Source organism: Streptomyces altiplanensis, from assembly GCF_053591575.1.
Genome location: NZ_JBSFUB010000048.1, coordinates 1 through 51,224, shown reverse-complemented (window position 1 = coordinate 51,224; position 51,224 = coordinate 1). Strand labels below are relative to the sequence as shown.

36 protein-coding genes and 1 pseudogene are annotated in these 51,224 nt (G+C 72.7%); 15 read left to right on the top strand and 22 right to left on the bottom strand.

What is annotated here, in order from left to right; all coding sequences use genetic code 11:
- Nucleotides 1-138: 138 nt before the first annotated feature.
- The gene (locus ACWD0Y_RS21185) at nucleotides 139-636 is read right to left on the bottom strand and encodes a peptidylprolyl isomerase (RefSeq protein ID WP_093802782.1); all 498 of its coding nucleotides are present in this window, start codon (nucleotides 634-636) and stop codon (nucleotides 139-141) included.
- Between the two features lie 220 nt (nucleotides 637-856).
- On the opposite strand from ACWD0Y_RS21185, the gene ACWD0Y_RS21180 reads away from it, so the two are divergent.
- Complete coding sequence (locus tag ACWD0Y_RS21180; RefSeq protein ID WP_450261879.1) at nucleotides 857-2,278, top strand: PP2C family protein-serine/threonine phosphatase; 1,422 nt, start codon at nucleotides 857-859, stop codon at nucleotides 2,276-2,278.
- A gap of 25 nt (nucleotides 2,279-2,303) precedes the next feature.
- Here ACWD0Y_RS21180 and ACWD0Y_RS21175 read toward each other — a convergent pair whose 3' ends face one another.
- The gene (locus ACWD0Y_RS21175; protein WP_450261878.1) at nucleotides 2,304-3,791 is read right to left on the bottom strand and encodes a DNA-binding protein NsdB; all 1,488 of its coding nucleotides are present in this window, start codon (nucleotides 3,789-3,791) and stop codon (nucleotides 2,304-2,306) included.
- 233 nt (nucleotides 3,792-4,024) lie between these two features.
- Between ACWD0Y_RS21175 and ACWD0Y_RS21170 the strand changes: the two genes are divergently transcribed.
- On the top strand, nucleotides 4,025-5,173 hold the full coding sequence (locus tag ACWD0Y_RS21170) for an aminoglycoside phosphotransferase family protein (RefSeq protein ID WP_450261877.1): 1,149 nt from the start codon (nucleotides 4,025-4,027) through the stop codon (nucleotides 5,171-5,173).
- An 81-nt stretch (nucleotides 5,174-5,254) separates the two neighbouring features.
- On the opposite strand, the gene ACWD0Y_RS21165 is transcribed toward ACWD0Y_RS21170, so the two are convergent.
- The 6 genes from ACWD0Y_RS21165 to ACWD0Y_RS21140 form a co-directional block, all read right to left on the bottom strand.
- Nucleotides 5,255-8,377 carry a ThuA domain-containing protein gene (locus ACWD0Y_RS21165; RefSeq protein ID WP_450261876.1) on the bottom strand — a complete coding sequence of 1,041 codons (3,123 nt, stop codon included), beginning with the start codon at nucleotides 8,375-8,377 and terminating at the stop codon, nucleotides 5,255-5,257.
- Nucleotides 8,374-9,270: a sugar phosphate isomerase/epimerase family protein gene (locus ACWD0Y_RS21160; protein WP_450261875.1), complete on the bottom strand. Its 897-nt coding sequence runs from the start codon at nucleotides 9,268-9,270 to the stop codon at nucleotides 8,374-8,376. Before ACWD0Y_RS21160 ends, ACWD0Y_RS21165 begins: the two co-directional genes overlap by 4 nt.
- Nucleotides 9,267-10,487 carry a substrate-binding domain-containing protein gene (locus tag ACWD0Y_RS21155; RefSeq protein ID WP_450261874.1) on the bottom strand — a complete coding sequence of 407 codons (1,221 nt, stop codon included), beginning with the start codon at nucleotides 10,485-10,487 and terminating at the stop codon, nucleotides 9,267-9,269. Before ACWD0Y_RS21155 ends, ACWD0Y_RS21160 begins: the two co-directional genes overlap by 4 nt.
- A complete protein-coding gene (locus ACWD0Y_RS21150) occupies nucleotides 10,484-11,497 on the bottom strand; it encodes an ABC transporter permease (protein WP_450261873.1) in 1,014 nt (337 codons plus the stop codon). Before ACWD0Y_RS21150 ends, ACWD0Y_RS21155 begins: the two co-directional genes overlap by 4 nt.
- Nucleotides 11,494-12,498 carry an ABC transporter permease gene (locus ACWD0Y_RS21145; RefSeq protein ID WP_450261872.1) on the bottom strand — a complete coding sequence of 335 codons (1,005 nt, stop codon included), beginning with the start codon at nucleotides 12,496-12,498 and terminating at the stop codon, nucleotides 11,494-11,496. The genes ACWD0Y_RS21150 and ACWD0Y_RS21145 overlap by 4 nt, the downstream gene beginning before the upstream one ends.
- A 121-nt stretch (nucleotides 12,499-12,619) precedes the next feature.
- A complete protein-coding gene (locus ACWD0Y_RS21140) occupies nucleotides 12,620-14,110 on the bottom strand; it encodes a sugar ABC transporter ATP-binding protein (protein ID WP_450261871.1) in 1,491 nt (496 codons plus the stop codon).
- Between the two features lie 164 nt (nucleotides 14,111-14,274).
- On the opposite strand from ACWD0Y_RS21140, the gene ACWD0Y_RS21135 reads away from it, so the two are divergent.
- The 5 genes from ACWD0Y_RS21135 to ACWD0Y_RS21115 all read left to right on the top strand — a co-directional run bounded on the left by ACWD0Y_RS21135 (nucleotide 14,275) and on the right by ACWD0Y_RS21115 (nucleotide 21,724).
- A complete protein-coding gene (locus ACWD0Y_RS21135; RefSeq protein WP_450261870.1) occupies nucleotides 14,275-15,471 on the top strand; it encodes an ROK family protein in 1,197 nt (398 codons plus the stop codon).
- Between the two features lie 198 nt (nucleotides 15,472-15,669).
- On the top strand, nucleotides 15,670-16,692 hold the full coding sequence (locus ACWD0Y_RS21130) for a glutathione S-transferase family protein (protein ID WP_450261869.1): 1,023 nt from the start codon (nucleotides 15,670-15,672) through the stop codon (nucleotides 16,690-16,692).
- 147 nt (nucleotides 16,693-16,839) lie between these two features.
- Nucleotides 16,840-17,112 (top strand): YkvA family protein, encoded by a 273-nt coding sequence (locus tag ACWD0Y_RS21125; protein ID WP_093802769.1) that lies wholly within the window; start codon nucleotides 16,840-16,842, stop codon nucleotides 17,110-17,112.
- Nucleotides 17,113-17,330: 218 nt separating this feature from the next.
- Nucleotides 17,331-19,316 carry an N-acetylmuramoyl-L-alanine amidase gene (locus ACWD0Y_RS21120; protein WP_450261882.1) on the top strand — a complete coding sequence of 662 codons (1,986 nt, stop codon included), beginning with the start codon at nucleotides 17,331-17,333 and terminating at the stop codon, nucleotides 19,314-19,316.
- Nucleotides 19,317-19,486: 170 nt separating this feature from the next.
- Nucleotides 19,487-21,724, top strand: coding sequence for a terpene synthase family protein (locus ACWD0Y_RS21115; RefSeq protein WP_450261868.1), 2,238 nt, complete (start codon nucleotides 19,487-19,489; stop codon nucleotides 21,722-21,724).
- A 78-nt stretch (nucleotides 21,725-21,802) separates the two neighbouring features.
- Here ACWD0Y_RS21115 and lepB read toward each other — a convergent pair whose 3' ends face one another.
- The 4 genes from lepB to ACWD0Y_RS21095 form a co-directional block, all read right to left on the bottom strand.
- On the bottom strand, nucleotides 21,803-22,456 hold the full coding sequence (gene lepB, locus ACWD0Y_RS21110; protein ID WP_450261881.1) for a signal peptidase I: 654 nt from the start codon (nucleotides 22,454-22,456) through the stop codon (nucleotides 21,803-21,805).
- Nucleotides 22,457-22,550: 94 nt separating this feature from the next.
- Nucleotides 22,551-23,051, bottom strand: coding sequence for a glycosyltransferase family protein (locus ACWD0Y_RS21105; protein ID WP_093802765.1), 501 nt, complete (start codon nucleotides 23,049-23,051; stop codon nucleotides 22,551-22,553).
- Nucleotides 23,052-23,210: 159 nt separating this feature from the next.
- Complete coding sequence (locus tag ACWD0Y_RS21100) at nucleotides 23,211-23,450, bottom strand: DUF397 domain-containing protein (RefSeq protein WP_450261867.1); 240 nt, start codon at nucleotides 23,448-23,450, stop codon at nucleotides 23,211-23,213.
- Between the two features lie 204 nt (nucleotides 23,451-23,654).
- Nucleotides 23,655-24,089, bottom strand: a complete 435-nt coding sequence (locus ACWD0Y_RS21095) for an SRPBCC family protein (RefSeq protein WP_450261866.1) — start codon at nucleotides 24,087-24,089, stop codon at nucleotides 23,655-23,657.
- A gap of 51 nt (nucleotides 24,090-24,140) precedes the next feature.
- On the opposite strand from ACWD0Y_RS21095, the gene ACWD0Y_RS21090 reads away from it, so the two are divergent.
- Nucleotides 24,141-25,682: an ATP-dependent DNA ligase gene (locus ACWD0Y_RS21090; RefSeq protein ID WP_450261865.1), complete on the top strand. Its 1,542-nt coding sequence runs from the start codon at nucleotides 24,141-24,143 to the stop codon at nucleotides 25,680-25,682.
- Nucleotides 25,683-25,688: 6 nt separating this feature from the next.
- Here ACWD0Y_RS21090 and ACWD0Y_RS21085 read toward each other — a convergent pair whose 3' ends face one another.
- Nucleotides 25,689-30,392 carry a HEAT repeat domain-containing protein gene (locus tag ACWD0Y_RS21085; protein ID WP_450261864.1) on the bottom strand — a complete coding sequence of 1,568 codons (4,704 nt, stop codon included), beginning with the start codon at nucleotides 30,390-30,392 and terminating at the stop codon, nucleotides 25,689-25,691.
- A gap of 134 nt (nucleotides 30,393-30,526) precedes the next feature.
- Between ACWD0Y_RS21085 and ACWD0Y_RS21080 the strand changes: the two genes are divergently transcribed.
- Nucleotides 30,527-30,724, top strand: a complete 198-nt coding sequence (locus ACWD0Y_RS21080; protein WP_450261863.1) for a DUF4236 domain-containing protein — start codon at nucleotides 30,527-30,529, stop codon at nucleotides 30,722-30,724.
- A gap of 19 nt (nucleotides 30,725-30,743) precedes the next feature.
- On the opposite strand, the gene ACWD0Y_RS21075 is transcribed toward ACWD0Y_RS21080, so the two are convergent.
- Nucleotides 30,744-31,118 carry a DoxX family protein gene (locus ACWD0Y_RS21075; RefSeq protein ID WP_450261862.1) on the bottom strand — a complete coding sequence of 125 codons (375 nt, stop codon included), beginning with the start codon at nucleotides 31,116-31,118 and terminating at the stop codon, nucleotides 30,744-30,746.
- Between the two features lie 184 nt (nucleotides 31,119-31,302).
- Nucleotides 31,303-32,817, bottom strand: coding sequence for an alpha/beta fold hydrolase (locus ACWD0Y_RS21070; RefSeq protein WP_450261861.1), 1,515 nt, complete (start codon nucleotides 32,815-32,817; stop codon nucleotides 31,303-31,305).
- 132 nt (nucleotides 32,818-32,949) lie between these two features.
- Here ACWD0Y_RS21070 and paaK point away from each other — a divergent pair, with 132 nt between their 5' ends.
- Nucleotides 32,950-34,239, top strand: coding sequence for a phenylacetate--CoA ligase PaaK (paaK, locus tag ACWD0Y_RS21065; protein WP_450261860.1), 1,290 nt, complete (start codon nucleotides 32,950-32,952; stop codon nucleotides 34,237-34,239).
- Here the strand turns inward: paaK and ACWD0Y_RS21060 are convergent.
- Complete coding sequence (locus tag ACWD0Y_RS21060) at nucleotides 34,208-35,734, bottom strand: acyl-CoA synthetase (RefSeq protein WP_450261859.1); 1,527 nt, start codon at nucleotides 35,732-35,734, stop codon at nucleotides 34,208-34,210. The genes paaK and ACWD0Y_RS21060 overlap by 32 nt on opposite strands.
- Nucleotides 35,735-35,880: 146 nt before the next feature.
- Between ACWD0Y_RS21060 and ACWD0Y_RS21055 the strand changes: the two genes are divergently transcribed.
- Nucleotides 35,881-38,304 carry a penicillin acylase family protein gene (locus ACWD0Y_RS21055; RefSeq protein ID WP_450261858.1) on the top strand — a complete coding sequence of 808 codons (2,424 nt, stop codon included), beginning with the start codon at nucleotides 35,881-35,883 and terminating at the stop codon, nucleotides 38,302-38,304.
- A 492-nt stretch (nucleotides 38,305-38,796) separates the two neighbouring features.
- Nucleotides 38,797-40,536 carry a serine hydrolase gene (locus tag ACWD0Y_RS21050; RefSeq protein WP_450261880.1) on the top strand — a complete coding sequence of 580 codons (1,740 nt, stop codon included), beginning with the start codon at nucleotides 38,797-38,799 and terminating at the stop codon, nucleotides 40,534-40,536.
- A gap of 127 nt (nucleotides 40,537-40,663) precedes the next feature.
- Here ACWD0Y_RS21050 and ACWD0Y_RS21045 read toward each other — a convergent pair whose 3' ends face one another.
- From ACWD0Y_RS21045 to ACWD0Y_RS21020, 6 genes and pseudogenes are all read right to left on the bottom strand, one after another.
- Complete coding sequence (locus ACWD0Y_RS21045; RefSeq protein ID WP_450261857.1) at nucleotides 40,664-42,214, bottom strand: phytoene desaturase family protein; 1,551 nt, start codon at nucleotides 42,212-42,214, stop codon at nucleotides 40,664-40,666.
- 60 nt (nucleotides 42,215-42,274) lie between these two features.
- Nucleotides 42,275-44,539 (bottom strand): tetratricopeptide repeat protein, encoded by a 2,265-nt coding sequence (locus ACWD0Y_RS21040; RefSeq protein WP_450261856.1) that lies wholly within the window; start codon nucleotides 44,537-44,539, stop codon nucleotides 42,275-42,277.
- Nucleotides 44,521-45,445, bottom strand: a pseudogene (locus ACWD0Y_RS21035) (oxygenase MpaB family protein). Before ACWD0Y_RS21035 ends, ACWD0Y_RS21040 begins: the two are co-directional and overlap by 19 nt.
- A 101-nt stretch (nucleotides 45,446-45,546) precedes the next feature.
- Nucleotides 45,547-46,443: a DUF72 domain-containing protein gene (locus ACWD0Y_RS21030; protein WP_450261855.1), complete on the bottom strand. Its 897-nt coding sequence runs from the start codon at nucleotides 46,441-46,443 to the stop codon at nucleotides 45,547-45,549.
- A 2-nt stretch (nucleotides 46,444-46,445) separates the two neighbouring features.
- Entirely contained in the window at nucleotides 46,446-47,162 is a 717-nt protein-coding gene (locus ACWD0Y_RS21025; protein ID WP_450261854.1) for a CBS domain-containing protein, read from the bottom strand.
- The gene (locus ACWD0Y_RS21020) at nucleotides 47,146-47,796 is read right to left on the bottom strand and encodes a HemK2/MTQ2 family protein methyltransferase (RefSeq protein ID WP_450261853.1); all 651 of its coding nucleotides are present in this window, start codon (nucleotides 47,794-47,796) and stop codon (nucleotides 47,146-47,148) included. The genes ACWD0Y_RS21025 and ACWD0Y_RS21020 overlap by 17 nt, the downstream gene beginning before the upstream one ends.
- Before the next feature lie 58 nt (nucleotides 47,797-47,854).
- Here ACWD0Y_RS21020 and ACWD0Y_RS21015 point away from each other — a divergent pair, with 58 nt between their 5' ends.
- The 3 genes from ACWD0Y_RS21015 to ACWD0Y_RS21005 all read left to right on the top strand — a co-directional run bounded on the left by ACWD0Y_RS21015 (nucleotide 47,855) and on the right by ACWD0Y_RS21005 (nucleotide 51,087).
- Nucleotides 47,855-49,450, top strand: coding sequence for an FAD-dependent oxidoreductase (locus ACWD0Y_RS21015; RefSeq protein ID WP_450261852.1), 1,596 nt, complete (start codon nucleotides 47,855-47,857; stop codon nucleotides 49,448-49,450).
- Nucleotides 49,447-50,463: an iron-containing redox enzyme family protein gene (locus ACWD0Y_RS21010; RefSeq protein ID WP_450261851.1), complete on the top strand. Its 1,017-nt coding sequence runs from the start codon at nucleotides 49,447-49,449 to the stop codon at nucleotides 50,461-50,463. The genes ACWD0Y_RS21015 and ACWD0Y_RS21010 overlap by 4 nt, the downstream gene beginning before the upstream one ends.
- A 198-nt stretch (nucleotides 50,464-50,661) precedes the next feature.
- Entirely contained in the window at nucleotides 50,662-51,087 is a 426-nt protein-coding gene (locus ACWD0Y_RS21005) for a CBS domain-containing protein (protein ID WP_450261850.1), read from the top strand.
- Nucleotides 51,088-51,224 lie beyond the last annotated feature (137 nt).

The window sequence follows — 51,224 nt, the reverse complement described above, 5'->3', positions numbered from 1 at the left end:
CATTCCGATTCCGGCTTCTGGTGCCGACGGGCGCATCCTTGAGCGGAACGGTCGGGCGGAGTGTCGTGTTTTGCGCCGGCCGACGCATGACGTCGGCCGGCGCTCCCGGGGGGTCGGGAGCTCAGGGAGCGGAAGGGATCAGAGAACGCCGGACTCGGCGATGGTGACCTTGGCCTTCGGGCTGCCGCTGGACGTGCCGTAGCCCTCGATCTTCTTGACGAGGTCCATGCTCGCCTGGTCGGCGACCTCGCCGAACACGACGTGCTTGCCGTCCAGCCACGGCGTCACCACGGTGGTGACGAAGAACTGGGAGCCGTTGGTGTTCGGGCCGGCGTTGGCCATCGACAGCAGGCCCGGCCTGTCGTGCTTGAGGGTGAAGTTCTCGTCGGCGAACTTCTCGCCGTAGATGCTCTTGCCGCCGGTGCCGTTGCCCCGGGTGAAGTCGCCGCCCTGGAGCATGAAGGCCGGGATGATGCGGTGGAAGGAAGAACCGGCGTAGCCGAAGCCCTTCTCGCCGGTGGCCAGTGCGCGGAAGTTCTCCGCCGTCTTGGGAACCACGTCGTCGAACAGGTTGAAGGTGATCCGCCCGGCGGGCTCGTCGTTGATGGTGATGTCGAAGTAAGCCTTGATCGTCATGGTTCTATCCTGACATCCCGGACGACCTCTCGTGCATCCGGCATCCCGGCAAGCGGGTGGACGTCCCTCCGGGCGCCCGCAGCGAGGCCGATGGCATATGCCAGAAGCACCACCGTATCGAGTGTTGCCGAATCCCTTACGGGCCTTTCCCGGCTGTGCCAGAGTCGTCATCGGTCCATCCATCAGAGCTGGCCCGGCCGCGCCTGTATCGGAGTACGACATGCCGTCCCACCTGTTCGCGGACTCCTCTGCGCCACAGCCTCCCCAGCGGGGCTCTGTCGACGCGCTGATTTCGCAGACCCGTCGGCTGCGCGGCGACGTGGCCGCGGTGCGCCGGGACGCGGTCGTGGTGGACGACGAGGATCCGCACGGGCGCTGGCAGCGGGCCCTGTGCGACCTGGCGGTTCACCAACTCGACGACCTGGGCGCCCACTTGGGGCAGCTCAAGGCCGGACTGCCCCCCGAGCCCGACGAAGCGCCCGCCGGCGTGCCCCCCGCCGCGCCGGGCACGTCGTTACTCAGCCGGGTCGGCAGCGCGGAGTGGAACCTCCTCACCGACGAGGTGGACTGGTCCGACGAGCTGTACGAGATCTTCGGCCGTACGCCCGGGGACGGCCCGCTGTCGCTGGACGAACTGCCGTCCGTACTCCTCCCCGAGGACCAGGGGCTGCTCACCTCGATGGTGACGGACTGCCTGGTCGACGGGAAGCCGATCGACGGCGAGTTCCGTATCGTGCGCGCCGACCGCGCCGTACGGACCCTGCACATGATGGGTGAGCCGGTGCTCGACACCGACGGCTGCACCGCCTCGATGTGGGCCGTGCTGCGGGACGTCAGCGAGGTGCGCCGCAGCCAGCGCGTGGTGAGCGAGACCCGTGACTCATTGCAGCGCCAACAGCACATCGCGCAGACCGAGCGCCGGATCGCGGTCGAGCTGCAGCAGGCTGTACTGCCGCCGTGGCGCGGGCCCCTGCGGCTCCCGCACGGCGGTCCCGCCGCGCTCGACCTCGCCGCCCACTACCTGCCGTCCGCGTCGAGCGCACTGATCGGCGGGAACTGGCACGACGCGCTGGAGCTGCCCGGCGGGCAGACGCTGCTGACCGTGGGCGACCTGACCGGCCACGGGGTGGCCGCCACCTCCGGGATGGCCATGCTGCTCGGAGCGCTGCGCGGGATGGCTGTGGCCGGCATCGGGCCCGGCGCTCTGATGGGACACCTGAACCAGCTGCTGGAAGCCTCGACCCAGCCCGCGCTGGGCAGCGTGATGTGCTGCCGCTACGACCCGGTCACCCGGCTTCTGACCTGGGCGCAGGCGGGTCACCCCGCCCCGCTGCTGTTCCGCGACGGGACGGGGCGCACGCTGACGCCGCCTGAAGGGGTGCTGCTCGGAGCGACGTCCGGCGCCGCGTACGAACAGGTCGAGGTTCAGCTCCGCACCGGCGACCTGCTGGTTCTGCACACCGACGGGATCTCGCGCCGCAGTCCCGTCGACGATGCCGGTCCGTCCAGGCTGCTGGACCTCGCGCCGCGCTTCGCCGAGGCCCGTAGCGCGCAGGAGTGCGTGCGGCTGGTCGTGGCGGAGTTCGGCGAGGCCGAGCGTGAGGACGACGCGTGCGTGCTGATCGCCCGGGTCGCGGCGTAGGCGGAGCGGTCGCGGGACGCCGGTCCTAGATGCTGGTGCTCCTGTTCGTCTTCTTCGCGGGCAGTACCAGCTGAATCTCCTCGCGCAGATCCTCGATCTTCGGGTAGTCCGCGTACTGACCGGTGAGCCGGTACATCTGCCGCAGCCGGTCCCAGGTGCGGTGCGACGAGGTCTCCCCCATCGACATCAGCGCGAGGCGTGCGTACCGGTCGGCCTGTTCCGGGTCGTCCGCGATGAAGCACGCGGAGGCCAGTGAGAGGTAGTCGAAGATCTTCGACCGCTGCCTGCCGCCCGCCCGGAGAGCGAGCGCCTGCTTGGCGTGCCGTTGCGCCGCGGCCGCCGCCGCGGGCTCGTGCTCCGCGAGCGTACGGAAGGCCAGCGCCTGCATCCCGTGCAGATCGGCCTCGTCGAACATCTGCATCCAGCTCGGCGGCGGGACATCGCCCTTGTCCGAGACGAACAGTTCCTCCGCCTCCCCCAGGGTGCGCCGCATGGCCTGGCCGCGGCCCATGGACGCCTGTGCCCAGGCCTCGATGGTGTGCAGCATGGCGCGGGTACGGGGCAGCATCTCGTCGCCGGATCCGGACTTGGCGAGCTTCATCAGGTCCAGGGCGTCGTCGGGCTTTCCGAGGTGCACCATCTGGCGGGCGGCCCGGGAGAGGGCCTCGCCCGCGCGGGGGCGGTCGCCGCCCTCGCGGGCCGCGTGGGCGGCGATGACGAAGTACTTCTGGGCGGTGGGTTCGAGGCCGACGTCGTGCGACATCCAGCCGGCGAGGACCGCCAGGTTGGCGGCGACGCCCCACAGCCGGCGCTGGAGGTGGTCGGGGTGATGGTAGGCGAGCATGCCGCCCACTTCGTTGAGCTGGCCCACCACCGCCTTGCGCTGGAGACCGCCGCCGCGGGCGGCGTCCCAGGCGCGGAACACTTCGACGGAACGCTCGAGTTCTTCGATCTCCTGCGACCCGATGGGGGCGGCCTCGTAGCGGTCGTACCCGGCGGGGTCGGCGTGCAGGAGATCGTCGGTGCGTGGAGCGTGGGCCGTCGGAGCAGGGTCGGTGTGGAGCCAGTCGTGCATGGCGCTGCTGAGTGCGGAGCCTGCGGCGAGCGCGGCGCCCGCGCCCACCAAGCCGCGTCGGTTGAGCATGAGGTCCATTCCCGTGAATTCGGTGAGGACCGCTGCCGTCCGTTCGGGCGCCCACGGAAGACCGTCCGGATTCTCTGTGTTCCTGACGTCCCGCCGTTTTCCCGTGCGCCCGTGCCGGTCGAACCCGAGGTCCTCGATGGTCACGACACGGCCGAGTCGCTCGGTGAACAGAGCTGCCAGCACTTTGGGCACGGGATCGCGTGGGGCTTCCCCCATGTCGATCCAGCGTCGTACGCGCGACGTGTCGGTCGCCAGCTGCGCATGGCCCATGGCCGCCGCCTGCCGGTTCACCAGTCTCGCGAGTTCGCCCTTGGACCAGCCGGCGAGGCCGAACAGGTCTGCCAGGCGGGTGTTGGGTTCTCCGGTCACATCAAGCCCCCAGGGTCTCGGCTGATTCGACAGTAACCCCGTGTCAGATGCGGTGGGAATATTCGCCAGGGTTCGCCAGGGTCCGCCACATGGTGTGCCACCCGCAGGCGGGTGTCAGGTAAGAAAGCGCCACCCCGCTCCGGCAACCGAGCAGCATTCCCCAGGGTGTTGACCGGTTGTCGGGACGGGCGGCGCACGTAACTCGTCGGCACGCGAAGGGATCTGTATCGCCCATGTACACAGCATCGTCCTCCGTGTCCGCCCCGCCTCGGCCGTACCGTCCCGTGGCGACGGGCAGCGGACCGTATCTCGACCCCCATCACGCCGGAGCAGCGCCCCTGGGCGCCGGCCGTGCCCGGCGAGCCTCAGGGCTGGGCTCCCCGCCGCTCAGCGGAAGACTCGACCTGTCCGGCCCCCAGGGCGCGCAGCTGAGGATGGCCATCACCTCGGTGCACCGGATCTGCCCGGAGTTCAACCCGGTGCAGGTGCTGCGCCGCAGCGGGCGATCCGTACTGCTCGTCGGCACCACAGGCCGCACCACCGCGGTCGCGAAGTGTTTACTGGACCACTCCCCCGCGTGGACGGAGAGGTTCCGTCACGAAATAGCTTCTTACCGCACCTTCGTCCGGCACCGTCCACCGGTGCGGGTGCCGCGGCTGATCGCGGCGGACCCCGACCACTGCACCCTGGTGATCGAGCGGATGCCGGGCCGGGTGGCCGCTCTCACCCGGCATCCGGCCGAGGCGCCGCCGCGCGCCGATCTGCGGGCCGTCCTCGGCGCGGTCAAGCGGGTCAACGACTGGCGGCCGCCGGCCGATGTCTTCGAGGCGCCGCTCGACTACTCCTCGCGCATTTCCCGCTACCACGCGCTGGGCCTGCTCACCGACCGGGATCTCGGCGACCTGCAGAAGCTCCTGCACGGCTTCGCCCAGGCGACCGGGGGGCGGCAGAGCAGGTGGCAGTTCTGTCACGGCGACGCGCTGCTCTCCAACATCCTGCTGTCGCCGGCCGGGCCCGTCCTGGTCGACTGGGAGCACGCGGGCTGGTACCTGCCGGGGTACGACCTGGCGACGCTGTGGGCGGTGCTGGGCGACGCTCCGACGGCACGGCGGCAGATCAGCCAGCTGGCGCAGGCACCGGGCACCGCGGCGCGGGACGCGTTCCTGGTCAACCTGATGCTCGTCCTGACGCGGGAGATCCGTACGTACGAGACCGCTGTCCAGCGCACCATGCGGGAGGCGGCTCCGGTGACCGGGGCGACGGGGCAGGCCCCGGCGGGCGGCATGTCCACCGGTGAGGAGCAGCGGTTGCTGCTCCGGCGGCTGCACGACGACTGCGCGATGGCCCGGCGGGCCGTGCGCGCGGCCGTCGGCACCCGCTGACGAGGACGAAGAGGGAAAAGCACTGGCCCACCCGGTGACGATCACCCGGATGGGCCGGTGCTTCGTCATGTGCCGTGGTGCCTAGGGGCTCTGGAACTCGACGGCGTCCACGTCGAACGAGTTGTTCTGCGGCGACGTGAAGACGAGATAGAGCTTGTGGGTGCCCGCCAGGGCCTCGACCGGGACGGCCGGGGTGGTCTGATAGGTGTCCCAGCCACCGGTGTTCGGTACCGGCGTGGTGGCGAGGAGTTTGCCGTCGGGGGCGTCGGCACGCAGTTCGATCGCGCCGGCTCCGTACGGACTGGACAGCTTGTAGCCGACCTTGCCGACGCCCTCGACGCTCATCGGGTGGAAGGCCACCCAGTCGCCGTCGGACACGTCGCCGATGCGCTTGCCGTTCTCGGCTCCGGCCTGGGAGACGACGCGGGTGCCGGACTGGGCGTCGTAGTACTCGGCCTGCTTGTGCCTGGGCTGGAGGACCGCGCGTCCGTAGCCGGTGAGGGCGCCGACGTTCTCGCCGCCCTTGTCGGTGTACTTGGCGTTGAGTACGTAGGTGAGGTCGGCGCCCTCGGGGTGGCCGCCCAGGTCACCCGTGTCGACGGTCCCCTCGCACCCGGGGATGTCGGTGGTGGGGTGCTCGTGGTCGTCGTGCCCGAGGGCCGGGTTGACGGTGACCTTGGCGCAGTCGACCGGGCCGTCCTCCGGGTCGGTGACGGTGATCCTGTACGGGATCTTGTCGCCGAAGTCGATGAGCTTGCCGTCGACGGGGAAGTCGATGGTGACCTTGGGGGCGGTGTTGCCCGCGGTGACGGGGATGTTGGCGTACCCGGACTTGCCGGTGGAGTCGGTGACCTTGAGCTGGGCGTTGAAGTCACCCTTGGCCGTGTACGTGTGCGTGGGGTCGGCGTCAGTGGAGTCGTACGTTCCGTTGCCGTCGAAGTCCCAGGCGTAGCTGAGGTTGTCGCCGTCCGGATCCTGGCTGCCGGCGCTGGAGAACTCCGTGGTCAGCGGTACGGGGCCGTTGGTGACGGAGGCGGCCGCCTTGGCGACGGGGATGCGCTGTCCCTGTGCGTAGTCGATGCGGTAGAGACCGGAGTCGTTGTTGCCGCCGCCGAAGGAACTGCCCCATTCGAGGACGTACAGCGATCCGTCGGGTCCGAAGGTCATGTCCATCGGCTTGTTGAACTTCTGCGAGGACAGGAAGTCGTTGATCTTGAGGAGCTTCCCGTGCCGGTCGAAGCGGATCTCCTTGACGGAGTTGCGCGACCACTCGTAGAAGAAGCTCGCGCCCTCGAAGTAGGCGGGGAACTTCGTCTTGGAGGGGTTCTTCGGGTTGTAGTGGTAAACCGGGCCGCTCATCGGCGCCGAGCCGCCGCTGCCCATTTCGGGGAATTCCTTCGAGGCGCCGTAGCCGTACCAGATCTCGGGCTGTTGGATCGGGGGCAGTTCGGTGCGGCCGGTGTTGTTGGGCGAGGGGTTGACCGGCCTGGCGCAGTCGAACTTGGCGCCCACTTCCCCGGTGTCCGGGTCGTAGGGAGCGTACGCCTGGTTGTCGCCGTGGCAGAACGGCCAGCCGAAGTTGCCGGGCTTCTTGATGACGTTGTACTCGACCAGCCCCTCGGGCCCGCGGCCGGTGGCGGGCAGGCCGCGGTCGGGCCCGTAGTCGGAGACGTGGACGTGCCCGTTCCTGGGGTCGACGGTGAAGCGGAACGGGTTGCGGAAGCCCATCGCGTAGACCTCGGGGCGGCTCTTCGGCGTGCCCTTGGTGAAGAGGTTGCCCCGGGGGATCGTGTAGCCGCCGGAGTCGGTGGGCTTGATGCGCAGGATCTTGCCACGCAGGTCGTTGGTGTTGCCCGAGGTGCGGGCGGCGTCGAGCATCTGCCGGCCGGGGCGCCAGTCGAGCGGGGCGTATCCCTGCCAGTCGGGGTCGAGGTTGGGCGGGGTGTCGTCGCCCGTGCCGAGGTAGAGCGTGCGGTTCGGGCCGAACTCGACGGCGCCGCCGGTGTGTCCCGGCTCGGGGAAGGTGCGGTCGCGGTACGCGGGTACGTCGAGGAGCTTCTTCTCGCCGGCCAGGTCGAGGGTGTTGCCCTTGACGGTGAAGCGGGAGAGGCGGTTGACGTCGTCCTTGGCGCCCGCGGGGGCGTAGTAGAGGTAGATCCAGTGGTTGTCGGCGAAGGCCGGGTCGAGTTCCATGCCGACCAGGCCGTCCTCGCCGCCGGTGTAGACGTCGAGCTTGCCGGCGGTGGTGGTGGCGTGGGTGGCGGGGTCGAAGATCTTCACTTCGCCGCTGCGCTGGGCGTAGAAGACCCGGCCGTCCTCGGCGACGTCGAGTTCCATGGGGTCGGCGGTGTTCTCGTCGAGGGCGACCTTCTCGTAGCCGCTCCAGACGGTGCCTCCGCAGTCGCCGGGCTTGTTGCCCGCCGCCCACTGGACGCCGCCGACGACGTGGTCGCGGAAGTACGCCTCGCTGTAGGCGGGGGTGTCGTGGCCCATGGCGGTGGCCCAGACCTTGCCGCCCTCGGTGTTGCGGCACCAGGAGATGGGGTGGTCGGCGCCCATCGCGGCGCTGCCCGGGTTGTACGTCGTCTCGTCGGCGGTGACCAGGACGTGGACGTCACCGCGCGGGTTGGCGTCGAAGTTGTACCACTCCTCGGGGCGTTCCCAGCGCTCGGGCAGGCCCTTGGTCGAGGGGTGGACGCGGTCGGCTACCTTGGCGGTGCCCTTCAGGACGCCGGGCGAGTGGGCGGGCATGTGGACGCCGCCGTTGATGGCCTCGTCCCACCAGGGGAACTCCTCCTCCACGCCCATGTCGAGGGTGTTGTGGATGGCTACGACGCCGCCTCCGCCGCGCACGTACTTCTTCAGGGCGTCGCGCTGGGCCTCGGTGTCCCAGACCATGCCGGAGTTCTGCAGCATGACGATGACGTCGAAGTCCTTGAGCTTCTCGTCGTCGAAGACCGTGGAGTCGGCGGTCTGTACGACCTCGAAGCCGTTCTCGGCCGCCTCCTCCTCGAACATCCGGATTCCCGCGGGGATGGAGCCGTGGACGTAGCCGACCGCCTCGGTGAAGAGCAGCGCACGGAAGGCGGGGGCCTTCTCGACGGCGGTGGCGGGCAGCGCGGTCGCGCCGAGCAGCAGCGCCAGGAGCAGGGCGGTCAGTGCTCTGCGCAGGTCGCGGGATACGTCAAGGGCATGACATCTCATGAACCGGTCCTCTCGGGAGGGGAGGCGAGGACGCGGCGCAGAAAGGCCAGGCCCTCGGTGGCGATGGAGTCCTGCGAGGGGGCGAGGGGGCGCCACACGGACGCCGCGACCGCGATGGCGTCGTTGTGGGCGGTGAACGACTCGATGCAGAGCGGGCCCCGGTATCCGCCCGCGGTGAGCGCGGCGAGGAAGCCCGGCCAGTCGAGGTGGTCGGCGCCGGGGGTGCCGCGGTCGTTGGCGCACACCTGGACGTGCGCGATGCGGCCTGCGGCGGCGCGGACCGCGGCGGGCAGGGAACGTTCCTCGATGTTCTGGTGGTACGTGTCGAGGGCTACGCCGACGGACCGGGCGGGCAGCGGGCCGATCGCTTCGAGGGTCTGGGCCACGGTGTTGAACAGGCTCGTCTCGTAGCGGTTGAGCGGCTCGACGGCGATGGTCACCCCGGCGGCGCTCGCGTGGCGCAGTACCGGGGCGAGGTTCTCGCGCCACTCGTCGTACGCGGCGGCCCGCTGCGCACGGTCCATGCGCCAGGTGCGGCCGACGGCCGTGTACACGGGTCCCGCGACCACGGGCGCGCCGATCGCGCGCGCCGCGTCGACGCACCGCAGCAGGTAGTCCTGGGTGATGTGGACGGTCTGCGGGCCGGACCGTACGAGCCCCCGGTCGGGGGACATGACGGCGATGACGGCGGCGGGGGCGAGGCCCGTCGCCGCCAGCAGCTTCGCGGCCTGCGCCGGGTCCCAGTCGGCCGCCCGCTCCAGGGGCAGTTCGACGCAGTCGAAACCCCAGGAGGCGAGCCGGGGCAGGGTCTCGGCGAGCGCCTCGTGGGTCACCGGTGAGTGCCAGATCCACGGGCTGGCGCCGAGCGCGTGGCCGGCGTGACGGCCCGTCATCCCTTGCCGCCCCACGCCTGCGGGAAGCCGGGCAGGTCCTCGCAGCCGCACATCGCGTAGTGCAGGGGCGGCATACCGGGCTTGAGATACTGGTCCAGGTTGTCCCGGGTGACGGTGGGCTGCGGCAGCTTCCACTCCTTGGGGACCTCCTCTCCCTTCAGGACGCGCAGGGCGGCGATCACGGGCGTGCGCCACTGGAAGGTCGGGTACGTGGGGGCGATCGCGGTGAGGTCCTTGTCCTTCCACGCCTGGAGGAAGTCCTGCTGGTCCTCCCCCGTGATCGGCGGTACGTCCTTGCCCGCGTCCTCGAACGCCTCCACGGCGGCGACGGCCGTCGCACCCGAGTCCATCCATACGCCGTCGATGTCGCCGTGCCGGGTGAGGGCGTCGGCGACGACCGACTTGGTCCTGGCGGGGTCTCCCTCGGTGAACTTGGCGTCCACGAGCTCCAGTTCGCTGTCGTCGAAGACGGCCTTCGCGGCCGACCAGCGGGTTTCGAGGACGTCGACTCCGGGAGAGATGCGCAGGGCGAGGATCTTGCCTCCGGGCTCGACCTTCTCCTTCAGGAACGCGGCGGCCACCTGCCCGTATCCGTACCCGCCGACCGGGTTGACGAAGGTGACCGCGCAGTCGGTCTCCACGCCCCGGTCGAAGACGATGACGGGGACCTTGGCACAGGCCTGTTCGACGGCGGGGGTGAGGGTGGCGGTGGTGTTCGGGGAGACGATCAGGGCGTCGCAGCCGCGCCCGGCGAGCTCCTGGATGTCGGAGATCTGCTTGTCGTCCTTGCCCTGGGCGTCGAGGACGGTGAACTCGGTGATCTCCTTGTGCAGCGCCGCCTCGGCCTTCATGTTCTTCATGCCGACCTGGCGCCACGGGTTGAAGACACCCGCGTTGGAGAAGCACAGGTGGATTCCGCCACCGCCCTTCTTCCTGTACGCCGCGGTGCCGGTCATCTCCGGCCTCAGCATCTGTTCCCAGGGTTTGCCGGCCGGCCCCTGGGGCTTCTCGGTCATCAGGCTCAGCTGCCGGTCGTACTCGGCCTTCCGGAAGAACTTCGAGTGTTCGCCGGTGTCCGTTCCCGGCGAGGTTGCCTCCGTACCCCCGGAGGGTCCCGCGGGTGTGCCCGGTGGCGCGTCGCTGGAGCAGGAGCCGATGAGGGCGGCCGAGAGCAGTACGGCGGCCGGGACGAGGGCGCGTCTGCGCGTGGACGTCATGAGGGTTCCCCTCCCGAGGGGTGTGTACGGCGGCGGCGCGGCCGGGACCAGTCGGCGGCTCCGAGGCCCACCGCGGCGATGACGATGACGCCTTGGACGGTGGATTCGAGGGCGCCGGAGACGCCCTGGAGGTTGAGCAGGGTGAACAGGGCCTGCAGGGAGAACGCGCCGGCCATCGCGGCGACGACCGATCCGCGGCCGCCGCCGAGGACCACTCCGCCGAGTACGACGGCGGTGATCGCCTCGAACTCGTAGCCGCGGCCCGCCTGCGCGGAGACGCCGGAGAATCCGCCGACGAGGACCGCGGCGAGGGCGGCGGCCGTACCGGACAGGACGAAGGCGATGGTGCGGGCGCGGGCCACGCGGACACCGGCGAGGGCGGCGGCGCGTTCGCTGTCGCCGGTGGCCACGAGGGTGCGGCCGAAGTCGGAGCGCATGAGCAGGGCGACGGCCACTGCGGCGGCGGCGCAGGCGAGGACCGCCCACGGGAGCCAGCCGAGGGCGGTGCCGCGGCCGAGCCGGCGGAAGGCGGTGGGGAGCGCGCCGTGCGGGGAGCCGCCGGTCCAGAAGAAGACGGCGCCTTCGAGGATCAGCATCATGCCGAGGGTGGTGATGAAGGACGGCACGCGCAAGGCGGTGGTGACCAGGCCGCTGACCAGTCCGGCGAGGGCTCCTGCGGCGAGGAGGACGGCGGTGACGAGCAGCCAGTGGGCGCCGGGGTACGAGCCGTACAGCTCGGCGGCGACGACGACGCCCGCCGTCACGATCGCGCCGACCGAGAGGTCGAACTCGCCGCACACGATGACCAGGTACTGGCCCGCGGCGAGGATGACGAGGGGCGCGGCGCGCTTGACGAAGGCGAGGAAGCGGTCGGGTTCGTAGAAACCGGGGTCGGTGAGGGCGAGGGCCGCGAGGAGGACGGCGAGGAGGGCGTAGACGGGGGCGCCGGTGCCGAGCGCGCGTGCCACTCGCCCGGTGGGGGATGTGGTCGTGGTGGTCGCCGTGGTCACGCGGGCCTCCTCGACGGGCGGCGGGCGTAGAGGGCGACGGCCGCGATGATGACGACGCCGCGGACGACGTTCTTGAAGAACGGGTCGACGGAGAGCTGGTTGAAGACGCTGTCGAGCACGGCGAGGACGAGTACGCCGCCGAGGGTGCCGGCCACTCCCCCGCGGCCGCCCGCGAGAGCGGTGCCGCCCAGGACGACGGCTGCGATCGATTCGAGGTCGTAGCGGGCTTCGGTGCCGGCCCAGGGGGCGCCGGCGCCGAGCCGGGACGCGAGGAAGAGGGCCGCCGCTCCGACGCACAGCGAGCAGAGGATGTGCGCGGTGACGACGGTGCGGCGGGTGCGTACGCCGGACAGGCGGGCGGCGTGTTCGTCGCCGCCGGTGGCGTACATGTGGTGTCCGAGGCGGGTGCGGCGGGTGATCAGCCACATCGCGGCGGCGACGGCGGCGAGGAGGAAGAGCGAGACGGGGACGGGGCCGATGCGGTCGTAGCCGAGGTGCTGGAAGGAGGCGGGGACCTTGCCGGCGGGCCCGGCGTAGTTGTCCTCGATCCAGCCGCGCAGGATGAAGGCGGTGCCGAGGGTGGCGATGAAGGCGTTGACCTTCAGGCCGGTGACGACGAGCCCGTTGGCGAGCCCGACGGCGCCGGAGAGCGCGAGGACGGCGATGACCGCGGTGAGGACGCTGCCGCCCTCCATGGTCTCGGCGGCGACGAGGGTACCGAGGCTGATGAGGTACGCGACGGACAGGTCGAGGGATCCGGTGAGGATGACGGCGGACTGGCCGACGGCGACGAGGCCGAGGGCGACGCAGTTCTGGAGGATGGCGACGACGTTGGTGAGGCTGAGGAAGTTCCCGCCGTCGGCGGCGACGGCGATCCATCCGGCGAGGGTGACGGCGAGGGCGGCCAGCCAGACGCCGGCGACGGGGCCGGTGAGGCGGATCCTGGCGGGGACGGCACGCCGGGCCGCGGGCGGGGCGGCGGCCGCCCGGAGGGAGTTCACCGGAGCCCCCTCCCGACGTGGCCGCGCCCGGCGATCCCCGGTGCGGCACCCTTGAGCCCTTCCGGCCGGGGAGCGGGGGCCGGGGCGGGGCCCCGGTGCGGGAAGGGGCGGGGCGGGGTGCTCATGCGGCGCCCTCCTGGGGGGCGGCGCCACGCGTGGCCAGGCGCATGATGGCTTCTTCCGTTGCTCCGGCGGGGAGTTCACCCGCGAGACGGCCCTCGGACATGACGAGGATGCGGTCGCTCATGCCGATCAGCTCCGGGAGCTCGGAGGAGATGATCAGTACGGCGAGACCTTCGCGGGCGAGTTCGCGCACGAGGGTGTGGATCGCGGCCTTCGCCCCGACGTCGACGCCCCGGGTCGGTTCGTCGAAGAGGAGCACCTGGGGGCGGGCCGCCAGCCACTTGGCGACGACGACTTTCTGCTGGTTGCCGCCGGAGAGGTACTGGACCTGCTGGTCCTCCCCGTGGGCGCGCAGGCGTACGCGTTCGAGAAGGGCGGTGAGTCCCCCGGCTGCCGTCCGGGGCCTGTCGCGGGCGGGGACCGCGCGGGTGACGAGGAGGGCGTTGTCGCGTACGGACTGACGCAGGGCCAGTCCCTCCGCCTTGCGGTCCTCGGTGACCAGGGCGATGCCGCCGCGGATGGCCTGGCGGGGGCGCGCGGGCCGCAGCGGGGCGCCGCCCACGGTCATGGTTCCGGTGGTGAAGGGCGCGGCGCCGAACAGCGCGCGGGCCAGCGACGTACGGCCGGATCCCTGGAGGCCCGCCACGCCCACCACTTCGCCGGCGCGGAGGGTGAGGTCGACGCCCCGGACACGGTCGTTGCCGCCGCCGGTGAGGGTGAGCCTCGCTTCGCCGATCTCCTCCGGGCGGGCGCGCGGCGGGTAGTAGGAACCGAGGTCCCGGCCGACCATGGCCCGTACGACCTCGTCGACGCGGGTGTCCTCGGTGCGCAGGGTCGTGACGCGCCGGCCGTCCTTGAGGACGGTGATGCGCCGGGCGAGGCCGAAGACTTCGCGGAGCCGGTGCGAGATGTAGAGGATCCCGAGCCCGCGTGCGGCGAGGCGGCGGACGAGCGCGGAGAGGAGCTCCACCTCGTGGTCGGCGAGCGGCGCGGTGGGCTCGTCCATGACGAGGACGCGCACGTCGGAGGCGAGGGCCTTGACGATCTCGACGGTCTGCTGACGGGCCACGGACAGGTCGCGGACGGGGGTCCGGGGCGTGATGCCGGTCTCGTCGATCTCGGCGAGGAGTTCGGCGGTGCGGCGTTCCATGGCCCGGCGGTCGACGAGGCCGCGCCGGGTGGGCTCCCGGCCGAGGAAGACGTTCTCGGCGACGGTCCGGTGTTCGAGGAGCGCGAACTCCTGGTGGATGATGCCGATTCCGGCGGCCTGTGCCTGCGCGGGGTGGGCGAACGTGTGCTCCGTGCCGTCGAGCGTGATGGTGCCGGTGTCGGCGGTGTGCTCGCCCGCCAGGATCTTCATGAGGGTGGATTTGCCGGCCCCGTTCTCCCCGACGACGGCGTGCACTTCGCCGGGTCCGAGGTCGAGGCCGACATCGTGCAGCACTCTCACACCGAGAAAGCTTTTGGACACGCCCTGCATCGTCAGCATCGCCTGGCTCCTCAGAAAGCGTTTGCACAGCAATGTCGTGACCCGGCTTTGACCTGTCAAGGGCTCAAATAGCTTGGTAATACGGTGAGTTGGACCGCACTTATGCCGACAATCGAACATCGACTGCCTTGTGAGCAGCGGAAGTCGTCCCTAAGGTGACGGCCATGTCTTGGTCGACGGATCACAGCAGTTCCGCCACCGCCCACTCGCCCGGCCAGGTGCTGAAGCTGATCAGCTCGGGGGCGGTGACGACGCGGGCCGACATCGCGCGCCTCACCGGACTGGCCCGTTCCACCGTCTCCCAGCGGGTGGACGCGCTCGTCGCGCACGGCTTCGTCGACGAGGAGGCCGACGGTCCCTCGACGGGCGGACGGCCGCCCCGCAGGCTCCAGCTGCGCACCCGTGAGCACGCGGTGGCCGGAGTGGACCTCGGGGCTTCGCACTGCCGGGTGTCGCTGATGGACATCGGCGGGGCGACGCTCGCCGCGCGGGAGGACCCGCTGTCGATCGCCGACGGCCCTGATTCCGTACTGCGCCATGTGGAGCGCACGCTGCACGCGCTGCTGGAGGAGGCGGACCTGGAGCCGCGCACGCTGCGTTCCATCGGGGTGGGCGTGCCGGGGCCGGTGGAGTTCTCGACGGGGCGGCCCGTCGATCCGCCGATCATGCCGGGGTGGCACCAGTATCCGATCCCGGAGTTCTTCGCGGCCCGGTTCGGGGTGCGGGCGCTCGTCGACAACGACGTGAACGTGATGGCGCTCGGCGAGCAGCGGACCGCGTTCCCGGACTGCCGCTACCTGCTGTACATCAAGGTGGGTACGGGGATCGGCTGCGGCATCGTCGCCGACGGGCGGCTGCACCGCGGCGCGCAGGGCTGTGCGGGCGACATCGGGCACATCCGGGTCGGCGACGAGGGGGATCTGTGCCGGTGCGGGAACTCCGGCTGTCTGGAGGCGGTCGCGGGCGGTTCGGCGATCGCGGCCCGGCTGGCGGGGCTCGGTCTTGACGCGGCCTCCGGCAGCGACGTCGTACGGCTGGTGAAGTCCGGCAACCGGGACGCCGTACGGATGGTGCGCGAGGGGGGCCGCGCGGTCGGCGAGGTGCTGGCGGGCCTGGTCAACTTCTTCAACCCGGACACGGTGGTGCTCGGCGGGGCGCTGGCCGCCGTGCACGACCAGCTGCTCGCGGGCGTACGGGAGGCGGTGTACCGGCGGTCGCACCCGCTGGCGACGCATGTGCTGCGGATCGAGCCGAGCCGTACGGGTGAGAACGCGGCGGCGGCCGGCGCCGGCATCCTCGCGATCGAGCACGCGCTGTCCCCCGCGGAGGTGGACCGGGCACTGGCGCGGGCGGCGTCCTAGGGCTTCCCGGGGCGTCCGGACACATGCGGCCGCATTCGAGGACGTCCGGAAGCGTTCGGAACCGGAAGGCCGGTGGCACACGCGGTGTCACCCGCCTGCACGCCGGACGGTGCGGCCTCGGGCGATGACGGGGAAGGCTCTCCGTCAGTACGAAGAGAACACCATCCGGCACCGGCCCCGCCGGGAAGGGAAGTCACGATGAGTCGCGCCCACGACGACACGGACGGCAACGCCGCGTACGGAAAGAAGCCCTTCAAGCGGGCGAAGAGCCACTTCGCGGACCGCATCACGGCCGACGGCAAGGACGGCTGGCCCGTCGAGGCCGGCCGCTACCGGCTCGTGGTGAGCCGCGCCTGCCCGTGGGCGAGCCGCGCGCTGGTCTCACGACGGCTGCTCGGCCTGGAGGGCTCCCTTTCCCTCGCCGTCGCGGATCCGGTCCAGGACGACCGCAGCTGGCGGTTCACCCTCGACCCCGGGGGCCGCGACCCCGTACTCGGCATCCGGTACCTCGGCGAGGCCTACGAGGCGCGGGAGCCGGACTACCCCGACGGAGTCAGCGTCCCGGCGATCGTGGACGTACCCAGCGGCAGGCTGGTCACCAACGACTATCAGCGGATCACCCTGGACCTCGCCACCGAGTGGACGGCGCTGCACCGGCCCGGCGCACCCGACCTGTATCCGGAGCCGCTGCGCGCGGAGATCGACGAGGTGATGGAAGGCGTCTACCGCGACGTCAACAACGGGGTCTACCGGGCGGGCTTCGCGACACGGCAGAGTGAGTACGAGGACGCCTGCCGGGGTGTGTTCCGGCGGCTGGACGTGGTGGCGCAGCGGCTCGCGGACCACCGCTACCTGGTCGGGGACACCATCACGGAGGCGGACATCCGGCTCTTCACCACGCTGGTGCGCTTCGACGCGGTCTACCACGGCCACTTCAAGTGCAACTGGTGGAAGCTGACCGAGAACCCCGTGCTGTGGGCGTACGCGCGTGACCTCTACCAGACGCCCGGCTTCGGGGACACCGTCGACTTCGACCACATCAAGCGCCACTACTACCAGGTGCACACCGGCATCAATCCGACCGCGATCGTGCCGCTGGGTCCCGATCTCTCCGGCTGGATGACGCCGCATCACCGTGAGGAGCTGGGCGGCCGCCCGTTCGGCGACGGTACGCCGCCGGGGCCGGCGCCGGCGGCCGAGCGGGTGCCGTCCGGCGGCTGAGGGCCTGCGGGAAGAAGCCGGGCGGAGGAGGAAGGGGCCCGCCCCGCCCGGACGGACGCACGCGTTGCCGTCCGGTGCCTGAACCTCTCTGCGGACGGGCAGACGAGGGGAGGAGAGCGTGTGATCGCGAGCCGTCCGGGAGGTTCCATGAGTACAGAAGCCTGGGTGCTGCTCGTCGTCGCCGTGGTCTTGGCGGTGGCGACGCTCGCCGTGGCGGTCGCCGTGCTCGTACGGCTGGTCCGCGCCCGCCGGAGCCTGCGGCGGGCGGGACTGCCCGAGGGGCGTCCCTGGGCCTTCTGGGCCGCTGTCGCCTACCTCGTCCTGCCGGCGGACCTGATGCCCGACCCGGTGTACCTCGACGACATCGGCGTACTGCTGCTCGCCCTGAGGTCGCTGCGCGCCGACCGCGACCCGGGCTGATCCGACGGCAACGCACCTGCCGGGCACGGCCATTGGTTCACACCACTGACGCGTCGCAGGCCCGCGTGCCGTCGCGGCGAAACCCTCCGCCGCGCCCGTGCTGACGTGCGAAGTCCCTGCGGCCGAGCCTCATTGACGGATCGTCCGGGAGCCGGTACCCCTTGTCATCGCGTCCCGCCCGCAGGCCCTTCGTGCACCACCCGTCCCTGGAGGCCGCATTGCAAGGATCCGTCACGCCACGATCCACGAGCGCGCGCAGACGTGTCTGGCAGGCGGGGGGTCTCGTGGTGTCCGCCGCGCTGGTTCTGCCGCTGCTGTCGGCCGGGCCCTCCGCCACCGCGGAGCAGCCCGCGCACCCCGCTTCCGGTGCGCTGCAGCGCGACTTCGCGGCGGCCGCCGCGCAGTACCGGGTGCCGCAGAGCGTGCTGCTCGGGGTGGCGTACCTGCAGTCCCGCTGGGACACGCACGGCGGCGCGCCGAGCGTGACCGGCGGCTACGGCCCGATGCACCTCACCGATGCCGGGGCCGCGCTCGAAGAGGCGCCGCACCACACGGACTCCGGGGAGGACCCGCGCGGTGACGACGCCCGCCCCGCGCGGACCGGCGGTGAGGCCGGAGTGCCGGAGGTGTCCGAACTCCCGGCCCGGCTGAAGACGCTGGAGCGGGCCGCCGCGCTGACCGGGCTGCCGGCCGCGGAGCTGCGCAGGAGCCCCTCGGCCAACCTCCGGGGCGGGGCGGCCCTCCTGGCCGCCGCGCAGAAGCAGCTCGGGCAGCCGCTCAGCGCCGACCCGGCCGACTGGTACGGCGCGGTCGCCCGCTTCTCCGGAGCCGACGACACGGCGACCGCGACGACGTACGCCAACGACGTGTACGACGTGATCCGGGCGGGTGAGCGGCGTACGACCGACAGCGGCCAGCGGGTCTCGCTGCCCGGCGCTCCCGGGCTCGCGCCCGACCGTACGCAGGCCGCGGACCTCGGGCTGCGGACCGCCGACACGGGACTCACCGAGTGTCCGAAGACGGTGGCGTGCGAGTGGATTCCGGCCCCGTACGAGGAGTTCGGGGACGGCGACTACGGCAACCACGACAAGGGCGACCGCCCCGCGGGCCAGGGCATCGACTACATCGTCGTCCACGACACCGAGGCCACCTGGGACACGACGCTCCAGCTGGTCCAGAACCCGGAGTACGTGTCCTGGCAGTACTCGCTGCGCTCGTCGGACGGGCACATCGCCCAGCACGTGCCGCTCAAGGACGTGGCCTGGCACGCGGGAAACTGGTACGTCAACTCCAAGTCCGTGGGTCTGGAGCACGAGGGCTTCCTGACCTCGCCGGACGCCTGGTACACGGAGGCGATGTACCGCACGTCGGCGCGGCTGGTGAAGTACCTGGCGAAGCGGTACGGCATCCCGCTCGACCGGCAGCACATCCTGGGCCACGACAACGTCCCGGGGACGACCACCGCCACCATCCGCGGGATGCACACCGACCCGGGCCCGTACTGGGACTGGGCGCACTACTTCAAGCTGCTCGGCAGGCCCTTCACCCCGTCGGCGGGCCCGGACAGCGCCGTGGTCACCATCCGGCCCCGGTACGCGAAGCACCAGCCCCTCTACACGGGCTGCGTGAAGGCCGGCCAGCCGTGCGCCCCGCACGGCTCGGGCGCCGTCCGGCTGCACACCGCGCCCGCCGAGGACGCGCCGCTGGTGAAGGACATCGGCCTGCGCCCCGGCGGCCAGGAATCGACGAACGGCGTCAACGACACCGGCGCGCGCGCCTCGACGGGGCAGCAGTACGCCGTCGCCGAGCGCAGGGGCGACTGGACCGCGATCTGGTACCTCGGCCAGAAGGCCTGGTTCCACAATCCGGGCGGGCAGCCGACCGCGGTGAACTCCCGGGGGCTGCTGCTGACGCCGGAGGACGGCGCCACGGACGTGCCGGTGTACGGGCGGGCCTACCCGGAGGCCGCGGCGTACGCGGGGACGCCGGTCCCGGTGCAGGCCCTCTCGCCGCTGCCGTACAAGCTGCTCGCCGGGCAGAGGTACGTGGTGGGCGACCGTGCACCGGGCGAGTACTTCTTCGCGCCGACGTTCGAAACCGCGGGGCACCGGGTGGTGCGTGGCGAGGAGGTGTACTACGAGATCCAGTTCGGGCACCGGGTCGCCTACGTGAAAGCCTCTGACGTGCGCGTACTCCGGCCGTAGCGGACCGCGGACGGCGACGGGGCGCTCTCGGCCACGGCCGGCGACGGCGCCCTTTCGTATGACTAATCGGGGTGGGGCGTGCGCCGTACGGGCGACGGGTAGGGCTGGGCCGGAACTGACCGGTCCGCGCCGCGGTGGGTGCGCGGACGTCCCTGAAAGGCCGGACGTACATGGCGCAACAGCCCTTCACCCTGCCGGACTTCTACGCTCCGTACCCGGCGCGGCTCAATCCTCATGTCGACGAGGCCCGTCGCCACACGAGGGAGTGGGCGCGCCGGATGGAGATGCTGGAGGGCTCGGGCATCTGGGAGGAGCACGACCTCGAAGCGCATGACTACGCGCTGCTCTGCGCGTACACCCATCCCGACTGCTCCTCCGAAGTGCTGGCGCTGGTCACCGACTGGTACGTGTGGGTGTTCTTCTTCGACGACCACTTCCTGGAGACCTTCAAGCGGTCCCTGGACCGGGAGGGCGGGAAGCGGTACCTGGACCGGTTGCCGGCCTTCATGCCGATGGATCTGGCGGACGGTGTGCCGGAGCCGGAGAACCCGGTCGAGGCGGGGCTCGCGGATCTCTGGGCGCGGACCGTGCCGAGCATGACGGGCGCGTGGCGGGAGCGGTTCGCCGAGGCGACCCGGAACCTGCTGAACGAGTCCCTGTGGGAACTCTCCAACATGGACGAGGGCCGGATCGCCAACCCCGTCGAGTACATCGAGATGCGCCGGAAGGTCGGCGGCGCGCCCTGGTCGGCGGGGATCGTCGAGTTCGCGTCGGACGCCGAGGTCCCGGCGCCGGTGGCCCACTCGCGGGCGCTCGGTGTGCTGCGCGACGCGTTCTCGGACGCCGTCCACCTGCGCAACGACCTCTTCTCGTACCAGCGCGAGGTCGAGGACGAGTGCGAGAACAGCAACGGCGTGCTGGTCATGGAGCACTTCCTGGGCTGTACGACGCAGGAGGCCGCCGATGCCGTGAACGATCTGCTGACGTCGCGGCTCCAGCAGTTCGAGAACACCGCGCTCACCGAAGTCGGGCCGCTGTGCGCGGAGAAGGGCCTGACCCCGGCCGAGACGGCTGCCGTACTGGCGTACACCAAGGGCCTCCAGGACTGGCAGTCGGGCGGACACGAGTGGCACATGCGCTCCAGCCGCTACATGAACGGGGGCGGAGGCGGGAGCAGGGCGGCGGCCGGTCCCGCCGCGAGCGGCTGGGGCACGGCGGCCGCGACGGTCCGCTTCACTCCGCGGGCCGAGGCGGCCCGTCTGCGCAGGCATACGCACGTGCCGTACCAGCACGTGGGCCCGTCCCTGATCCCCGACCTGGACCTCCCGTACCGGCTCGCCCTCAGTCCGCACCTGGCGGGGGCGCGGGAGCGGAACATCGCGTGGGCGCGGCGGATGGGGATGCTGGAGCCGCAGCCGGGGCGGCCCGCGTCGCACGTCTGGGACGAGCGGCGGGCGCGCAACATCGACCTGCCCCTGTGCTCGGCGGGCCTCCAGCCGGACGCCACACCGCAGGAGCTCGACCTGTCGTCGAACTGGCTGACCTGGGGGACGTACGGGGACGACCTGTACCCGGTGATCTACGGTCGCACCCGCGACCTGGCGGGGGCGCACGCGGCCAACGAGCGGCTGCGGCTGTTCATGCCACTGGACGGGGAGCCCGTCCCGGAGCCGTCCGACGCGATGGAACGAGGGCTCGCCGACCTGTGGGAGCGGACGGCCGGACCGATGAACGACGCTTCGCGGCGTACGTTCCGCAAGGCGGTCGAGGACATGATCATGAGCTGGGAGTGGGAGCTGGCCAATCAGGCGCTCCACCGCGTTCCCGACCCGGTGGACTACATCGAGATGCGGCGGTTCACCTTCGGCGCGGACATGACGATGCGGCTGTGCCGGCTCTCGCACGGGGACCGGGTGCCCGACGCCGTCTACCGCAGCGGGACGATCCGCTCGCTGGAGAACTCCGCGGTCGATTACGCCACGCTGCTCAACGACCTCTTCTCGTACCAGAAGGAGATCGAGTACGAGGGCGAGGTGCACAACGCCGTCCTGGTCGTGCAGAACTTCTTCGGGGTCGACTACCCGACGGCGGTCGACATGGTGCACGAGCTGATGAAGGGCCGGATGCGGCAGTTCCAGCATGTCATCGAGCTGGAACTGCCGCTCCTTTACGACGACTTCGCGCTGGACGCCGAGGCCCGCGAGATCCTCGACGGCTATGTGCGCGAGCTCCAGGACTGGCTGGCCGGGATCCTGAACTGGCACCGCGGGTGCGTCCGCTACCGCGACGAGGACCTGCGGAGCGGGGCCGGCGGCGCGCCGTGGCACCTGAGCGGCCCCACCGGGCCGGGCACTTCGGCCGCCCGGGTCGCCGCTCTGCTGGGCCGGCCGGCCGCGGCGCACGCGTAACACCGCCCGCACACCGCCCGGCGCCGGCGAACGGGCCGCCGCGTACGGCCTGTTCGCCGGAGACGGGAGAGGAGGCGGTCAGCGCCGCGCGTCGGTGGCCGCCCGGTCGAAGGTCGCGGGGACCGGCAGGTTGTCCAGCCGGCCGACCGGCCAGGCGACCACCACCGCGCGCCCCACCACGTCGTCCACGGGCACCATGCCGGCGCCGGGCTCGTGCCGGTGGTAGCGGGAGTCCCCGGACGCCTGCCGGTGGTCGCCCATCACCCAGAGATGACCGCTGGGTACGGTGACCTTGAACTGCCCGTCCGGGTCCGTGCTGCAGGCCGTGTTACCGGGGAAGACGTACGGCTCGTCGAGCGCCTTGCCGTTGACCTTCAGCGGGCCCGCGCCCTCGCACTCCACCGTGTCGCCGCCGACCCCGACGACCCGCTTGATCAGGTCTTTCTCCTCGGCGGACGGCATCAGTCCGACAAAGCCGAGCGCCTTTTGCACCGCACTGGGCCGCGGTGCGGGCTCGTTCCTCAGCCAGTCGCCCGGGTCGTGGAAGACGACGACCTCGCCGCGCTCGGGCTCGGATCCGAACCACGGGGTCAGCTTGTCGACGAGTACCCGGTCACCCTTCTGGAGCGTGTTCCGCATGGACTCCGAGGGGATGGAGAACGCCTGCACCAGAAACGTCTTGACGAACAGGGCCAGCAGCAGCGCGATCACCACGAGGAGCGGGAGTTCCATCCAGAAGGGACGCTGTTTCTTCACCTTCGGATGCCGTGCTTCCGGTACGCCGACCGCCACGTCTCCCACAACCGCTCCTCGCCTCACACGGAACTCAACCCTGCTGGAACAGCTCCGCGGGCAGGGGCTTCAGCAGCGCGTACAGGTCGTCGGTGATCGGCCGGTCCCAGCTGGCGATGGTGACGAGCACATTGTCGCTGCGGTCGAACTGTACGCAGGAGATGCGGCTTTCGGAGAGCTTGATGCGGCGCACGATCAGCAGGTTGTCGCCCTGCATCACCGGCATGTCCTCGCTGTCGACCACCTCGACGGGCTCGTCGTTCTCGAGCGCCGCGAGCAGCTGCGCCACCTCGAAGGGCACCTGCCCTTCGGCGAGCTCCCGGGCCGGGGAGCCCTCCGGCAGGTTGCCGATGATCATCGCGGGGCCGCGGCCGCCGAACAGGTCGTAGCGCAGGAAGACACCCTGGCAGCTGCCGTCGGGGGCGGGCAGCAGGCCCGCTCCGAGGTTGCCCGGCCAGTCGCCCGGGTCCATGGCCAGGACATCGAATTCCGGGCCCGCGGGCGTGGCGGAGGGGCGGCGGCGGAGGAAGGACATGCCGCCATGGTACGTGGCCCGGGCGCGCTTCCGGCGCCGGGGCGGGCCGGTGCGCGGCTCGCCCCCGGCCGCTCGGGACGCGGCCGGCGGGTCCGGTGCTCCGCCGTACGGGCTGGAGTCCAGCCCGTACGGCGACGGACTGCGCGCGGCCGCGGGCCCTCAGGTCAGATCGAAGGCGCCGTCCCGCGCGTTCCGCACGAAGGCACGCCATTCGGCCGGGTCGAAGATCAGTGACGGGCTGCCGGGTCTGGCGGCGTTGCGCATCGCGATGAATCCCTCGACGAACGCGATCTGAACGTCGCCGGCCCCCTGACTGCCCGACTGCCAGTCCGCTCTGCTCAGGTCCAGCTCCGGCTTGCCCCAGCCCGCAAGCCGCTGCGCGGTGATGCCCTCGGCCACGTCCCTGCTCCTCCCGGTTCGTCGTCCGCCGGTCAGCCTAGCGATCGTCCCGGGCGACGGACAGGCCGCGACGGGAGTGCGCGGGCCGTGTGCGGCGGCGCGGGCCGTGCGCGGCAGGGCGCGGGCCGTGCGCGGCGGGCGTCGGGGCCGGGCCGGACGCCGCTCGTGCCGTACGTGCGCCTCGGGGCGGCACCCGCCCCGCCCCTACGCCCCGAGCAGGCCCTTCACCGCCCGGCCGAAGACCACCCGTCCCGCCCGTACGATCACCGCGTCGAGCGCCCGGGGGAACCCACGCAGCCGCAGTTCCTCCGTCCAGACGACCACGGCCCCACTGCGGGCGGGGCGTACGTCGATCTCGGCCCACCCCAGAACCACCCTGCCCCGCTTCTCCAGCCGGCAGTGGCCGGCGCCGCCCCGCACCGGCGGGTCCCAGGCCACGACCTCCATCGGATCGTCGAAGCCCAGGCGCCCCAGGCCCGTACGGGCCACGAGCACCGTCCCCTCGGCGGTCGGCGGCGGGGTGGCGACGGTGATGCGGGTGAGCGGGACCTGAGCGGCGTGGTGTTCCCACACGGTCAGGCGCCGCCACGCCTCGTCGGCCGGCAGCGGCGTTCGGCGTTCGATACGGAAGAGAGCCACCACCCGACCTTAGAGCTGTGCGACGGCGCGCGCCGTTGCAGGATGGAGGACATGCTGCTGGCCACACTCGCCCGGGTCTCGCGGGAGATCGCCTCGACGTCGGCGCGCTCGCGCAAGACCGCGCTGCTGGCGGAGCTCTTCCGGAGCGCGGGGCCCGACGACGTACCGATCGTGATCCCCTACCTGGCGGGCCGCCTCCCCCAGGGACGTGTCGGGATCGGCTGGAACCTGCTGCGCGAGCCCGTCGCCCCCGCCGCCGAACCCACGCTGACCGTGGGTGAGGTGGACTCGGCTCTGACGGGGTTCGCGGGGATCTCGGGGCCCGGCGCGCAGGCGCGGCGGGGGCGGCTGGTGCGGGAACTGATGGCGGCGGTGACGGAGGAGGAGCAGCGGTTCCTGTTCGGGCTGCTCACGGGAGAGGTGCGGCAGGGGGCTCTGGACGCGCTGGCGGCGGAGGGGCTGGCCGCGGCGGCTTCGGTGCCCGCCGCCGAGGTGCGCCGGGCGGTGATGCTGGGCGGTTCGCTGGTCGCGGTCGGCCGGGCACTGCTGGCCCGGGGGCCCGCGGCGCTCGCGGAGTTCAGCCTCCGGGTGGGCCGCGCGGTGCCGCCGATGCTGGCGCACCCCGGGCAGGGCGTCGCCGCGGCGGTCGGCAGGCTCGGGCCGTGCGCCGTGGAGGAGAAACTGGACGGTGTCCGGGTGCAGGTGCACCGTGACGGGGCGTGGGTGCGCGTCTTCACCCGCACCCTGGACGACATCACGGACCGCGTACCGGAACTGACCTCGGCCGCCGCCGGGTTGGCCGGTGACCGGTTCATCCTCGACGGCGAGGTCATCGCGTTCGACGCGGAGGGCGGGCCGCGCCCCTTCCAGGACATCGCGGGCCGTGTCGGCTCCCGCCTCGACGTGGCGGCGGCCCGTGAGGCGCTGCCCCTGTCGCCCGTCTTCTTCGACGTACTGGCGCTCGACGGCGAGGTCCTCCTGGACCTGCCCTACCGGGACAGGTACGAGCGGCTGGCGCGCCTGGTGCCCGAGCCGATGCGCGTACGCCGGACGGTGGTGACCGGTCCCGGCGACGCGCCGCGGGCCGAGGACTTCCTGGCGCGGACGCTGGAGCGCGGTCACGAAGGAGTGGTGCTCAAGGCGCTGGACTCGCCCTACCAGGCGGGGCGGCGCGGCGCTTCGTGGCTCAAGGTGAAACCCGTGCACACGCTCGACCTGGTGGTGCTGGCCGCCGAGTGGGGGCACGGCCGCAGGACCGGCAAACTCTCGAATCTGCATCTCGGGGCACGGCGGCCCGACGGTACGTTCGCCATGCTCGGCAAGACGTTCAAGGGACTCACCGACGCGATGCTGGACTGGCAGACGGAGCGGCTGCGGGAGCTGGCGACCGACGACAGCGGTCATGTGGTGACCGTACGTCCGGAGCTCGTCGTCGAGGTCGCCTACGACGGGCTCCAGCGGTCCACGCGCTACCCGGAAGGGGTGACGCTGCGTTTCGCGCGTGTGGTGCGCCACCGCGAGGACAAACCGGCCACCGAGGCGGACACGGTCGCCACCGTCCTCGCCACCGGTCCGGTGCGGGCGGCGGACTGAACGCTCCTACCCGCCGTCGGCGGGCGCGGACGTGATCTGTCCGAGCAGGTCCGTGTAGAGGGACCGTCTGTCGGGGCGGGCGTGGTCGGCGGCGTGCCGCAGGGCGGGGACCGCCGACGTGCTCATACGGACCAGTCCCTCACGTGCCGCCCTGCGCACCGCGGGGTGCGAGTGCTGGAGCATGTCGACCAGGGCGGGGACCACGGGTTCCCACGCCGCGTGGCAGAGCGTCCGGACCGCCATACGCGTCACGTCGGGCTGGGGGTCGTCCAGCAGGACCGCTGTGTGGCGGAGATGGGTCTGCCGGTCGAACATCGTCCGCGAGGTCCGGTGGGCGTGGAGGCGGACCTTGGGCCTGGGGTGCTTCAGCAGCTCACCGATCAGGGCCTCCAGATCCCTGTCCGGGCCCGGGCCCGGTGCCCGGTGCTCCTCGGCCAGGCGGGTGAGAGCCCGGCGTATCCGCTCGGGATCGCCGGTCCGGGCCAGGGCCAGCAGTTCCTCCCGGGACGGAGGGCGGGGAGCGCCGGCCGGCGCGGCTCGCGCGCGTTCGCGCAGCGCGTCCGACGCGGCGGTGTCCCGGCGCCCCGCGTCCGGGCCCCGCAACGGGCCGTCGACGAGACGGAGTCCGTCCGCCAGGTCGTCGCGTCCTCCGGTGCGCAGTCGCCGGCAGGTCCGTTCCAGTGCCGGAGTGCGCAGCAGCGGACGGCCCGCGAGCAGGTCCAGGAGACCCAGGGCACCGGCGTCGATACGGTCGCCGAGGAGCTCCGCCAGCGCGTCCGCCGGGACACGGCGCAGTGCTTGTCCGGCCTCCGGGCGGACGGCGGGCGGGCCGTGCTCCCACCATCGCAGCACCAGGGGGACCAGCGGCAGCAGGTCCGCCGGGTCTTCGAACCGCAGGGCCGTGCGGATCACCCGGTGGGGCAGGATCTCGCCGGTGCGGAGTTCCGTCTCGCCGATGGCGCTCAGTGTGCGGGCCGGGCACGCCTGGCCGGGCACCGTGACGCGGCCGCGGAGAAACGCTCGCATGACGTGAACCGCGACTTCGGGCTCGGGCCACTTTGAGAGCGCCAGGGCGGCGGCGTCCCTGCGGTCCGGAGCGGCGGATTCCAGCATGGCCAGCAGACGCTCGCGCTGTGCGGCCGAACGCGGCTGGTCGAGATCGCCGCCACGGACGGCTCGCGCCGCACGGGCCGGGGCCGGAGCGGCTGTCTCCGCGATGGTCCAGGGCGGTGCGCCGAGGGGCTGAAGGGCGGTCATCCAGTCGAGGAGAGCCACGCGGACCTCCGGGCCGGCGGCCGCGTACGCGCCGATCAGCGCGCTCAGGCGGTCCCGGGAGCCCGGAACGCCGTCGGCGGTGCGGCGGCGGAACTCCTCCAGGGCGCCTGGCGTACGTACTGCCTCATGCAGCGCCGCCTGCCATGCCTCGGCGTCGGTGCAGGTGGTGCCGGTGGTGCCGGTGGTGCCGGTGGTGCCGGCCTCGACGGGAACAGGCGGCTGCGGGACGGTGAACGCGTCGCGCAGCACGGCCGTCTCGGCCCGCCAGGGGTCGGCGCCGAGCCGGACCTCGGCGAGGGACCGGTCGAGATCGCTACGGACCAGCACCGCACCGCAACCCCGCAGCAGCGTCAGGAGGGACCTGCCTCCCGCGGCTCCGGCGGGCAGTGCGCGTACCGCGGCCGCCACCGAGAACCTCTCGACGGCTGTCAGGGCCGGCGCGACCGCTTCGAGCAGCGCGACGAGGTCGTGTCCGCTCTCCCCGCCCGGCCCGTCGGCGAGCTCGTCGAGCAGGCACTGGACGTGCCGGGCGAAGACCGCCGGCTCCCCGGCCGCCCGGGGGGCGGGGCACAGCCGCATCGTGAACCGCAGGACGCGGCTGCGTACCGTGGGCGCGGAGTCCGCCAGGCGCAGCCAGTCCGCCAGCATGGGCCGCAGCTCCCGCAGCCGGTCGGGGTGCGGCGGCCCGGGTCTCTCCGCGATGCGCAGGGCGACGGAGGGGTCCCAGCCCTCGGTCAGCAGCGACGTGACCTCGGTGTCCGTTCCCTCCGGGCCCGGCTCCGGCCGCCGGGCGGCGGGAGCGGTGAAGCCGTGCTTGGCCAGTAGTACCGCCAGGTCCGCGGCCGTCCCGGAAGCGAGGGCGACCCGGCCGTCCGCCACCAGGGCGAGCAGCACCGGTGCGGCCGGTGATCCCTGGCCGTCCAGGGCGAGGACCGAGCGCGCCGGCAGTACGCCGCCGAGGCCGGTCAGGAGCAGTTCGCGCGTGCGGCCGTCCTCGCCGCGTTCGGCGGCGGCGAGGACGGTCGCCGCGAACGCGTCGCCGAGGATCGCGCGCAGTGCCTCGACGAGTGCGGCGCGCAGCCCCGGATTGTCGTGGCGCCCGAGCCGGCGGAGCAGGGCCGGTACCGCGGCGGGTGTGCCGGCCCGGACCAGAACCCCGGCGGCGGTCTTCTTGACGTTCATGTTCGGGTGGCCGAGGCACGCGGCGACCGCGGCGCATGCCCAGCGGGCCCGCGCGTGGCCGAGGGCCAGCAGCGCCTGCCGTACGGTCTGGATGTCCTGGGCGGTGGTCAGCGTGATCAGGGTCGCCGACAACGCCTGCGCGTCGTCTCCCGCGGCGTCCCGGGCGAGCAGCGCGATGACGTGCTTGCGCACGTGCCGGTCGCGGGAGCGCAGCAGGCGGTGCACGCGTGGGCGGATGTGCGGGCCGGGGGCGGGGACCCTGAGGAGCAGTTCGAGCAGAGTCGACTGCTCGCCGCCGGACAGCCCGGGCCGGTCCAGCAGATCCAGCGCCAGGGTGGCGGCGAGTGCGTGGCCGGCCTCGCGTGCGTGCGCCGCGTCGAGCAGGCAGACCGGTCTGATCTTCCCGCGCTCGTAAAGGCGGCGGCCCAGCGCGTACAGGGCCTCCAGGACCTCCTGAGGCACCTCGGGCTCTTTGGCCTGTCCTCCGCTGCCGGGCCCCGGGCCGTGATCCGCGCCGGCTCCGCCCGGCTCCCGGGACGCCGCCGTCTCGCGCACGACGACCAGCAGGAGGTCCGTGATGAACGGCAGCGTGCCGGCGCCCCCGTGGGCGGCCAGCCTGCACAGCGCCGCTACCGGTTCGTCCGGGTCCAGGTGCGAGCGCAGGAGGGCCAGTTCCCGCTCGTCGGGGGCGCCCAGATCGGCCGCGACACGGGCCGGCAGGTCGGCGGGGTCGAGACGGAGGAGGAGGCCGTGCCGCTGGTGCGGCTCGTGGCTCAGATGCCACAGCAGTTCAAGGGCCCGGCCGCGTACGGCGCGCAGGTGGGGCGCGACCACCCCCAAGGGCTGGTCCGGCGCCGCGTCCGGGGGCAGGCCGAGCCCTTCGGCCAGCGCCGCCGCCGTCCGGTCCCCGCCGATGGCCTCCAGGGTCTTCAGGGCCGCCGAGGGCGCGGCGGGCAGGAGAGCGATCACGGCGTCTTCGGCGTCCGCGTGGCGCAGCCGGCGGATCGCGTCGAGGAACGGTCCGGGCACCGGCGACAGGGGAAGCATCCGCGTGATCGCTTCCCCGATCGGCAGCTCCCCCGGCCCCTGCCCGGCCAGGGCCACCAGCAGGGCGAGCCGCCGCGGCCAGTTCGGATCGTCGGCGGCCGCCTCCACCAGCACCCGGAACATCTCCTGACGGCAGGTGAACAGGACCGTCGCGACTTCCCCGGGGTCGATCGTGTGGTCGGCGAGGGCCAGGCCGACGACGGCCGGGACCACCCGGTCGTCCGGGAAGTGCCCGCGCCGGTGGAGTCCGCGCAGGCACGTCACCGCCGGTCCGCCGAGCAGCAGCGGGTCCTGTGCGGCGACGGTCGTCAGCTCACCGATGTCGCCGCGTTCCGCCAGGTCGCCGAGCCGTTCCAGCGCCCGCCGCCGAAGGCGCGGCGCCAGGTCCGGATTCCCGACGGCCCGGCGCAGCACATCGCGGTGCCCGTGGTGGGCGGCGGCCGCGAGCGCGGCATCGGCCACGCCGGGGTTCTCGGCCGTCGCGCCGGCCGAGAGGAACGGGGACAGGCATGCGGGCGGCAGCGGGTGCAGCGCCGCCCATGGCGCGGTGAGTTCGCCCAGTACGGCGGCCACGACATCGGCGCTGCCGCCGGTGAGCATGCCGACGAGGTGCTCGCGGACCAGCGCGGGGGCCAGCACTCCGGCGTGCAGCCCCTCCCGGGCCAGCCGCAGGGCCTCGGCCCGGAGCACCGGGTCACCGCTGCGCGCCAGTTCGGCCACGAGGCGGTCGGGGTGGCCGGGGCGGTGCGCGCCGGTGACACTGGTCTCCCGTACGGCCTGGTACAGGAGTTCACCCGGGGGTTCTCTTCGCACCAGCGCCGGATCGTGGAGAAGTTCCGCGCGCAGCCAGGCGATCCGTACCTCTGCCGGCAGTCCAGCCGTACGCCACGGCGGCGGGCGCCGTCCGCCGAGGTGCGGTCGCAGGCGCTCGTACAGCCCCGCCAGAACGAGCGCCGCCTCCGGTGGCTCCACCATGGGTCCGGGCAGCGCCTCAGCGAACCGCGCCAAGTCCGCTTCACCGATGGTGCGGTCCGTCTCCAGCCGCTCGGCCAGGAGTACCAGTCCCCGGTACCTCTGGCGGGGGTCCTCGTGCGTGACGAGGCGGTGGAAGAGGGCCGGCGAGCAGGTCCCGGCGCCGGGGCCGCCGGCCGGCCTGCCGGTCCGGCGTACCGCATCGTGCAGGGGTTCGTCCGCCGGTGTCGTCACGGTCGGATGGTATGTGGGGCAATCACCGCACCACCAGCGAGATTTCCCCGCACCGCGTCCTGGCGGCGGGGCATGGTACGGGCAGGACGGGACACCCGTACAGCATCGGATCCCAGACTCGAAGGACGCCGACCATGCCGATCACATTCCGCAAGAGCTTCCGGATCCTCCCGGGGGTGCGGCTGAACATCAACCGTCGCTCCTGGTCCCTCACGACGGGCGGCGGGAGCGGCCCCCGGCACACCGTCAGCAGTACGGGCCGCCGCACCACCTCCGTGGACCTGCCGGGCCCCTTCGGCTGGCGCAGGACCACGCGTACGCGCAGGCGCTGAGCCGCGCGCACGGGCGGACTCAGCGAGTGGCGTCCCGGCCGGTCCTGGCCGCCCACAGGACGAGCGGGACCTGGAGCGGGAGCCGTCCCCAGGCCAGGACCTTGAGCGGGGCGGGCTTGTGGCGCCAGTCGTACGCCATCTTCACGTTGGCCGGGAAGACGCCCGCGAAGAAGCACGCGGCGGCGACCGCGCCCGCCCGCCGGGTGCGGGGCACCGCGATCCCCGCCGCCAGCAGGAGCTCGGCGACGCCGCTCGCGTGCGTCCAGGCGCGGGGGCTTCCCGGCAGCGCCCGGGGAACGATCGCGTCGAACTGCCTGGGCGCCACGATGTGGGCGGCGCCGGCCGCCGCGAGAAGCCCCACGAGCAGACGCGCGGAACGGTCGGTGGCGGTCAACTGGGCCTCCAGGGCAGAAGCGGAAGATGCAGAAGATACGGAAGGTACGGCTGCCATGGCAGTCGTGAGCCACGGCAGTCGCGGCAGTCGCGGCAGTCGCGGCAGTCGCGGCAGTCGCGGCAGTCGCGGCAGTCGCGGCAGCATGATTATTACCAGCCGGTACGCCACGTTGCCAGACACCGTGTCAGGAGCAGCCGGCCGCCCTGAGCTCCGCGAGAAACGCCTCGGGCGCGTCCTGGTGGATCAGATGGCCCACGCCGACGGTCACCAGGCGGCAGCCGGGGATCAGCTCCGCCGTCCGCGCCAGCCGGTCCTGCGGCAGGTGGCTGGCGGGGCCGCCCGCGATCAGCAGCGCGGGTGAGGTGATGGAGGCCAGGCCCTCGCGCCAGGCGGGGTCCGGGTCGTTGTGCTGCGCGTCGGTGGCGGGGAGGACGTCCCAGTCGAAGTCCCGCTCCTCGTCCGTGCGGACCGGGACCGGGCGCGGCGGGTCCGCGGGGAAGGGCGGAACGGGCTCCTCCAGGACGAGCCGGCCGATCCGCTCCGGGCACGCCTGGGCGACCAGCGCGGCGACCAGGCCGCCCATGGAGTGACCGACGAGGTCCGTGCGGTCCAGGCCGAGCGCGTCGAGGAACGCCCGTACGTCGTCACGCATCAGGGGGTACGAGTAGGTGCCCGGCCAGTCGCTCAGCCCGTGGCCGCGCAGGTCGGGGGCGTACACCCGCCGGGTGGCGGCGAGCCGCTCCGCGACGTGCGTCCAGTGGGCGCTGTTCCCGGACCGGCCGTGCAGCAGCACGACGGGCGGCGCGGCGGGATCGCCCCAGGTGCGGTACGCGATCCGGACACCGTTCGCCCGTACGCTCCGCAGTTCCGGATCGAAGAAGGCGCCCACGGTACGGGCGAACCGGCCGGGGTCGTCCAGCCACGGGAAGTGGCCGCCGCCGGGCTGGACGGTCAGTTCGGCGGCGGGGAAGAGCGCGGCGATCTCGGCGGCGCGCTCCGGGGTGGGTACACCGTCGCGTTCCCCGGCGAGCACGAGTACCGGCGCCCGGAGCGCCGCCAGCGCGGTGCGCGTCGCCGGCGGATCGAAGACGCTCTGGGTGACGAACACCTTCGCCGCCGCCTCGTTCAGCTGGAGCGGGCTCGCCGCGGCGTGCGCCCGGGCGGCCGCGTCCCAGCGCCCGTAGAGGAACGGACGGGCCGAACCGGGTGCGTCGGCGCCGCGCAGCTGGGCTTCGAGGGCGGCGTACGCCTCCTCGAACCACGGCTCGTCCTGCCGCAGCCGCGCCGCCGCCAGCCGGTCCTCGGCCGTCACCGGCACCCCCGCCGCCCACGCGGTCGGTGTGACGAGCGCCAGGCGGCGGACGCGGCCGGGGTGGGCGGCGGCGTACAGCATGGCGAGACTGCCCGCCGCCGAGTGCGCCAGCAGATCCATCCGCTCCAGGCCCAGGTGTTCGCGCAGCGCCTCGACGTCGGCGACGAGCCGCTCGCAGCGGTACGTCGCCGGGTCGGCCGGGACCTCGGAGTCACCGGTGCCGCGCAGGTCGAGGAGGACGAGCCGCCGGTGGGCGGCGAGCCCGCCCAGGTCGCCGAGGTAGGCGGAGGCGCGCATGGCGCCGCCGGGCAGGCAGACCAGCGGCTCCCCCTCCCCCACGAGGCGGTAGGCGAGTGTGGTCCCGTCGTACGCGCTGAATGTCCCCATGCGCAAGATCATGTCAACTGCCGGAGGCCCTGGGCAACGCACTCCCTTGACGTCCGACCGGGCTCCTGGATTACTGGCCCACGGAAGATCAACCGAATGATCGGTTGTCCGGCCGGTGCGGGAGAGTCACCTATGACGGTTTTGCTGGACGCGGCGGAGCAGCTCGGCCGCGAGGAGCTCGGCGCGCTGCAACTCGGGCGGCTGCGGACGACTCTGCGCCACGCGTACGAGAACGTCCCGTTCTACCGGCAGTCGTTCGACAAGGCCGGACTCCGTCCCGAGGACTGCCGTTCGCTCGCCGATCTCGCCCGCTTCCCCTTCACGGTCAAGACCGACCTGCGCGACCACTACCCCTTCGGCATGTTCGCCGTTCCCGAGTCCGACATCCGCCGCATCCACGCGTCCAGCGGCACGACGGGCCGTCCGACGGTCGTCGGCTACACCGAGCGCGACCTGGACATGTGGGCCGACGTGGTCGCCCGCTCGATCCGCGCGGCCGGCGGCCGCCCCGGCCACAAGGTGCATGTGGCGTACGGGTACGGCCTGTTCACCGGCGGGCTCGGCGCGCACTACGGGGCCGAGCGGCTCGGCTGCACCGTCATCCCCGCGTCGGGCGGCATGACCGCGCGCCAGGTGCAGCTGATCCAGGACTTCCGCCCCGAGATCGTCATGGTGACGCCGTCGTACATGCTGACGCTGCTCGACGAGTTCGAGCGCCAGGGCGTCGATCCCCGTACGACCTCCCTCAAGGCCGGCATCTTCGGCGCCGAACCGTGGACCGAGGAGATGCGGCGCGAGATCGAGGAGCGGTTCGCGATCGACGCCGTCGACATATACGGGCTGTCGGAGGTCATCGGCCCCGGAGTGGCGCAGGAGTGCGTGGAGACCAAGGACGGTCTGCACATCTGGGAGGACCACTTCTATCCGGAGGTCGTCGACCCGATCACGGGTGAGGTGCTGCCCGACGGCGAGCGGGGCGAGCTGGTCATCACCTCGCTCACCAAGGAGGCCATGCCGGTCGTCCGCTACCGCACGCGCGACCTCACACGGCTGCTCCCGGGAACGGCACGCCCCGGCTTCCGGCGGATGGAGAAGGTCACCGGCCGCAGCGACGACATGGTCGTCCTGCGCGGCGTGAACCTCTTCCCCACCCAGATCGAGGAGATCGTGCTGCGTACGCCCGGTGTCGCCCCGCACTTCCAGCTGCGGCTGACCCGCGAGGGCCGGATGGACCACCTGACCGTACGGGCGGAGGCTCGGGCCGAGTCCACCGGGGAGCAGCGGGCGGCCGCGTCGGCGTCGATCGCGGCCGCCGTGAAGGACGGCGTGGGGGTGTCGGTGGGGGTCGAGATCGTCGGCCCCGGGACACTGGAGCGGTCGGTGGGCAAGCTCAGGCGGATCGAGGATCTGCGGGCGGGGTGAACGCGCCGAAGCGGTCCCGCAGTTCGCGCTTGAGGATCTTCCCGCTGGCGTTGCGCGGCAGCTCGTCCACGAACAGCACCCGTTTCGGGGCCTTGAAGTGGGCGAGCTTCTCTCGGGCGTGCGCGAGGAGTTCCTCTTCCGTCACCTCGCCGCGCGGTACGACGACGGCGGTGACGGCCTCGATCCAGCGGTCGTCGGGCAGTCCGACGACCGCCGCCTCCGCGACGCCCGGGTGGGTGTAGAGCGCGTCCTCGACCTGCCGTGAGGCGACGAGCACGCCACCGGAGTTGATGACGTCCTTCACCCGGTCGACGATCGTGAAGTACCCCTCGCGGTCGCGCACCGCGAGGTCTCCGGAGCGGAACCAGCCGTCGCGGAACGCCTCCCTGGTCTCGGCCGCCCTGTGCCAGTAGCCCTCGCACAACTGCGGTGAGCGGTAGACGACTTCGCCCGCCGTTCCGTCGGGGACCTCGTCGCCGTTCCCGTCGACGACCTTCGCCTCGACGAAGAGCACGGGCCTGCCGCACGAGTCCATCCGTCCCTCGTGCTCGTCCGGCCCGAGGACGGTGGCCAGCGGGCCGATCTCGCTCTGGCCGAAGCAGTTGTAGAAGGCCAGCCCGGGCAGCCGTTCGCGCAGCCGCTCCAGTACCGGTACGGGCATGACGGACGCGCCGTAGTACGCCTTGCGCAGTCCGCCCAGGTCGCGGGTGGCGAAGTCCGGGTGGTTCGACAGGCCGATCCAGACCGTGGGCGGCGCGAAGAGGCTGTCCGCCCGCCCCGCCTCCACCAGGTCGAAGACCGTCTTCGCGTCGGGCCCGTCGATGATGACGTTCTCCGCGCCGACCGCGAGGTACGGCAGCAGGAACACGTGCATCTGCGCGGAGTGGTAGAGCGGCAGCGAGTGGACCGGCCGGTCGCTCTCCTCGAGGTCCAGCGCGGTGATGGCGCTGACGTACTGGTGGACGAGTGCGCGGTGCGTCATCATCGCCCCCTTCGGGAGCGCCGTGGTGCCGGAGGTGTACAGGAACTGCACGACGTCCCGGGCGTCCCGGTCCGGTTCGAACGGCCGCGGGGTGCCCAGCGCGGCGAGCAGCGATCCCTCGGCGTCCCGCAGCGGGCGCACGGCGACGCCCGCGGGAAGGCGGTGCGCGAGGCCGGGGTCGGCGAGGACCAGCGCGCTGCCCGAGTCCTCCAGGATGTACGCCAGGTCGTCACCCGTCAGGTTCTGGTTGACCGGCACATGGACGAGCCCGGCGCGTGCGCAGGCGAGGAAGGCGATCAGGTACACGTCCGAGTTGCGGCCGTAGGCCGCCACCCGGTCGCCGTCCTCCAGGCCGCAGGCGACCAGTTCGGCGGCGGCGGTGGACACCGCGGCGTCCAGCTCGGCGTAGGTCCAGGTCCGGTCGGCGTACCGCAGGGCGGTGCGCTCCGGGGTCCGCCGCGCGCTGCGGCGCACGATCCCGTCGACTGTGCTGCCGCGTACGTCTGTCGTCATGGCGTGATCCTGGGTCGCGGTGCCACCGGGGTCAAGTGGCCGAGGGACTGGATACCGACCGGGATGTTGACATGAGCGCATCAGGATGCCTGCATGGACCAATCACTCTGCCAGCCCCTTGCGCCGCAGTCACTCTGGGAGGCACGTTGCACTTCCGTACTCGCCTGAAACGGCTCACGCTCACCGGAATAGCCCTGGTCACCGCGGCGGCCGTGCTGCCGCCGGCCGCCGCCGGGGCCGCCTCCGGGACCACCGACGCCGGTTCCCGCGACCGCCATCCGTCGTCCGGCAGGCTGTCCGCCCTCATCCGCTACACAGAGCACGGCATTCCGCACATCGTGGCCAAGGACTACGCGAACCTCGGCTTCGGCACCGGCTGGGCCCAGGCCGCCGACCAGGTGTGCACGCTCGCCGACGGGTTCGTGACCGTGCGCGGCGAGCGTTCGCGCCACTTCGGCCCGGACGCGGCGCCCGACTTCTCACTGTCGTCCGCCACCGGGAACCTGTCCAGCGACCTGTACTTCGCCGGCGTACGGGACGCGGGCACGGTCGAGAAGCTGCTGGCCACGCCCGCCCCCGCCGGCCCCAGCCGGCAGGTCGAGGAGTCGATGCGCGGCTGGGCCGCCGGGTACAACGCGTGGCTGAAGCAGAACCGCATCACCGACCCGGCCTGCAAGGACGCCGACTGGGTGCGCCCGGTGACGCCGCTGGACGTCGCCAGGCGCGGGTTCGCGGTCTCCGTCCTGGGCGGCCAGGGACGCGGCGTCGACGGCATCACGGCCGCCGCGCCGCCGGACGCCGCCCCCACGGGAGCCGCGCCCGTGAGCACGGTCGATCCGGCGCGGGCGGCCGGTGCGGCGCGCGAGATGTTCGCTCCGCAGAACGCCGACATGGGGTCCAACGCCGTCGCGTTCAGCGGGAGGACCACCGCGAACGGGCGCGGGCTGCTGCTGGGCAATCCGCACTACCCCTGGCAGGGCGGCCGGCGCTTCTGGCAGTCGCAGCAGACCATCCCGGGCGAACTGAACGTCTCCGGCGGTTCGTTGCTGGGCACGACCGCCGTCAGCATCGGCTTCAACGACAAGGTGGCCTGGAGCCACACGGTCGCGACGGGTGTCCCCCTCAGCCTCCACCAGCTGACGCTGGATCCGGCCGACCCGACGGCGTACCTCGTGGACGGCGAGAAGGAGCGGATGACGAAGCGGACGGTGTCCGTGCCGGTCAAGGGCGGGGCGCCGGTGACACGGACCCAGTGGTGGACCCGGTACGGGCCGGTCGTCACCGCGCTCGGTGCCTCGCTGCCGCTGCCCTGGTCGGCGACGACGGCGTACGCCCTCAACGATCCGAACGCCGCCAACCTGCGGGGCTCCGACACCGCGCTGGGCTTCGCGAAGGCCCGCTCCACGCGCGACATCCAGGAGACCCTGCGCCGCGTCCAGGGACTGCCCTGGGTGAACACCGTCGCGGCGGACTCCGCCGGGCACTCCTTCTTCAGCCAGTCACAGGTCCTGCCACGGATCACCGACGACCTCGCGCACCGCTGTTCGACACCGCTCGGGAAGGCGACGTACCCGGCGTCCGGGGTCGCCGTACTGGACGGCTCGCGCACCGACTGCGCGCTCGGCTCGGACAAGGACGCGGTGCAGCCGGGGATCTTCGGCCCGTCGAAGATGCCGGTGCTCAAGGAGGCGCCGTACGTCGAGAACTCCAACGACAGCGCCTGGCTGACCAACGCGGACCGGCCGCTGACCGGTTACGAGCGGGTCTTCGGCACGGTCGCGACGCCCCGCTCCCTGCGCACGCGCGGCGCGGTCGAGGACGTGTCGGCCATGGCGGAGAAGGGCCGCCTGACCGTCGGTGACCTGCAGCGGCAGCAGTTCGCGAACCGGGCGCCCGCGGGAGACCTGGCGGCGGCCGACGCGGCGAAGGCGTGCACGGCGCTCGCGGCGGACCGCCCGGACCTCAAGGACGCGTGCGACGTGCTGCGGCGGTGGGACAGGACGGTGAACAGCGACAGCAGGGGCGCGCTGCTCTTCGACCGGTTCTGGCGCAGGCTGGTGGCGTCCGTGCCGGCGGCCCAGCTGTGGAAGGTGCCGTTCTCCCCCGCCGATCCGGTGCGTACGCCGAACACCCTCAACACGGCCGCGCCCGGCTTCGCCGCTGCCCTCGCCCACGCGGTGGAGGAGCTGAAGGCGGCGGGCATCGCGCTCGACGCGCCGCTGGGCGAGCACCAGTTCGTCGTACGCGGCGGCAAGCGCGTCCCGGTCCACGGCGGGACGGAGTCGCTCGGCATCTGGAACAAGATCGAGCCCGTGTGGAACGCGGCGGGCGGCGGTTACACGGACGTGACGGCCGGCTCCAGCCACATCCAGGCGGTGGGCTGGGACGGCGGCCGCTGCCCGGTGGCGCGCACCCTGCTGACCTACGCGCAGTCGTCGAACCCGGCGTCGCCGTACTCCGGCGACCAGACCGGGCTGTACTCGGGCGAGCGCTGGGTGACGTCGCGGTTCTGCGAGAAGGACATCCTCAGGTCGCCGGAACTGCGGGTGGAGCGCGTGCGCGAGCGCTGACGCCGGACGGCGTGGCGACGGGCCCCCACCGGTGCGGTGGGGGCCCGTTCCGCGCGTGGGGCGTCCGCCGGCTCGCCGGCCCGGCACGGACCGCGTGATTCCGGCGATCGCGCCGGATCGGCCCAAAGCGAACAGGGACCCGGCCAGGGCGCCGACGGCGAGGCGCTGCGCCTCCCCGGCCGCCGGTACGGCCGCGAGACCCTTCGCTCCACGCGGGATTCCGCGTTCGAGCCGCCCTCGTGGGACTCGTCGGGCGGGTGCACGTCGTCGACGGAGATGTTCACCTCGACGACGTGACGCATGCGCCGTGACCGTGTCCGAGCGGCAGACGCGCGGATGCCGGGCAGGTGCGGGACGGTTGACAGCACCCTTCCCCTGCAAGAAAGTTTCACTTGTTGAGCACGTGGCGGAAGTTACTTTCACAAGGGGTGGCTCGTGACCGGCGGTGCAGCGGACAGAGGAATCAGCCGGCGCAGGCTGGGCGGCGGCATCATGGCGCTGGGCGGCGCCCTGGTGCTCGCGCCCCTGACCGCGGGGCGGGCGGCGGCGACGGCGAAGGAAGCCGACGGAGGCGGCGGACGGCCGACGCTGCGGCGCGGTTCGCCCGAGCGTGCCGGGCTGCTCCCCGGCCCCCTGAAGCAGCTCGTCACCGACGCGGAGCGCTACCTCGGCCCCTCCCCCAAGCACCCCTGGTACGCGGGCGCGGTCCTGCTCGCCGGACGGGGCGGCACGGTGGCGCTGCATCAGGCGATCGGCTCGGCGGTGCGCTACTCGGCGTACGACGAGAAGACCGACACGGCGGTGGAGTTCCCGGCGGACCAGCAGATCGCGATGGCCGAGGACACGGTCTTCGACCTGGCGTCGGTCTCGAAACTCTTCACCTCCATGCTCGCCGTGCAGCAGATCGAGCGGGGCGCGCTGGAGCTGGAGGAGAGGGTCGCCGCGTACCTCCCGGAGTTCGGGGGCGCGGGGAAGCAGGACGTGACGGTACGTCAGCTGCTCACGCACACGTCCGGGTTCCGCGCGTGGATTCCGCTCTACAAGGAGCCGACGCGGGAGGGAAAACTGCGGCTTCTGTGGAACGAGACACCGGCCGGCGTGCCCGGGACCAAGTACCTCTACTCGGACCTGAACCTGATCTCGCTGCAACTGGTCCTCGAAGAGATCACCGGTCGCACCCTGGACGCCCTGCTGCGCGACGAGATCACCGCTCCGCTCGGGATGCACCGCACTCGTTTCAATCCGCCCGCCTCCTGGAAGCCGAAGATCGCCGCCACCGAGGACGCCCGGCTGCCCTGGTCCGGTCTCGACCGGGGGCTGGTGTGGGGCGAGGTGCACGACGAGAACGCGTACGGCTTCGGCGGCGTCGCGGGACACGCCGGGGTGTTCTCCACCGCCTGGGACCTGGCGGTCCTCGCGCGTACGCTCCTCAACGGCGGCGCGTACGGGCGGGCCCGGATCCTGGAGCCCGAGTCGGTGGAGCTGATGTTCACCGACTTCAACACCGCCTTCCCCGGCGACGAGCACGGTCTCGGCTTCGAGCTCCACCAGCACTGGTACATGGGCGCGATGGCCACTCCGAAGACCGCCGGCCACACCGGGTTCACCGGCACCAGCCTGGTCCTCGACCCGTCGACCGACTCCTTCCTCGTCGTACTCGGCAACTCCGTCCACCCCGTGCGCAGCCGGCGGTCCGGCAGCGCCCCGCGCGTGGCCGCCGCCAACAACCTGGCCCGCGCCGTCGCCGTACGCCCGGCCCACGGCCGCACCGCCTGGTTCTCCGGCATGGCCTCCGCCACCACGGCCACGCTCACCCTGCCCGCCCTCACGCTCGCCCCGGACCGCCCCCGTCTGCGCTGTTCGCTGTGGTGGGACACCGAGCCCGGGTCCGACCGCCTCTTCCTCGAACTCTCGGCGGACGGGGGCGCCACCTGGCAGGCGGTGCCGTTCACGACCGTGCGCAAGGGCCAGGAGCCGCAGCCGCACCCGGCGGGCGCGGTCACCGGCTGGTCGGGGCGCGTCTGGCACCGGCTGGGCGCGGACCTCGCGGCCTGGCGCGGCCAGGAGGTGCGGTTGCGCTGGCGGTACCGGACCGACACGCTGTACGTCGGGCGGGGCGCGTACGTCGACGGGATGCGGGTCGACGACGGCCGCCGCACCCTCTTCGACGAGGCCAGGCCCGCGGACGCCGCCCGTATCGAGGCATCGGGCTGGACGGCGTCCGAGGACTGACCCGGGCTGGCCCGGACTGACCCGGGCTGACCCGGCTCCGGCGACAGCGGCACCGGCGGGCCTTTCCTTCTCCCGCGAACTCCCGCGAACTCCCGCGAACCGGGCCTGACGCGGCCCGGTTCGCGGATCAGCGCCCGAGCGCGGCCATCGCCGCGTTGTGGCCGGGGATGCCGCTGACTCCGCCGCCGCGTACGGCTCCGGCGCCGCACAGCAGGACGTTCGCGTGCGCCGTCTCGACGCCCCACCGGCCCGTCCCGGCGGACTCGTCGGCGTACGGGAAGGAGAGCGCGCGGTGGAAGATGTGGCCGCCGGGCAGCCGCAGCTCCCTTTCGAGGTCGAGCGGTGTCTTCGCCTCGATGCAGGGGCGGCCGTCCGCGTCGGGCGCGAGGCAGTCGGAGAGGGGCTCTTCGAGGTGGGTGTCGAGCTGGGCGAGGGTGGCCGCGAGGAGTTCGGCGCGGGCCGCTCCATTGTCGTGGGCGAAGAGGCGTGCCGGGGTGTGCAGGCCGAAGAGCGTCAGGGTCTGGTAGCCCCGGGCGGCGAGTTCCGGGCCGAGGACCGAGGGGTCGGTCAGGGAGTGGCAGTAGATCTCGGACGGCGGAACGCTCGGCAGCCGTCCCGCTGAGGCTTCCCCGTACGCGGCCGCCAATTGGCCGTACCCTTCCGCGACGTGGAACGTTCCCGCGAACGCCTCGCGCGCGTCCACGCAGCGGTCGCGCAGCCGCGGAAGTCTGCGCAGCAGCATGTTGACTTTGAACTGGGCTCCCTCGGCGGGTGCGGGAGGTTCTCCCCCGGTGAGGGCCGCGAGCGCTTCGGGCGAGGCGTTCACGAGAACGTGGCGGGCGGCGACGGTCGCCTCGCCCGTGTCGCTCCGGAAGGTCACTTCGGCGCGGCTTCCGTCGGTGTCGACACGGGTCGCCTCGTGGCCGGTGACGATCTCGGCGCCCGCCGCCCCGGCCGCGTTCGCGAGCGCGTCGGTGAGCGCCCCCATGCCGCCGACCGGCACGTTCCAGTCGCCCGTTCCGCCGCCGATCACGTGGTAGAGGAAACAGCGGTTCTGGAGCAGCGTGGGATCGTGGGCGTCGGCGAAGGTGCCGATCAGCGCGTCGGTGAGGACCGTGCCCCGTACGAGGTCGTCGGTGAAGTACTCCTCGATCGCGACACCGAGCGGTTCCTCGAAGAGCATCCGCCAGGCCGCCTCGTCGCCGATACGGGCGCGCAGGGCCTCCCGGGTGGGCAGTGGCCCGGTGAGGGTGGGGAAGACGCGCTCGGCGACGCGGCGCATGACGGCGTAGAAGGACTGCCAGGACGTGAACTCCCTGTCGCCGCCCGTGAGCCGGGCGAACGACTCCCGGGTCCTGCCGGCGTCGCCGCCGACCAGCAGGCCCGCACGTCCGCGTCCGCCCGGGGTGTACGAGGAGACGGTGCGCCTGCGTACGGCGAAGTCGAGACCGAGGTCGCGGACGATCCGCCGGGGCAGCAGTGAGACCAGGTACGAGTAGCGGGAGAGCCGGGCGTCGACTCCGGTGAAGGGGCGGGTGGAAACCGCCGCGCCGCCGGTGCGGTCCAGACGTTCCAGCACGAGGACGGAGCGCCCCGCGCGGGCCAGGTAGGCGGCGGCGACCAGACCGTTGTGGCCGCCGCCCACGATCACGGCGTCATAGCTGTCCTGTACGGGCATGGCGTGCGCGCTCCTGTCTCCGTGTACGTGCGGGACGTGTACGGCCCCGGGCCTGGTGACTCAGTGGCTCCGCGCCCCGCTCCGCCGGCGCAGATCGGCCACCCGCCGGTACAGCTCGGCGGCCTCCGCGCCGCGCCCGAGCTGCTCCAGGCAGTGCGCCTCGTCGTTGCGGCCGGCCAGGGCGTCGGGATGGTCGGCGCCGAGGACACGTTCGCGGGCCCCGGCGACCTGCCGGTAGACGGCGAGCGCGTCGGCCCAGCGGCCCAGCCAGCCGAGGCCGACGGCGACCTCGCGGCGGCTGACGAGCGTATCGGGGTGGTCGGGGCCCAGGACACGTTCGCGGATCGCGCAGACGTCGCGGGCCTCGGCCAGGGCCTCCTCCCAGCGGGCGAGGCGGCCGAGGTTGACGCCGAGGCCGTGCCGGGCGCGCAGCGTCTCGGGATCGGCGGGGCCCTGCACCCGGGTGCGGTCGCCGACCAGGTCCCGGTAGAGCTCCAGGGCCTCCGCACTGCGGCCGAGCCGCCCGAGGCTGATGCCGATCTCGTAGCGGGCGGCGAGGGTGTCGGGGTGGTCGGCGCCGAGCACCTGCGCGCGGGCCCGGGCGACCTCCCGGTACGTCTGGAGGGCCTCCGTCCAGCGCCCCAGCCGGCCGAGTGCGTACGCGACCTCGTACCGCGTGACGAGCGTGTCCGGGTGCGTCGCGCCGAGCACCCTGGCGCGGGCCGTGGCGACTTCGAGCGCCATGCGGTACGAGTCCTCCAGGCGCCCCAGTCTGCTCAGGTTGAACGCCAGGTTGTGCCGGCAGCGCAGCGTGTCGGGGTGCTCGGGCCCCATGGTGCGCTCCCGGGAGGCGAGCACGTCCGTGTACACCTGGTGCGCCTCGACGTGGCGGCCGAGCTGGCCCAGTACGTACGCCGTCTCCTGCCGTGCGGCGAGCGTCTCGGGGTGGTCGGGGCCCATGGTGCGCTCGCGCCCCTCGGCCACGCGGCCGAACGCGCGCAGGGCTTCGGCGGCGTGCCCGGTCCTGCTGAGGGTGAAGCCGACCTCGTAGTGGCTGGCGAGGGTGTCGGGGTGGTCCGGGCCCAGGACGAGTTCGCGCTCGGCGGCGACCGCGCGGTGCACCTCGCCCGCTTCGGTCCAGCGGCCGAGACGGCCGAGGCTGAGGCCCGCGTCGTGCCTGCTGGTGAGTACGGCCGGCGCCTCGGGCGAGGGGGTGTGCCGCTCCGGCCGGGCCGTGGCCGGAGCGGCGGGCACGGCCCGCAGGCCGACGCCGGTGGTCCACTCCCCCGTCAGGCCCGCGGTGTGGTCGGGCGGGGCGGACGCGGGGGCCCGTGTGCCGCTCGCCTTGTGGCCGGTCGTCATGCCGCGGGTCCAGGAGGGCAGGCGGGGGGCGCGCGACGGCGGCTGTCCGGGGCGCCCGGCCGGCGGGCGCAGGGCGGACGGAAGCACCGGCACCGGCACCGCGACGGAGCCCGCCGCGCGTGCCGCGGTCAGGCGGTGCGCCAGGTCCTTGGCGTCGGCGGGCCGTTCCTCGGGCGTCTTGGCGAGCAGGTCGAGGACGATGCGGTCGAAGAACTCGGGAAGTCCGGGGCGGTGGGTGCGCGGCGGCTCCGGCTGCGTGTCGCGGTGGCCGACGAGGACCGCCCAGGCGTCGTCGAGGTCGAACGGCGGAACGCCGGTGGCGATCTCGTACAGCACGCAGCCCAGCGAGTAGAGGTCGCTGCGGTGGTCGACGTGGTCGCCGCCGATCTGCTCGGGCGACATGTAGTGCGGGGTGCCCATCGCTATCCCGGTGCCGGTGAGCCGGGAGCTGAAGCCGATGTCGTGGCCCAGGCGCGCTATGCCGAAGTCGCATATCTTCACCGTGCCGTCGGTGAGCCGCATGATGTTGGCGGGCTTCAGGTCCCGGTGGACGATGCCCTGGTCGTGCGTGTAGGCGAGGGCCCAGGCGACCTGTTCGGCGATGTCGACGACCTCGGCGATGTCGAGCGGATGCGCTTGGTTGTCCTCCAGGAGCTGGCTGAGGTTGCGCCCTTCGAGCAGTTCCATCACGAGGTAGAGGACGCCGTCGTGCTCGCCGAAGTCGTGGACGACGGTGACACCGCGGTGCTGGAGGGCGGCGGCCACGCGCGCCTCCCTGCGGAAGCGTTCGCGCAGCACCCTCGTGAAGGACTCGTCGTGCTGGGGCCCCACCGGCTTGAGGCACTTGACGGCGACCCGGCGGCCCAGCGACTCGTCGCGGGCCCGCCACACCTCGCCCATGCCTCCGCGCCCGATCAGGTCGAGCAGCCGGTACCGGCCTTGGATCAGCCTGGTGTCCGCCATCTCGTGCTGTCGCCCCCGTCACTTCGCTGCGCCCTCCCCGGCCCGTCCAGTATGGCCGCCTGTCTGCGGAGTTTGTACGGGGCGGGGCGCGCGTCGGGCCCGAGGCGCGCCATCGCTCTCAGAATGTGCTGGGGCGGCAGTTGCCACCGCACACGGGAGGGGACGCAGCGCAGGGCGGTTCCGGCCATGGCGGGCCTACGGGTCACGGTCCGCGGTGCGGCGACGGGGCGGCCGTACAGCTCGTGGGCGCAGGGAGGCAGTGAGGCGTACGCGAGTGCGGCCACGCGCCGCCACAGCAGTGCGCGCGCCGGTACGAGCAGCGGATGCACCGGGGGCTGCGGAGGAAATCGTCGACTTCGCGCGCTTCGGGCCCGGCGGCGGGTTCCGGCCTCACCCGCTCGCAGCAGGCGGCGAGTCCGGCCGTGGACGCCGGGACCCGGGCCGGGTCGAGGCCGACCGGGCGGGCGCTTTCGCGCTGTTCTTCGAGGTGCTGGCCGGCCTGGGCGTCGCTGATCCCCAGGTCCGAGCGGCGCGCGACGTCCAGGTACGAGCCGACCTCGGCGCAGTGCATCCACAGCAGCAGCTCCGGTTCGTCGACGCCGCAGCGCTCGCCGGTGGCCGGGCCGGTGGCGCCGAGCATGCTGTGGATCCTGCGGACGCGGGCGCCGGCCCGCTCGGCGGCGTCCGTGGTGCCGTAGGTGAGGGTGCCGAGGGAGGAGGCGGTGCGCATCAGCCGGCCCCGGGCGTCCTTGCGGAAGTCGCTGTTCTGCATGACGCCGCGGACGGCGCGCGGTGCGGTGCCTGGAGGTGGAGCGGGCGGAGGCCCGCGATCCACATCACCGGGTCGCTGTGCATCTGCCAGGTGACGGATCCGGGCCCGAAGAGGCCCGGGCCGGCGTCGCGCATGTCCCCGCCTCCTGCCGGTAGGGCCAGGTCGACCGCGGCGGCCGGCCGGCACGGAGCCCGCGGACGTGTCCGGGGACATGCGGGACGCCCGCCTCGGACGGTCAGACTGTCCCGTCGGCCCCCTGGTCCGCCAGCAGTCCGCACATCGTCTCGGCCGCCTCGACCGACGCCTCGGCGCAGCAGTTGTTGAAGAGCACGTGGACCTGTTCCGTACGTTCCGCGAGCGCGTGGATGCGCGGAAGCCAGCCCCTGAGTTCGTCGCGGGTGTAGTGGTGCCGGTAGCGGTCCTCCTTGCTGCCGGTGCCCCACTGCGGGCTGCGCCCGTGGAACCGTACGACCGAGAGTGCGGGCGCCGTCGCCTCCGCGACGGGCGGCACCGAGTCGGGCAGCCCCTGGGGCGTGTCGACGGCCACCAGGGGGATGCCCCGGCTCCGCAGGAAGCCGGCCGTCTCGCCGACGCGGTCCGGGGCGAGCCACCCGGGGTGCCTGAACTCCACGGCGATCGGGGTCCCGGCCCGCTCCGCGCACTCCTCGATGTACGCCTGTGCGCGGGCGCCGGGGGCGAACCAGGGGGAGAACTGGAACAGCACGGTGCCCAGCCGGCCGGCGTCGCGCAGGGGGGCGACGCCGGCCGTGAACCGCTGCCACAGCCGCGTCATCGTGTCCGGGGACAGCTGGGACTTGCGTACCCACGCCGTCGGGGCGAGGCCCGCCGGCCGCAGGTCGGCCGGGAGCGCGCCCACCCGGGCACCGTGCCCGGTGAGGAGGGCGAACGCCTTCACGTCGAAGAGGAAGCCCTCGGGGGTGCGCTCGGCCCACAGGGCGCTGACGCGCTCGGAAGGCACGGCGTAGAACGTGCTGTCGGCCTCCACCACGGGGAACCGGGAGGCGTAGTGCCGCAGCCGCCCCTCGGCTCCCCTGGCCCCCTGCGGGTACCAGCCGCTGGAGACCAGCGCGGAATCGGTCCACGAACAGGTGCCCACCAGAATGTCGCCCATGGTCATTCCGCGGACAGGGCCTCCAGGAGGTCACCGACCTGTGGTTCGGGCAGGGCCCTGGCGACGTCGGCCTGGGCGATCATGCCGACCAGCCGGTGGTCCTCGATCACCGGGAGCCTGCGCACCTTGTGCCGCGCCATCGTGCGGAGCACCTGGTCGACGTCGTCGTCCGCCTGGACGAACACCACTTCGCCCCGCGCCAGTTCGGAGGTCTTCGTCGTGCCCGGGTCCTTGCCCGCTCCGAGCGCCCGCACCACGATGTCGCGGTCGGTCAGCATGCCCTTGAGCTTTTCGTCGGTGCCGCGGACGGGCAGGGCGCCCACGCCGAGCCGCGCCATCGTCCGGGCGGCGTCCGCCAGGGTCTCCTGCTCGCCCACGCACTCCGTGTCCTTGGACATGATCTGGCGTGCGGTCGTCATTGTTCCTCCTGTCTCGGATGCGGAACCGGCCGTCCGTTCACCGGAGCCGGCCGGATACCCGGCCGCGGGCCGGGCATTCGCCCTGCGGCGGTGGCTGGTGTCGCACCAGGGGTAGCGGCGGCTGCGCCGGCAGGTGCACACGGCCACCGTGAACCGGTCGGAGCGGGCGGTCGTGCCGTCCGGCAGGGTGATCTCGACGGGGCCCTCGATCAGCACCGGGCCCTGCGGGTCGACGACGACCCTCCGGGCAGCCCGGTCGTCCCGCGTCCGGGGGGTTTTGCTCTCAGCTGCGCCAGGCACGGATGACCACCAGTTCCTCTTTCGTCTCGCCCGGGTCCACCAGACCCTGGGCCTCCAGCCATGCGGCGTGCCGTCGCATCACCGGTCCGTACGGCACCGTCTCGCGGGCGACGGGCTCGGCCCGCAGCCCCTGGGCGGTCAGGGCGTCCACGGTCGCGCCGACGCCGCACAGCGCCGAATGCACCAACAGCAGTACGCCGCCCGGCCTCAGCAGGGGGGGCGCCTGCACACACAGCCGGTCCAGCACCGCGCGGCCGTCCGCACCCGCCCACCAGGTGAGGTCGGCGCTCTTCGCCGGTACGCCGCCGGGGGAAGCGACGTACGGTGGATTGGAAAGGATCACGTCGAAACTCTGCTTCGCCACCGTGCTCAGCAGGTCACCGCGGCGGACGTGGACCGGATGTCCTCGCAGCCGGGCGTTGAACCGGGCCGCGAGAACGGCTCTGCGCGAGAGGTCGGTGGCGGTGACACTGGCCGCCCCGGATTCGGCGGCCACCAGGGCGAGGGCACCCGTGCCGGTGCCGACGTCGAGTACGTCGGCACCGGGCATCCGCGGTTCTTCACGGGCCGTCCGTGCGAGCAGTTCGGTGTCTTCCAGGGGGGCGTACACACCAGGTGGTCTGAGTAGGCGCATGAGACGCGGGTACCTCGAAAACCCCTGGTCGTAACGGCCCTGCCGAAAGGAACTGTAAATGAAGGATGTCCCTGTCCGCCCCGGTTCGTACTGGATGGAGTACGGCGACACCTCGGCGCGCCCCCGCCCGCCCGAAGGCCTCGACGTGGACGTGGCGGTGATCGGCGCGGGCATCGCCGGGATCTGTACGGCCTGGGAGCTAGCCCGGGCCGGAAGGTCGGTCGCACTGCTGGAGGCGACCCGGGTCGCCGCCGGAGTGACCGGCCACACCACGGCCAAGCTCTCCGCCCTGCACGGGACCGTCTACCAGCGGTTGCGCAGCACCCGCGGGGCACAGGGCGCCGCGCTGTACGCCCGCTCGCAGCAGGACGCCATCGGTCACGTGGTGGCCGTGTGCGACGAACTCGGGATCGACTGCGAACTGGAGCGCGTCCCGGCGTTCACGTACGCCGAGACGGCCAAGGGGGCCCGTACGGTCGAGGAGGAGGCGGAGGCCGCGCGCGAGGCCGGGCTGCCCGCGTCGTACGTGGAGGAGACCGGGCTGCCGTTCCCCGTCGCGGGCGCGGTGCGCGTGGAGGAACAGGCCCAGTTCCATCCGCGCAAGTACCTGTACGCCCTCCTCGCCGACCTGGAGAGGCTCGGCGGGCAGATCTTCGAGGAGTCCAGGGTCGTCGGGCTGGAGGAGGGCGAACCGTGCCGGCTGACGACGGAGGACGGGCGCACGGTCACGGCCCGCGATGTCGTGGTCGCCACGCACTACCCGGTCTTCGACCGGTCGCTTCTCTTCGCGCGGCTGAAGCCGCACCGTGAGCTGGTGGTGGCCGGCGTCGTCCCGGCCGAGCAGGACCCGGGGGGCATGTATCTGACGCCCGAGGGAACGACACGTTCGGTGCGGACCGCTCCGTACGGCGAAGGGCAGCGGCTGCTCATCGTCACGGGTGAGAAGTTCACCCCGGGAGCGGGCCGTGTCGGTGAACGGTACGAGCGGCTGGAGCAGTGGACCACGCGGCGCTTCCCGGACGTGCGGCTCACGCACCGCTGGGCCGCCCAGGACAACGAGCCGACGGACGGCGTCCCCTTCGTGGGCGCGCTGCATCCGCGCGCGCGTCACGCCTTCGTGGCGGCGGGCTTCAACGGCTGGGGCATGGCCGGCGGCGTGATGTCGGGCAGGCTGCTCGCCGCACGGATCACCGGGCAGAAGCTGCCCTGGGCGGATCTGTACGACCCGGTGCGCCTCCAGCCGCTGAAGGAGGCTCCGTCGCTGCTGCGGTTCCAGGCCGCGGCGGCCGGGCACTTCGTGGGCGACCGGCTGCCGTTCGTGGCGGGCGGCGGGCCCGCCTCGGCGATCGCGCCGGGTGAGGGCGCGGTGGTGCGCAGCGGCGCCCGGCAGCTGGCGGTCCACCGCGACGACGCTGGCGAACTGCACGCGCTGTCGGCCCGGTGTACGCACCTGGGCTGCATCGTGCGGTTCAACGACGCCGAACGTGCCTGGGAGTGCCCGTGCCACGGCTCCCGGTTCGGGATCGGCGGCGAGGTGCTCCAGGGACCCGCCGTACGCCCTCTGGAGAAGGTCGAGGACTTCGAGGCCGAGGGCCTCAAGGGTGAGAAGGACGGGATGGACCACGACACGAACGGCAGGGGTGACACCGCATGACCGCCACCGCTGAGCTGCCCCCCTCGCGCGGGCCCCTGTCGGGCGCCGTACGGGACATACTGCTCGGGTCTCCCCCGCCCGGCGGTCTGCCGCTGGAGGAGGCCGCTTCCGCCGATCCGTTCGGGGACGATCTCCAGCTGGCCCTCTACATGGCGTACGAGCCGCACTACCGGGGGTTTCGGGGTGTCTCCGACGCCCAGGAGTGGAACCTGGACCTGCTGCGGCTCCGCGGTGCCATGGAGGACGCCTTCCTGGACGCGCTGCGCGCGGCGGCGCCGGGCGACGACGACGTGACAGCGGAGCTGGACGCCCTGCTCGTCGAACCGGTCGAGGGCGACGGTGTCTCCCATCACCTGATGCACGACGGCACCTGGGAGCAGATGCGCGAGTACCTGGCCCACCGTTCGCTCTACCAGCTGAAGGAGGCCGACCCGCAGGCGTGGGTGATCCCCCGGCTGGAGGGGCAGGCCAAGGCGTCGCTGGTGGCGGTCGAGTTCGACGAGTTCGGCGGCGGCCGCGGTGAGCGTGTGCACGCCGGGCTGTTCGCCGGCCTGATGGAGGGCGCGGGACTTAACGCGAGCTATGGCCGGTACCTGGAGTTCGCGCCCGCCGTCACCCTCGCCCCCGTCAACGCGATGTCGCTCTTCGGCCTGCGCCGTGCGCTGCGCGGCGCGATGGTCGGGAACTTCGCCACCCTGGAGATCACCTCGCCCCCGGGCGCGCGCCGGATGGCGAAGGCTCTGGAACGGCTGGGCGCGGGCGAGGAGTGCACGCGTTTCTTCACCGAGCACATCGAGGCGGACGCCGTGCACGAGCAGGTGATGCGCCGCGATGTGATCGGGGACCTGCTGGCCAGGGAGCCGGAGCTGACCGGGGACGTGGCGTTCGGGATCCGGGCGAGCGTACTGCTGGAGTCGCGCTGGGAGGAGCACGTGCTGGACGCCTGGCGGGCGGGCCGCAGTTCGCTGCGGGCCGGCGCACCGGACATCGGCCGCCCGGCACCGCCCCGGTGAGGCCCTGCTGAGGCTCGGCTGAGGCCCGGTGCGTGGGCGGGGGCCGTAGCGCGGCGGCCCGGTGGGTGGTCCGGCGTCCTGCGAGGCATGGCGTGCCAGGTTCACGCACAGTCACCCATACGCCCCCAACCGCTCGCCTACCAGTCGGGGCGCGTCCAGCATGGCGGGTGGCGCATACGCACACCTCGGAGGAGTCCCATGACCGCTGTCCGTGACCTGATGACCCCTGGCGTCCGATGCATCCTGGCAAGTGACACGCTCAGCCGCGCGGCCAAGATGATGCGCGCCCACCGCGTCGGCGCGCTTCCCGTGAAGAGCAGCGACGGCAGCGACGAACTCGTCGGCATCGTCACCGATCGCGACATCGTCGTGAAGTGCATCGCCGCGGGCCACGATCCCGCGCAGGTCACAGCGGGCGATCTCGCGCAGGGCGCTCCCGTGTCGGTCGAGGCGACCGTCGACGTCTACGAAGCCGTACGGGTGATGAGCGAGGCGCGTATCCGCCGCCTGGTGGTCCGGGAGAAAGGCAGGCCGGTCGGTGTGATCGCCGAGTCGGACCTGGCGCGTGCCCTGCCCGCCGACCAGTTCGCCGCGTTCGTCATCCGTGTCTGCGCGGCGCGCTGAGACGACCGCGCGCATCCGGCGGGCAGACAGCCACCGTACTCACGCACTTCGCCCCGCACAGAACGGTCTGTGCGGGGCGAAGTGCAACTGCTCCACCTGCCGCCGCTGTTCCTGCTGACGCGCTCGATGCGGGCGAG

Excerpts from the sequence above, each read along its gene's own strand:
- ACWD0Y_RS21185 (WP_093802782.1), bottom strand. The coding sequence starts at position 636 with ATGACGATCAAGGCTTACTTCGACATCACCATCAACGACGAGCCCGCC.
- ACWD0Y_RS21180 (WP_450261879.1), top strand. The coding sequence starts at position 857 with ATGCCGTCCCACCTGTTCGCGGACTCCTCTGCGCCACAGCCTCCCCAG.
- ACWD0Y_RS21170 (WP_450261877.1), top strand. The coding sequence starts at position 4,025 with ATGTACACAGCATCGTCCTCCGTGTCCGCCCCGCCTCGGCCGTACCGT.
- ACWD0Y_RS21165 (WP_450261876.1), bottom strand. The coding sequence starts at position 8,377 with ATGAGATGTCATGCCCTTGACGTATCCCGCGACCTGCGCAGAGCACTG.
- ACWD0Y_RS21160 (WP_450261875.1), bottom strand. The coding sequence starts at position 9,270 with ATGACGGGCCGTCACGCCGGCCACGCGCTCGGCGCCAGCCCGTGGATC.
- ACWD0Y_RS21155 (WP_450261874.1), bottom strand. The coding sequence starts at position 10,487 with ATGACGTCCACGCGCAGACGCGCCCTCGTCCCGGCCGCCGTACTGCTC.
- ACWD0Y_RS21140 (WP_450261871.1), bottom strand. The coding sequence starts at position 14,110 with ATGCTGACGATGCAGGGCGTGTCCAAAAGCTTTCTCGGTGTGAGAGTG.
- ACWD0Y_RS21135 (WP_450261870.1), top strand. The coding sequence starts at position 14,275 with ATGTCTTGGTCGACGGATCACAGCAGTTCCGCCACCGCCCACTCGCCC.
- ACWD0Y_RS21130 (WP_450261869.1), top strand. The coding sequence starts at position 15,670 with ATGAGTCGCGCCCACGACGACACGGACGGCAACGCCGCGTACGGAAAG.
- ACWD0Y_RS21125 (WP_093802769.1), top strand. The coding sequence starts at position 16,840 with ATGAGTACAGAAGCCTGGGTGCTGCTCGTCGTCGCCGTGGTCTTGGCG.
- ACWD0Y_RS21115 (WP_450261868.1), top strand. The coding sequence starts at position 19,487 with ATGGCGCAACAGCCCTTCACCCTGCCGGACTTCTACGCTCCGTACCCG.
- lepB (WP_450261881.1), bottom strand. The coding sequence starts at position 22,456 with ATGGAACTCCCGCTCCTCGTGGTGATCGCGCTGCTGCTGGCCCTGTTC.
- ACWD0Y_RS21105 (WP_093802765.1), bottom strand. The coding sequence starts at position 23,051 with ATGTCCTTCCTCCGCCGCCGCCCCTCCGCCACGCCCGCGGGCCCGGAA.
- ACWD0Y_RS21090 (WP_450261865.1), top strand. The coding sequence starts at position 24,141 with ATGCTGCTGGCCACACTCGCCCGGGTCTCGCGGGAGATCGCCTCGACG.
- ACWD0Y_RS21080 (WP_450261863.1), top strand. The coding sequence starts at position 30,527 with ATGCCGATCACATTCCGCAAGAGCTTCCGGATCCTCCCGGGGGTGCGG.
- ACWD0Y_RS21070 (WP_450261861.1), bottom strand. The coding sequence starts at position 32,817 with ATGGGGACATTCAGCGCGTACGACGGGACCACACTCGCCTACCGCCTC.
- paaK (WP_450261860.1), top strand. The coding sequence starts at position 32,950 with ATGACGGTTTTGCTGGACGCGGCGGAGCAGCTCGGCCGCGAGGAGCTC.
- ACWD0Y_RS21060 (WP_450261859.1), bottom strand. The coding sequence starts at position 35,734 with ATGACGACAGACGTACGCGGCAGCACAGTCGACGGGATCGTGCGCCGC.
- ACWD0Y_RS21050 (WP_450261880.1), top strand. The coding sequence starts at position 38,797 with ATGGCGCTGGGCGGCGCCCTGGTGCTCGCGCCCCTGACCGCGGGGCGG.
- ACWD0Y_RS21045 (WP_450261857.1), bottom strand. The coding sequence starts at position 42,214 with ATGCCCGTACAGGACAGCTATGACGCCGTGATCGTGGGCGGCGGCCAC.
- ACWD0Y_RS21040 (WP_450261856.1), bottom strand. The coding sequence starts at position 44,539 with ATGGCGGACACCAGGCTGATCCAAGGCCGGTACCGGCTGCTCGACCTG.
- ACWD0Y_RS21030 (WP_450261855.1), bottom strand. The coding sequence starts at position 46,443 with ATGGGCGACATTCTGGTGGGCACCTGTTCGTGGACCGATTCCGCGCTG.
- ACWD0Y_RS21020 (WP_450261853.1), bottom strand. The coding sequence starts at position 47,796 with ATGCGCCTACTCAGACCACCTGGTGTGTACGCCCCCCTGGAAGACACC.
- ACWD0Y_RS21015 (WP_450261852.1), top strand. The coding sequence starts at position 47,855 with ATGAAGGATGTCCCTGTCCGCCCCGGTTCGTACTGGATGGAGTACGGC.
- ACWD0Y_RS21010 (WP_450261851.1), top strand. The coding sequence starts at position 49,447 with ATGACCGCCACCGCTGAGCTGCCCCCCTCGCGCGGGCCCCTGTCGGGC.
- ACWD0Y_RS21005 (WP_450261850.1), top strand. The coding sequence starts at position 50,662 with ATGACCGCTGTCCGTGACCTGATGACCCCTGGCGTCCGATGCATCCTG.